Source organism: Dokdonella sp. (assembly GCF_044227025.1).
Classification (GTDB): Bacteria; Pseudomonadota; Gammaproteobacteria; order Xanthomonadales; family Rhodanobacteraceae; genus Dokdonella_A.
Window position 1 is genome coordinate 57,672 of record NZ_JBGAFX010000004.1, and the last position, 56,337, is coordinate 114,008.

Sequence of the window (56,337 nt, forward strand, 5' to 3'; positions counted from 1 at the left end):
GCGGCGACGGCCGACGACCTCGCCCAGGAAACCTTCGTGCTCGCATGGCGCAAGCTCGACCAGTTCCGCGGCGAGGCGCGTTTTTCGACCTGGCTCTACCGCATCGCCTACGCCTGCTTCCTGCAGGCGCGCCGCAAGCGGTCGTGGTCGCTCGACGAGGACGGCGACGAGGCGGCGGACCAGCTGCCCGCACCGTTGCCCGCGGTCGACCTGCAGATGGATGTCGAACAGGCGATGCGTCGCCTGTCCGCGGCCGAACAGACGGTACTCCTGCATTGCGTGCAACTCGGCCTCAGCCACGACGAGACCGCGTATGTGCTGGCGATGCCGCTTGGTACCGTGAAGACACATGCGTTGCGCGGCAAGGCGAAACTGAAGACATGGCTGGCGCCGTGGCACACCGGCGCCGACGAGGAGGCAATCCGATGAACACGCAACACGACGATCCGATCGAAGCACTGCTGCGCAAGGGATTCGATGGCCCCGTGCCCGACGACGGCTTCAGCGCGCGCGTGATGGCGCGACTGCCGCCACGCCCGCGTCGCATCGGCTGGCCGCTGTGGCTCGGCATCGCGGCGGGAGCACTCACGTGCTGGTCGAGCCTCGTATCGTCACCCGTGCTGTCGACGGGTTGGCGCGCATGGATCGCGGGCCAATTGACGTCATCGGCGATCATCATGCTGCTCGCGATGGTCGGCATGTCGCTGCTCGCGTTGTGCTGGAGCCTCGCCGAAGCGGAAGACCGGTAGGAGCCCACCCTGTGGGCGACCCGCGTGCCCGCGGCGTCTCTCCAATCCCAGTCGCGCACAGGGTGCGCTCCTGCAGCGACATGTGACAGCGATGCAAGGTGCGGTGGTGTAGCAGCCGCTTCAGCCGCGATGCTCTCTCGCCCTGTTCCAGACATCGCGACTGAAGTCGCTCCTGCGACCGCTTTGCGGATTCGGTGGTCTCTGTGGGAGCGGCGGAAGCCGCGATGCTCTCCCTGACGGTCGAAAAAGCATCGCGACTGAAGTCGCTCCTACAGAATCCGGCCCGCCCCGCCCCACGGTGTCCGCAGGCATCGGCCGCGGCGGCCAGACCTCATCCGCGCCCGAACCGCTTCGCCGACAAGGCCGCGAGTTTCAGCCGCTCCGTTTCACGATCCCTCGGCGGACTCAGCGTCACGAGCGAACCGATCAGCGTGCTTGCCGCCGCAGTGACCTGCTCCACGGCGCGGTTGAACGCGGCCTCGTTCATCCTGGACGGCGTGTTGAAGCCGCTCAGCTTGCGCACGAACTGCAACGCCGAGGCATGGATCTCGTCGTTCGTCGCCGGCGGCGCGAAGTTGTAGAGAGTCTTGATGTTCCTGCACATGGGGACCTCCTGCATGCCGGGTGACGGACGGTCGGATACTTCCTTCAGGATGACGAACGGGCAACGCGGGTTTCGACAAGCCGACTTGGATCGTGGCGGCCTTCCAGGGTCAGCCACGCTCTTGCGAGCGGTAGAAAAAGACTACACCTGCGCGAGCGAGAGCGACGCAGATGAACTGCCCGACGATGCTGACAAGGAGGATGATCGCAAACGCCCCGCCATGGTGCGCCACAACCTTCCCCAAAAACGTTTCCGGGTGGAATGTGCCCCAACCAATGATCGAAAACATCGCGACAGCTTGTGCAACACCGAAGAAAACACCGAGGCGGGTGACCTGGATGCGATGGGTGTCGCGCGAGCGCGGCCGCAAACGGCGATATACGAAGAGAACGAACACCAGAATCACTGCACCGATTGCCAGCAACAAGCCCCCGAGGACTAGAAGACCCTTGACGTCCGGCGTCATTTGGAAGGACATCGGTTAATGAATGATCATTTGGATGTCGCGACATTGCGCCGGGACGCATCCAGCGACTGGGTGGACTGGGTGTACCTCGGACCCGTGAGCCACTGTGAAAAACCGGGCGACCTGAACTCCATGCAGCCGTTCGGCCAGTTGATGCCGAGCCGCCAGTGGAAAGACGTGTAGCCGGTTGGATAGGTGACCTGCTCGCGCTGGATGCCATCGAGGGAGAAGGCGCACATGCCGGCGGTCGGCGTCGCGTAGTCGAGAACGAACTTGAGACCGAACACCTCATGGAACTGCAGGGTTGCCTGCGCCACGACGAATTCGAATCCGCTCTCGGCCTTGCGCCATTCAAGGATGTAATCGATATCCAGGAAGAGCTCGGCGGAGCCACTGCCTCCCTCGTTCTCGACCAGCCGAAAACCATGCACATGGACGTCGTGCCATGACATGCGGTCGAAATCTCCGGAAGACCATTTCTCGACTTCGTGCATGCGACGCGCGCCTTTGATCTGGAGCCTGAGTATCGCGAGACATATTTGATGAACGGTCCTAAGGGGTCAAGCCGCAGGCGAAGGCACTCCGTTCCAATACCCCACCTGTGACCCCCGTCGCGATGACGCGACGGCCTGCCCGTTAGCATCAATCCGGCTCGGCCAACCGGAGACCGTCGATGAAAAGGCTGCTCGCAGGCACGCTCGCTGCGCTGTGTTCCGTGTCGGCCGGCGCCGTCACGCTGACGACATCGATCGGCCCGTCGGACCTGCGGCAGCGCATCGACGGTTTCGGTACCTGCCTTTCGGGCGACGATGCAACGCAGCCGTGGTTCCAGTCGCTGTACTTCGACGACGCGCGCTTCACGATCGAGCGCATGGACCTGGTGCCGACGTTCCGCGCACCGTATTCGGACTTCACCTACAACTCGCCGTGGTTCCACAACAGCCCGTCATTGCCGGGCCCGGACGGCAACAACGTGCGCACCTACACCGGGCCGAACGACTACTCGCGCCTGTTCGCCGGACGCAATGCGCCGATCGCGGTGATGGGTCCGAACATCGACACCAACATCGGCCTGTTCGATTTCGAATCGGGCATGCCGCACGTCGCTGGCACGCTCGCGCAACTCGGCCAGTCGCACGCTGCAGCACTCGGCGACTTCAAGCTCATCGGGTCGATCTGGTCGCCGGCGCCGTGGCTCAAGGTGTCGTCCGGCAACACGATCGGTGCGGCCGGCTATCCGCTGCCGGTCGGCGGCAGCGCATGGCCGTTCATCTGGGCCGGCAATTTCTCGGGCGGCATGCTCGACACCTCCGACACGCCGCTCGCGGTGTTCAACGACGGCACCGGCCCGACCAGCGCGCTCACCCAGTTCGCGCGTTCGACCGCGGCGTACCTGCGCGGATTCCAGAACCGCTACGGCGTGCACCTCTACGCGATCAGCATCCAGAACGAACTCAACTTCGAGACGTTCTACAACAGCGCGTTCTACCCGCTGTCCTCGCAGTACATCGCCGCACTCAAGCGCGTGCGCGCGGAACTCGACGCGTATCCCGACCTCGCGTCGATCCGCATCATCGGCCCGGAAGACCTGCTCGGCGGCGACGCCCACGGCATGTGGGAATACGGCGGCCCGGTCCACAAGAACCTGCAATACCTTTCGCACATGGCGCAGGATCCGGCGGCCGAAAGCGCGGTCGCGCTCTATGCGATCCACGGCTACGCCGCCGACGGCGCGAGCGCGGCCGACGCGACGCCGCAGCAATGGCTGTGGTGGAAGAACGGCTGGACCACCAGTCCCTCGCCCGGAATTCCCGCCAATGTCGCCGGCTACGCCAGCCACGGAAAGCTGTCGTGGATGACCGAGACCTCGGGCGAACAGACCGCATGGCGCGCGCCCGCGTCCGGCTTTCCCGGCCAAGGCGCGTTCGGCCTCGCGCTGCGCGTGCACCAGGCGCTCGTCGCGGGCGAACAGAGCGCGTGGGTGTACTGGCAGATGAGCGACGGCAGCGCCGTCGCCGATCAGACCCTCACCGACAACACCCTGCAGGCAAACTCGCCGAAGTACGTCGCGCTGAAGCACTACTCGCGCACCATCCGCCCCGGCAGCCGCCGCGCACCCGTCACCGTCACCGGCAGCACCGACGTCGTCGCAAGCGCATACGTGAATCCCGCGAACGGCAGCCTCACCTGGGTGATCCTCAACGGCAACGCATCGACGCAGTCGATCACGATCAACCTGCCCGGAACCGTTGCCAGCACCTACGACCTCGTGCGCAGCAGCGACGGATCGCTGTGGCAGGCATCGACGCTGCAACCGATCGCCGCGCAACTCACGTTCACGCTCGCGGGCTATGGCGTGGCGACGGTCAGCGGCGGCGCGAGCGATCTCATCTTTGCCAACGGGTTCGACTAGCCGTCGCGTGGCGTGGTCGCGCAGGGCGGGACGAAGCACGCGGGACAACGGCTGATGCGAAACGCGTGCCTGCAAGCCACCGAACGTCGCCCCGCACGATGTGCGGTGGGACTCGCCGCTGCGCGGCTGCGTCCCATCCTACGCGCTGCAATGGCTTTTTGTGGGAGCGGCGGAAGCCGCGATGCTTTTTCCCAACGAGAGCATCGCGGCTTCCGCCGCTCCCACAGGGCGGTCGCCTGCCGCACCGGCCTCCGTTGATGCAATGAGGCGCCGACCAAACGTGATGACGCCGCCATTGAAAGCAACGCGCGCATCGGGCGGTCGATACCGCGGCCAGAGGGTTTCTTCGAGTGCATCCACATAGTGAACCTCTGCCCTGCCTTCCTCCCATGCTGGAGTCGTGCGTCATGCTGCAAGCCCGGACAAACACCCTCGTGCTCGCCATGTTGCTCGCCGCGTTCGCAGGTGGATGGGTCCCGCGGCCGGCGCTCGCGGCGCAGGATTCCCCACGCATGCGCAGCATCCCCGGCGGCACGTTCCTGATCGGGTCGCCCGACGACGAACCCGGTCGCCACACGAACGAAGGGCCGCAACGTCGGTTGTCGATGCCCGCCTTCGCCGTCAGCGAGACGGAGGTCACGGTCGGCCAGTTCGCCGCCTTCGTGAAGGCGACGAAGCGCGCGATGCCCGCCGGCTGCGACACGCACGGCGATGGCTCCGACGGTACTTGGGATCGTGCACCTTCGGCCTCCTGGCAGTCACCCGGGTTCGCACAAGGGCCGCATCACCCGGTCGTCTGCATCACCTGGCAGGATGCGCGCGACTACGCCGACTGGCTCGCGTCGCGCACGGGCCAACCCTATCGCCTGCTGTACGAAGCCGAGTGGGAATACGCGGCGCGCGCCGGCACCACTACCGCGTACTACTGGGGCAACGCGGAACAGGATTCGTGCGCCTACGCCAACGGCGGCGATCGCAGCCTGCTGCAGGCGTTGCCGGCCTGGGCTCAGGCCCTCGCCCAGGCGCAAAAGGACGGGGAGCCCGGCTCGCACATCATCGAATGCGCCGACGGCGCCGGCTTCACGCGCCCCGTGGGACAACTGCGACCCAACGCATTCGGCCTGTACGACATGACCGGCAATGCCTGGGAGTGGGTCGAGGACTGCCATATCGCCGGCGCCTACGATCACCTTTCACCCGACGGCCGCCCCGCGAGGAATGACGCATGCAAAACGCATCGCGCGCGCGGCGGCTCGTGGGATGACTACGGCATCGACCTGCGTTCCGCGCGACGAACCTCCGCGTTGCCACTGGACAGCCGCCGGAACGACACCGGGTTTCGCGTTGCACATGCGCTGAGGTAATCAGCCCCGGTGTGGCCATGCGGAGGGCGATCTGCCCTTCGATGCCGCGAAGACAACGGGATCAGGCGCCTTTTCGAAACGAAAGCAGGGCGCGGCATCAGTATTTTTGTGGGAGCGGCGGAAGCCGCGATGCTTTTCCCCAACGAGAGCATCGCGGCTTCCGCCGCTCCCACAGTCGCTCAGGGTGGGACGCAGCACGCGGGACGCCCTTCGATGCGGAGCGCATGCATGCAAGTCCCACCCTACGCGCCGCCCCGGATACCGGGTAACGTACCTCGCATCGACCTGTGCGATCGCCAAGGGGGACTACGATGCCCGAACTGCTCGTGCGACGAGGTGAAGTCCTCGCGCTGCGTCTTTTCGACGTCGCGTATTCAATCGACCTTGCCTCGGCGGAAGCCCTGTACGCGTCGAATGCGAAGGCGCGCAGCGATCGCAGTCGCCTGACCCAGGTCGCCGAGAAGGCGATTTCGTTCGGGGATCCGCCGGTCCTGTTCCGGATGGGATCGCTGGACCTCGACATCGGCGGTTTCACCACGACGGTACACGTCTCGGTGCGCCTGTACGACTTCGGTGTCGTCGCGATCACGCTGCGCATTCCCGTGTTGGACCAGCCATGGTCCGGGCTGGAGCGCCTGGTCGAAGCGGTGCAGACCGCCGTCGGTCCGATTGCTTCCACCCCCGTCTGGCGCGAAGTGCTCGATCGCACGCTGGCCATCGTCGGCCCCGCGCTGGTGCGACCGACGCCGGCGACGTTGCAGGAGGATTACCTGATTGCCGTCGCTCACGCGTTGAGCGAATCCCTGTCCGCCACGGCGCTGCAACAGCGGGTGGACCTCGCCGCGCTGTTGTCGGGCGAACGACGCAAGCTCGCCGAAGGCGAGAAGCGCGAGCTGCTCAAGCAGAGCTATTCCTACTTCGACGACGACCTCGTCGTGCTCACCTGGGATCGCGCCTTCATCTACGACCCGGAAGGCAATCCCGACGTCGCCGACGTCATCGAAGTCGCGAACGCGCAGCTGCTGGAATTCCGCTACTACGACGAATCGCTCGACGACGAACTGCCGCGCATGTACGACCAGGTCGAAGCCGCTCGCCGCGGGCCGTTCGCCGCACCGCGCTTCGCGCGACTCGCGCGAAGCCTGTACACCCTCGTGGCGGAAGTCACCGAGCTGACCGAGAAGGTCGACAATGCCCTGCAGGTGACGGAAGACGTCTACCTCGCGCGCATCTACTCCTCCGCGCTCGAACTGTTTCGCGTCCCCAAGCTCGTCGCGGCCGTGGACCGCAAGCTGTCGATCGTGCGCGACACCTACACCGCACTGTACGAGGAAGCATCCAGCAGCCGCGCCGAGCTGCTCGAACTCGCGATCGTGGTGCTCATCGTCATCGAGATCATCCTCGGCATCGCACGCCTGTAGCGGGCCAGAGTGCCTTTTTGAAACGAGGAGCAGGCAGCAACCGTGCTCTTGTGGGAGCGGCGGAAGCCGCGATGCTTTTACCCGAAGAGAGCATCGCGGCTTCCGCCGCTCCCACAGGGCGGTCGCCGATACCGGATCATGCCCCGCCGTAGGTCTCCCCGACGCGCACGAGCTCGTCGATGTCGCTCTTGAACACGTCGGGCAGGCGTTCGATCGGGGTGAAGAACCAGCGGACGTGCGGGTTCGCGCTTTCGAGGCGTCGCCAGTCCTCGTTCGTCTCGACCACGAAGCTGGCAGTGTCAGCGCAACCGTGGTTCAAGTAGCGGATCGAATGACTCGCACCGAAGACCCGCTGCAGTGCCACCAGCATCGAATGCTGCGCGGAGACCTCATCGCCCCAGGGAACGTCGACCCGGTCGCTGCCGCGGACGAGCTGGTAGTACGACGTGCGATCGTCCATTTCGAGCGTCGTGCCGTCGGCGGGCAGGCCCGTCGCCGTGAAGAATGCGCTCAGCATCCGCGGTTCTTCCTCTCGCCAGTCCACCGACATCAACCGCGGATAGTCCAAAAACTCGCCCAGCGGAAAGGCATCGACGTCGCGGCTGACGATCGTGTCGTAGGGATGCATTGCGGTTCCTGCGAGATGGGTGTCGGCTGCATTTTCCAACAACCACCATGACCATTCAAAACCGGGATATCGGGGTCAGAGTGCCGTTTCGAAACGACAGCAGGAGGCGCACCAGTGCTTCTTGTGGGAGCGGCGGAAGCCGCGATGCTTTTACCCAAAGAGCGTCGCGGCTCCCACCGCTCCCGCAGCGCGATCGGCCCCCATGTCATCCTCCCCCGGGTTTTGGTGTTTACCTGGAGACCAAGGCGCCTTTCGACAAGCGATCGGCGCTCACATCCAGGGGAAACGACCATGCGTGTGCGACATGTAGTGATGGCCTGCCTGCTGCTGCCGACCGTGGCCAGCGCGCAATGGAAGGAGGCGAGCGATGCCACCTGGCATCCGCCGCAGAATCCGGCCATGAACCCGACCGGACTGGCCGGCGTCGGCGACCTTGCATTCGACCCGGCCTTCAACGCGGGCCTCGGCTTCAACCGCATCGACTTCAACGACGCCAACAGCAAGCTCGATCGCGGTCGCAGCATCATTCCGGTGCGCTGCGGCGTGGGCTGCATCCGCTTCCTGGTGTTCGGAATCCACCAGCACGGCAGCACCTGGGATGCGGTGATCAGCAAGATCGACAGCAGCGGCGCACTCGATCCGACCTTCGGCAATGCCGGCAAGATGCTGGTCACCACGCCGCTGTCGTACGTGACCGACATGACCGTCGACGCGTCGGCCCTGCACTTCTACTTCTCCGGCTGGATGCACACGGGCGCCGCGCCCGACAACGATTTCGGGGTGACCTGCGTCGATGCCAGCGGCGTGGCCTGCGCCGGCTTCGGCACGCAGGGCACCGTCACGAAATGGTTCGACCTCGATACCAACAAGGACGACAAGGCGCTGCGGATCCGCTACCGACCGGCGTCCGGTCCCAACCCCGCCAGTCTTCTCGTCGCCGGCATCGCGACGGGCGGCACGCCGGCGGCACCCTCGTCGCGTGTCGGCGTGTTTGCGATCAACCCCGTGAGCGGCGTGACGATGGGCTCGTTCGGCAACGGCGGCAAGGTCGTGCTGCAGGTGGGCGAGGTCGCCAGCCTTGCCAACGTCAACCTCTACGACATGGCGCTGTCGCCAGCGGGCGTGCCGGGCGGCGAACGTCTTTACCTGGCCGGCTCGTTCCAGCGCGCGCCATTGGCCAACAACGACATCGACGGCTACATCATGGCGATCGATCCGGAAGACGGCAGTCTCGCGACCAGCTTCCATGGCGGCATGATCCCGGTGCACAACGACATCGGCCCGCCCGGAAATCCATTCGACGAGGTGGGCGGCATTGCGGTGCTTCCCGACGGCAAGGTCGCGATGGTCGGGCGGTCGATCGACGCCGATTCCAAGGATCAATTGCTGCTCGCGCGCGCGACCGCGCTCAATGGCCTCGATACCGCGTTTTGCGGCGCGGGCGTCTGCGCCCACCTGTCGCCGGACCCGAGCGCAAGCGTCGACGCCTACTCGATCGGGGTACGCCCGATGACGCACGACCTGGTGGTCGCCATCACCGAAACCCGCAGCACCGGCCCCGGCCAGCTGGAGCGCCTGCAGGTGCTCGAGCAATACAGCGCATCGGGTATCACGCTGCACGGACGCACGGAGAGGGACTACGCCACCTGGAATGGACAAACGCCGGACGCGACGAGCGGCGACGTGGTGGTCGGAACCAGTGCCGCAGGCGGCTATGCGATGACGGTCGGCTCCGCGCTGTGGGATACGCCGAGCAACGACTACGACATCGTTGTGGTACGCACGATTGCGACCGACGAACTGTTCGCGAGCGGGTTTGATAGCGTAGGCATCGAATGAGCAGGAGCACCGGACCATTGCAAAACCCCGCCACGCAGGCGCTCACGTTCTGGTTGATCGCAGCGGCGCTGATCCTTCTCGGGCTGTTCAGCGTGCTCGGTGCGCCGCGCACCCCTGACGGAGCCGGCGAGGCGGTCGGCCGCGTGCTTGCGCAAACCGGTGTTGCGGCCCTGCTCGCCTGGTGGCTCGCGCGCCGCAGGAATGCACCATGGTCGTGGCTGCAGTTTGGCGCGGTGCATGGGATCGCCGTGGTGGCCGTGGGTCTGCTCACCGTGACGGGACGCGCACGCGCCGACGACGCGTTTCCGTTCACGGCGGCATTCGCGCAGGACTGGACCGTCGAACGCCTCGCGGGCGTTTCCTCCGCGCCGCAGGACCAGGCGGCCGGCGTGCGGCAGCGTGCGCGCTGGAACGGCGCGGACGGTGCAGCGGTGATCGAAATCACCTGCTCCTGGCGGCAACCGGACGACCATCCCGACGTCGGCGCGCAGTTGCGCGGCGTCGCCAAGGGCATGTCCGACGGCCTGTCGAAGCAGGGCATCACGCTCGATCAGGACGCGATCCGCACCGTGCGCAAAGGCCATCGCGACTGGTTGCAGATCGACCTGCGCGCACACGACGCCAGCGGCCCGCGACTCGTGCAGACCGTCGCGATGACGTCGACGCCACGCTGCCTCGCAACCGCAACGCTGAGCGGAACGCCGCAGGCGCATGCGCAGCAGGCGGCGTACTTTTCAAGCGTGCTCGATCACCTGCACTTCCAGGAACCCGCGCCCCCACCGTCCACACGCGACTGACGTGACGCCGGCAATCACTGCGCATTACCCCCTCTCACGCTTGCAGGAGAGGGTTGGAGTGAGGGGAAGCGCGCGATCACGCCCAAAGCATTCTCGAGGCGTGTGAGGTCCAATGTGGGAGCGGCGGAAGCCGCGATGCTTCTCATGGTATGCACTGCGGACTGAAGAGCATCGCGGCTTCCGCCGCTCCCACAAAAGCCGAAAGCATCGCGGCTTCCGCCGCTCCCACAAAAGCGCAGAGCATCGCGGCTTCCGCCGCTCCCACAGTCGCGCAGGGCGGGACGCAGCAAGCGGTCAATCCTCGGTCGTGCCGCTTCGGCTACGATCGCCGTGTCCTGATCGGAGCCCACGATGATTGCCCACGCCGCCCTGTTCGCAACACTGCGCCGTTCGCTGGCAGCCGTGCTGATCGCGCTTCCGCTCACCGCCTGCGTCACCGGCGGCAACCCGCGCGCGCCGATTCCGGTGGTGCGCGTGGCGGCCGCGGAGCCGACGCAGCGCGTCGTCGTGTTCCTGCCCGGGCGTGGCGACCGCCTCGAGACGCTGGTCGATCATCGGGTCGCGCAACGCATCCAGGCGGCGTGGCCGGGCACCGATGTCGTTCTCACCGGCCTCACCATGCCGTACTACAAGGACGGCCACGTCGTTGAAAAGCTCCACGACGAGATCATCGCGCCCGAACTCGCACGCCACCCGGGCGGCGTGTGGATCGCAGGCATCTCGCTCGGCGGCATGGGCGCGATCTTCTACGAACACGACCATCCCGGCGCGATCCGCGGCTTCGTGCTGTTTTCGCCCTATCTCGGCGATGTCGGCGACTGGCGCGAGGTCGACGCGGCGGGCGGGCTCGGCGCCTGGGATCCGGGCGCGCCGGCGCCGATCACGCAAAGCACGTATCGACACGAGCTCCTGCGAACGTTGCACGCGTGGGCCGGCGACGCCGCGCGCGCGCAGTCGGTATGGCTCGCCTACGGCACCGGCAAGGACTTCCGCGCCACCATCGAACGGCTGACCCCGTCGCTGCCCGCCTCGCACGTGCTCGCGCTGCCCGGCAGCCACGCGTGGTCGTTCTGGGACGGCGCGATCGAAGCGCTGTTTGCACGCGTCGCCGCGGACGCGGGCACCGATCCCTGAAGGCGAAGGTCGCCCTGCGTGGCCGACCCCCTGCTGGTCCGGACACGCAGGTTTCCGGATACTGTGCAGCGACCCTTCACCCCACGGGACGACCATGGACAGACGCCGCTTCTTCTCCACCGGTGCCGCTGCCGCGTTGGCAGGGCTCGGGTCCCGTCGCGCACTCGCCGACGAGGGCGCCGACAAGGCCAAGACCCATTTCGACGCGGCCACGGTCAAGGCGATGCGCGATCGCATCAAGCCGATCGGCGCCGACGAGTACCAGGCCCGCCAGGAAAACGCGCGGCGCCTCATGAAGGAGAACGGGCTCGATGCCGTGTTCGTCGAAGGCGGCACGACGCTCTCGTACTTCACCGGGCTGCACTGGTGGCTGAGCGAGCGCCTGTTCGCGATGGTGCTGACGCAGCGGGGCGAACCGTTCTTCATCGGACCGAAGTTCGAGGAAGGCCGTGCGCGCGAGAAGCTCGGCAACGAGGTCAAGTTCTACACCTGGGAAGAGCACGAAAAGCCGATCGATCGCATTCGCCAGGGCCTGCAGGACCGCGGCCTGCTCACCGCGAAGCTGGGCATCGAGGAAACGGTGCGCTACTACGCGGTCGAGCAGTTGCAGCAGAAGCTTTCAACGCTGACCTTGACCAGCGCGATGCCGGTGACGGCCGGCTGCCGCAGCGTCAAGTCCAAGCATGAAGTCGAGTTGATGCAGGTCGCCAACGACATCACCGCGCAGGTGTACCGGCAGGTGCAACGCGAGTTGCGCGCCGGCATGAGCGAGACCGAACTCGCGGGCATCGTCAGCGCACGCTTCGCCGAATTCGGCGTCGAAGGCGACGCGCTCGTGCTGTTCGGCGAAGCGTCTGCCTATCCACACGGGCTGACCCGCGACGTGCAGCTCAAGGACGGCGACGTCGTGCTCATCGACGGCGGCTGCAAGGTCGAAGGCTACGGCTCCGACATCACCCGCACCATGGCCTTCGGCAAACCCAGCGACAAGATGCAGCGCGTGTTCGAGATCGTGCGCGGCGCCCAGGACGCAGGCCTCAAGGCCGCACGACCCGGCGTCGCCGCGGAAAAGGTCGACGCCGCCGCGCGCAGCTACATCGCCGACCACGGCTACGGCCCCGGCTACAAATACTTCACGCACCGCCTCGGCCACGGCATCGGCATGGACGGCCACGAGTGGTACTACCTCGTCGGCGGCAACACCCGCCCGCTGATGGCCGGCAACATGTTCAGCAACGAACCCGGCATCTACATCGTCGGCGAGTTCGGCATCCGCACCGAGGACGAAATGCTGATCACCGAGGACGGTGCACGGTTGCTGCTGCCGCCGGCGAAGAGCTTGCTGGAGATTTTTTGAGCTGGCGATAGCGCGGTCAAAGGGTCCGACATGACGTACGTCTTATTTCGCTGTGCGTACCCCGGCTAGATACGCCTGGTGAGGTTGAAGTCGATCAAAGGCGCTAGACGTGCAAGCCCCAACGCTTTTTCTCGTACGCCTTCTTACGCCAGATGTAATTCAATACGATCAACTTGGCTCCACAATTCCTTGGGCAGCTCAGTGCTTTCACCGCGTATTGGCCGTACCAACCAATCGCGCTTCTGTCGGCCGAGCAATCTCTCCCAGCATTTCGGATACATTTGCCGCATAACAAACAACAGAAACGACACAGCCGACATCTTATTTGCGGCTAAGCGAATCTCGTTGTCCAGACCTATGTGTATATGTGCCGCCGGGCGCGCCCCTGCACGATAGCTCGCAGCATCATAGTCAAAGCGAATTGGCGTGACGTACTCGCGCAAAGATGCGGTATCAAAGACGTGCGCGTAGTCTTCCCGATGCAGCGCTCTCGCCCGAGGAGTGTCGCGCTCACCGAGCGCCTCCAGATATTCGGCAAAGGTCACAATCTGAAGTGGCGAATGCAGAAAGGCATATGACGGTTTCGCGCCTTCTGAAAAAATGAAAATCGAGTGGTCAGCCATTCGAACGTGATACCAACCGCTCGAAAGCGCCTTCTTCCACTGCTCAACATAAGGAAGAATACGCAAGTCACCAGCTATCCCTGGCGTGACGACGAAGTGCTCGCTACCGAATTCGGCAACCGGAAAATGCGCCTCCCGGCAAAGCTCTTGTAGGCGGACCTTATACATTTTTTTTAAGGTGCTTGCGGCTTCGAGCCTTAGACTGTACGTCTCTGAGTTTCTTGCGAAGAATTCGTTCAAAGTCCTCCGGATCGAGCGAACTTCCAAGCTCCTCGATCTCGCGATCGATAGCACTGGGATCCGGTTCGAACAAATCTCGTTTCATAAAAACGAGATCCTCGGCTCTTGGTTGAATGAATTCCAACTTAGGAAACTTTTCTTTGGCTCTCTCAAGCTCGCCGTAGAAAGCTTCAGCTGGAGGCCCAATTCCTGAAATCGTAAGCCAACCCTTTGCACGCGTCATAGCAGTAAACGCCCTGTTGCGAGACTTTGGCGTAGTCCACTCGAAGAGCGCGTCAACCCCTACAAGGTAGACTGCATAAGCCTCGTTTCCTTTTGCCTTATAGACAGTCGCAAGCGTCACGCATCCATCCTCTTGAAATTCCGGGACGCCATACGCTCTTGCATGAATATTGTTAACGCTAATTCCGATCGCAGCCAATCCTTCGGCGATGGCGCTCAAATACAGTCCGGTGTTTCGGTCATCCGCAGAAATCACCAAGATATCTTCAGGCGGGACGCCTTGGACCTTAACGTCGTTCCCGATCGCCTCAACTACGAACCCAATCTCTTCGCTAGGGGTTTTGAACACCCTGCATGAGATGATCTCATTCAGATCACATGCGTCACTGATCGAAGAAGGTGAATTTTCTCGCGGGCGCACAATGGCGACCGTTTTTCCAGGCTCGATAGCGCCCATAACTGAGTAGCCAAAATCCTCCCAGTGCTCCTTGGATTCAAGCATTTGAACTACTTTCCTTCCATAGATTCCGAAACCAATCGCGTGAGCGCATACAAGAACCTCGCGTGGATTCCTATAGCACTTGTGCAGGATGATGTCTTGATCAAACTCGACATGCGGTTCGTTCAATCCATCTGTGCCGAAAAGCGACGCAGCGGTAGGAGTTTCGACATCGAATATGGTTTGAAAGACATCGTAGGCAATCACGAGCCGTTCGTCTTTCGCAAGGCGCAGCGCTAGCTTCATAAATTCGGCAGGAAAATCCTGCGCCTCATCGACAAACACGTAGTCGAATGAGTCACGCACTGATGGGTCCGCCAACAGCAGGCGACATGCCGCCGCAAAAGGCTGCGAAGCTGACAAGCGCTTAGCTTGTCCGAAGTCCAACGTAGAGTGACCGAATCGTCTCGCCGTTTGGTAGTACAGACCATCAACCGTCGCGCCGCCCCACGCGTGCAGCACCTGAATTTTCTTCCAGTCTGGGTCACGATCTTCATGCATCCGGTAGAACCGCGTGATCAACTGTTTGATGTGCTGATACAGACTCTTCGTATAGAACGTCACAGCAATCTTAGCGTCAGGCTCTCGCACAGCCGTGAGAGCGGCTTTAAGTGCGAGCACAACCGTCTTTCCGGAACCCGCAAGTCCCTGAATGCGTTGTGGCCCTCCGATATCACTCATATATGCCACACGCTGATCGCGATCGAATCGGCGAATCTCCTCCTCTAGCGCAGCGATGACCGCGACCTTTGACTTCTTTGGGAAGTTGGCAGTGGGCCGATCCTTCGGTTTTACGAGAGCTTTGGATCCATCTAGTGTCGACACAAGTTCGGCGAAGACGTCTGAATCAATTCTCGCTGACAGCCGTTGCGTCCTGAGTTGGTTTTCGAAACTGACTACGCCAACTAATACCGTTTCTGTTGCCTTGCCTTCTGGCATCCAAACGCAGGCATCCAGGGGAAACTTAAGTTTGGCCCTGCCTGCACGAAGGAGCGGATAGCGCACCAGCCGCGAAAAGACTTGATTGAAAGCACCTTCTAACTTGTTTCGTGACGAGGCGGTTTCCGAATCGACCGCCCCGACCAACAGCACGCCATGCCAGGGGGAAATCATGAATCGCCCCGGCTTTCCCGGAGGCTCCAACCTTTGAGAGGATGGAGTCATGAAGAAGCCCAACAAGTATGCCCCGGAAGTACGAGAGCGAGCAGTTCGGATGGTGCGCGAGCACCAGGCTGAGCACACCTCGCAGTGGGCGGCGATCGAATCGATTGCTGCCAAGATCGGCTGCACGGCGCAGACGCTGTGCAACTGGGTTCGGCAGGCCGAGCGCGACCAAGGGTCGCGTGCCGGTCTGACGACGGCGGAGCGAGAGCGCGTGAAGACGCTGGAACGCGAGGTGAAGGAGCTACGCCAGGCCAACGAGATCCTGCGCAAGGCCAGTGCGTATTTTGCGCAGGCGGAGCTCGACCGCCGATCCAAGTGATGACGCGTTTCATCGATGAACACCGGTCGATGTACGGGGTCGAGCCGATCTGCAGGGTATTGCCGATCGCCCCGTCGACGTATTACCTGCACGCGGGGCGCCGCGCCAATCCGACGAAGCGACCGGCGCGTCTACAACGCGACGCCGCGTTGCTGCCGCAGGTCAGGCGCGCGTGGGAAGAGAACCAGCAGGTGTACGGGGCGAGGAAGGTCTGGAAGCAGTTGCAACGTGAGCGCTGGGTCGTGGCCCGTTGTACGGTTGAGCGGCTCATGCGAGAGCTGGGCATCGTCGGCGTGGTCCGTGGAAAGGCCGTTCGTACGACCAAGCCCGATCCCGGGCGCCCGTGCCCGCTGGATCGCGTGAATCGGCAGTTCAAGGCCGAGCGGCCCGATCAGCTATGGGTGAGCGACTACACCTTCGTCTCGACGTGGCAAGGGTTCGCCTACGTGGCCTTCGTGATCGACGTCTATGCACGGCGCATCGTGGGCTGGAAGGTGTCCGCTGGCCAGCAAACGCAGTTCGTGCTGGACGCACTGGAACAGGCGCTGCATGCGCGAAGTCCGGCGAACCGACTGGTTCATCACAGCGATCGCGGTTCGCAATATGTATCGATCCGCTACACCGAACGACTGGCCGAGGCAGGCATCGAACCATCGGTCGGCAGCGTGGGCGACAGCTACGACAATGCACTCGCCGAAACAATCAATGGCCTGTACAAGGCCGAAGTGGTGCACCGTCAGTCGTGGCGCAGCCGCGAGCAGATCGAACTGGCGACCTTACAGTGGGTCGACTGGTACAACCATCGCCGCCTGCTCGGCTCCATCGGATACATTCCTCCAGCAGAAGCCGAAGAAAACTATTATCGTCAGCACGAGTCCGCCATCGAGGTGTGACTCAAACCAAACAGCCTCCGGGATTTCCGGGGCGATTCAATCACAACCAAGTCAGCTACGAGAAGTTTCTCGTCTTCGCGAAACAATGGGAAGTTAATGAAGACAACAGCTTCTTCCAACAGCAGCTCGCCCTGCTTTGCTCTAACGTGCTCGACCAACGCTCTCACATTGGGGTCGGATCGCACAGCAGCTTCGTTCGGATAGATTTGCATTCTGCTATGACCCGGCTGTTTGGTTGATCGACGCGAGCATCTCGCTGGATTGAATCAGCTTAGGCACAACTCCATTGCGCATATAGATTCTGCCGTCCTTTGTTGACGAAAATTCTTGCCAGCCGAAAGAACCAGCCCCCTTACTCCTCATCGGAGGTGATCCAATGCTATTCGCCCATCCTCCGAGGGCCTCGATATGCCGCATCTGAGATCAGGACGATATTGCTCGACCAGCTTAAGGATGTGCGCCAGAAAACGGGGTCAGAGTGCCTTCTCTATTGGCTTTCTTCCTCAAAAGGCACTCTGACCCCGTTATCCGTTATCGCAAGCAACCGCGGCCATGGAGATAAACACGAGGACTTCTCAACCGCGAATGTCCGTACAGAGAGCCTTCAGAGCGTCGACGTCCGCAGGTGCCTTGTCAAGTTTGAAATCGTAGTCGGTCGAAGCACCGGCGTTGTTTGCTGCGATCGCCATATCGATGTACGTCGATACAAGCTTGCCGGCCTTCTCGAGCGCTGCAGCGACATCCGGAAACGGAGAATCGGCATTTCCGTCCTTGTAATAGCCGCTGCATTCTGCACGCACATCTCGCAAGGAACCAGCGAAGGCAAGGCGTGCACTGTTGAATGCCTTCATCTTTTCCAGCCGGGCATTCTCGACCGTAATTTGCGCAGCCGGCACGACCTCTGCCTTGACCGCATCCGTAATGGGTGTTTTTTGCGATGATATCGCATCAGCCAGGCTGGTGAGGAACGCGTTTGCAGCCTTTGTCTCGACGACGATTCCAGCCAACGTCACCGGAGTCTTCACCTTGGGCATGGTAAACGCAGCCCATGGCGAAAGTGGCGCGTCATTCGAGTATCGGACCGCAGAACGACTATCGAGACCACCAAGTATCGCCATACTGACGGTGGCATCCGATGCTTCGACGATAGCGACGTCCGGCGTTGACTGCGGCTTCGGTTTCACAAAGCCAGCGAATACCACGTAATCACGCGAGCCAAACCCGCCTATAAAGGGCTTGTCGACGAGGGCGCATGTCGGTCGGAACGCCATCGCGCTGGCGTCACTGGAAACATGGACCTCAAGCTCGACGAAGAAGTCCAGGTGGGAGACGTTAAATGGATAGTTTCGCTTGTCTTGTGCGGGACCGCATTGATCCAGCTGACCAGTACCCTTTCCTGAATCCGCGTTGTCGAAGCGCGCGGCAACGATCTCCACGCATCCCGGCAGCACCACAGAGTCATCGCCCGGATTCTCGGTGATGCCAGTGAGGTCGGAGTCGCTGCCTACCAGTTGAAGTCCGCGATACGTCTCGACTCGAACTGTCTTCGCCTCGCCAGCCGACCGAATGGCACCAACCAGCAGGTCAAACCCCTTATCTATCAAGCCCGGCAGCAGCGCGGCAACCAACGCGGCGGACTTGAACGTGGACTGCGAGTCTTTACCCGGTACTTTTGCGTACACAGCCTCGTTGGTGTGTTCTGAAAATAGACATTTCCTCGACGCATACACTCGCATCTGCTGAACGCCCGGGCGACTGGCTTCGGCGTGCAACGAGGACGATCCGGCGACAAAGCCAAGGAGACATGAGAAGACGTAGACCGCTGCCGAAACTCGATTGGACATCACACTTTCCCCCCTGTATTGATAGCCATGACGCGAGCTTGCGATGGAAGACTGGCGAAACCTAGTTCAGAAGTTGATGGTTGACCCACTCTCGTTGCGCGCCCGACAGCAATACATAGATTGACCCGCCGCCACATACCTCGGCGCCTTTATAGCTTCGCGAAGCTATGCCAACGATCACGCCAGACGCCTCGACGTTCGCGCCTTCCGGCAGCAGTAGCGCAGGGCTACCGCTATCACCAGGGCAAGCGCCTACATCGCCGGAGACGTAGCCGACGGGCCCGACAACGAACTCTCTACCTTTGAAACAGCCATAGAATTCAGAGGCGCTGCAGCGAGCGTCCATGATATGAGCGGTGCCGAAATTTCGACGCCCTGAAGCCCCGTTTGTCGGTGCATACCCGGTAATGATCAAACCAGAACCCTCAACTACTCGACCGATGTCGACGTCGCTCGCCATTTTCGCAACGCTGGCATTGTGGGTCCGCGGGGGATACTTGAGCTTGATGGTGGCCAGATCTCCATCCTCAGCAATGTGATCGCACCGAGCTCGGATCGTCGTCTCATTTTCCTCTGTCGGAATGGATTCGGCAGCTGACGCCGGGATGACTTGATATCCGAATCTGACTTCCTTGATCTGTTTGTTGCATGCGCAATGAGCTGCGGTGAGGATGAGATCCTTCTTGATCGCCACACCGCTGCATATCAGGCCTAGTTCGGAAGATCCCTGGGTTGTACCAAAGAGCGCAACAACTTCATTGCGGTTCTTTGCTGGCACACCGCGACGGACGTAGTCCTGGTATTGAGGCAGGCAGGCAACAAATGCCAGACATGCGCTCACGAACGCTCCCCACGCTGCTAGCTTGCGTTTCATGGTCGCGAGTAGCCCAGTCCTGCAGAGCGTTAGTCTTACAAGCTCTCGCGTGTTTTCACGTAGGAAATTTCTGACAATCCATGTAGGAAAATTGATACGGCGAGAGTTCCAATTCCAGCCAGTCGGGCAGGTCTCGCGTGTATCCGTGTAACGACAGCAGCCCAAATCGCTCGAAATTGACGTTGCGAGCCGCTGTCCGCCCTTGTCTATCGGTGTTCCGGAGTCGCGGGATCTGAGACCGCCTCCTGTTCCAATACTCCTCGTGCCGTGTGGCACACGGTCGCCGGCCATCGGGGTCGGCGGCTTCTTCGAAAACCAAGAGGAGTAGTGCCTAATGACCCAGAACATCGTTTCGCTGAACCTCACCGATGACCAGCTGACGGCCGTGGATGCGGCGCTGACGGAGCTGGAGGCGCAACTGGGCGGGTTGATCGCCCTGTCGGTGCCGCAGAAGCGGTCGTTGCGCAAGATGGGAGAGAAGTCCGAGGCGTTCTGCCGGCAGGCGATGCTGCTGCTGTCGCAGAATCCGGAGCTGGTGCCGGCCAACGTGGTGGCGGCGGGTCCGGTGCAGGATCTGGCCATGCTCGACAAGCTGCGTCCGCGCCTGGCGCGCCTCACCCGCCTGGCCGAACGTGCGACCGATACGGATATCGCGCTCGGCAGCGACGTGATGGTCGCGTCGTTGCAGGTGTATGGCCAGCTCAAGCTCACGGGTGCCAGCGAGGGCCTGCAAGCATTGCGGCGTGACCTCGGCATGCGCTTCGCACGGACGTCGAAGCCGGAGGAAGCGAAGGCGGCCTAGCCCTCGCGACCTTTCCTCATGCAAGCCTGAGCCGCAGTGATGCGGCTTTTTTGTTTTTGGAATTTGCCGACCGCCTCAGTGTTGGCTTCGCGCACGGTTGATTTGAAGCGTCGCAACGTTTCGGTGCGGCGTTGCACCTTTTCGGTGCGTGCGCGCACATCCGATTTGCTCCGTCGCAAATTTTCTTTGGAAGGCCGGAGCTTTCGGGGTCCGGTGGCGCATGTTTTCGGTGCGGCGTTCCAAATCGCGGGTGCGGCGTTGCACTGTTCATTTGCTCGCGAGCATGTTTGATTTGATCGTTCGCAAATTCGATTTGGTCGGGTGCAAATCCGATTTGCGCGGTCGCATGTTTTCTTTGCGAGGTCGCATCCGGGATTTGATCGGTTGCACTGGATGGGTGCAACGCTGGAGCTTGCGGATGCGCGGGTGCGACGGGGTGTTGGGCGGGTGATGGGTTTGTGGTGGGGGGAGCATCGCGGCTTCCGCCGCTCCCACATGGGTCCTCCAACGGGGGGCGCGATGGTTCCCGCCATAGGTGCGAGCACCACCATCCCCACCCAACCCTCCCCTTGAAGGGGAGGGCTTGCGGCGGGACTCGCATGGGATGCGAGCGGCACCATTCCTACCGAGCCCTCTCCTTGGAGGGGAGGGCTTGCAGCTTGAAGGGAGGGTTTACAGCAGGACGGGGCGGTCGGGCAGTTCGTCGGCGTTGCGTTCGCCGTTGGCGGGGAAGTGACGGGCGAGCAGTTCGCCGACGGCGGCGACGCCTTCGATCGCGCCGTGTTCGTAGTCGCCGCGGCGGAAGTAGTCCTTCATCAACGCGCAGATCGGCAGCCATTCGGCTTCGGGGATTTCCTTCGCGACGCCGCGGTCGGCGACGATCTCGATCGCGTGGTCGGCGAGCAGCAGGTACAGCAGCACGCCGGTGTTGTGTTCGGTGTTCCACACGCGCAGGTTGGCGAACACCTCGTGCGCGCGCTCGCGTGCGGTGCGCCCGCGCGCCACGTCACGCGGCGACAGGCTGCCTTCGGCGGCGAACACGATCTCGCCGTGGTGGCGGTGTTCGCTCGCGGCGATCGCGTGCTGGATCGCGTCGAGCGTGGCCGGCGGGAAATGCCGCTTCGAGGACGCGAACAGGTGTCGGACGATGCGCATGGTCACCAGCTCCCCGAGGCGCCGCCGCCGGCGGACATGCCGCCGCCGCCACTGAATCCGCCGCCGCCACCGCCGCTGCTCCAGCCGCCACCGCCGCCGCCGCCGAAGCCGCCCCAGCCGCCGCCGCTGGCGAAGCCGCCGCCACCGCCGCCGCCGAGCAGGCCGAACACGAGGCCGAACAGGCCGAGGCCGACGCCGAGCGGAAGCAGGCCGCTGATGAGCCAGCCGATGCCGCCGGCGCCGAGGCCGACGAGCGGCGCGCGCACGCCGGCCGGCGCGCCGCCGAACAGGCCGCGCAGGAACAGCGCGGCGAACCAGGCGGCGATGATCGCCGGTGCAAACGTGTCGCCGCCTTCGCCGTCGCCGCCCTTGTCGTCCGCGAGCGGTGGCGGCAGCGGTTCGTCGTTGACGAGCTTGGTCAGCGCGCCGAGTGCATCGTGCAGGCCGCCGTAGTAGTCGTTGGCGCGAAAGCGCGGCGCCATGTATTCGCGGATCACGCGTGCCGCCGCGGCGTCGGGGATCGCGCCTTCGAGTCCGCGCGCGACTTCGATGCGCACGCGGTGGTCGTCCTTGGCGACGATCACCAGCGCGCCGTCGTCGATGCCCTTGCGGCCGAGTTTCCATGCGTCGAACACGCGGATTGCGTACTGCGCGATGTCTTCCGGCGCGGTGCTCGGCACCATCAGCACGCCGATCTGCGCGCCCTTGGCTTTTTCGAGCGCGGCGAGTTCGTCCTCGAGCCCCTGGCGCTGGCTCGCCTCGAGCGTGCCGGTGAGGTCGGTCACGCGCGCGGTGAGTGCGGGGACGGCCTTGACGTCGCCTTCGGCGGCGAAGGCCGCGCCGTACATGACGAGCAGTGCAGCGATCAACAGCATCAGCCGCGACAACACCGCGCCATTCCCCCTCTCCCGCGTGCTGGAGAGCGCATGCACGCCGTTCCCCCTCTCCCGCTTGCGGGAGAGGGTTGGGGTGAGGGGAAGCGTGCGACGACGTTTCATGCAGCGTGTCGAGCCTTTATCCGAAAGAGCACCGCGGCGTTCTGAAGGGAGGCATGTTCCGGCTCGCTTCCCCTCACCCGCCGCGCGAGCGCGGCGACCTCTCCCGCAAGCGGGAGAGGTGACGGCAAACCGCTCAGTGCGCCGGTGCGGGTTGTGCGGGCTGCGTCTGTGCGGGCTGCGCCGGTGCCGGTTGCGCGGGCTGCGGTGCGGGCACTGCAGGCGGCGCGGGCTTGCTGAAGTCGACCGTCGGTGCGGTCGAGATCTGCTTCTCGTTCTCGACGCTGAAGTTCGCCTTGGTCTTGTAGCCGAACATCATCGCGGTGAGGTTGGTCGGGAACGAGCGGATGTAGGTGTTGTAGTCCTGGATCACCTGGATGTAGCGATTGCGCGCGACGGTGACGCGGTTCTCGGTGCCTTCCAGCTGCGCCTGCAGGTTCTGGAACAGGCCATCGGCCTTCAGCGTCGGGTAGTTCTCCGACACCGCCATCAGGCGCGACAGCGCGCTCGACAGTTCGCCCTGCGCCTGCTGGAACGCCTTCATCTTGTTCTCGTCGGACAGGTCGTCGACGGTGAGGTTGATCTGGCCGACCTTGGCGCGCGCCTCGGTGACCTTGGTGAACACTTCTTCTTCGTGCGCGGCGTAGCCCTTGACCGTGTTGACGAGGTTCGGCACGAGGTCGGCGCGGCGCTGGTACTGGTTCAGCACTTCGGACCAGGCGGCCTTGACGCCTTCATCCTTGGACTGGATCGAGTTGTAGCCGCAACCGCTGAGGATCGCGACGAGCAGGAGCAGGGTGAGCAGACGGATCGCGCGCATATTCCCTCCGAAGACGGCGACTGGGCCGGTGCGAGCCGGCGTGTGCGGGCTACTCTCGCGTGGATTGGTGCGGCGTGCAAGTCGCGCCCTTCAGCTGCGCGTCACCAACTGTCCGATGCACCGCCGCCGCCCGAACTGCCGCCACCGCCGCTGAAGTCTCCGCTCGAGCCACCCGACGATCCGCCCGAACTGCTGTCGGAGGTGCCACCACCGCCGCCGCCCGAGAACCCGCCGCCGCGGCGCGGCGGCTTGCCGAGCCCGATGAGCGAAGCCAGCGAGCCGCCGGCCGCGAACGCACCGAAGGCCGCCATCGGATTGCGCATGAGGATCGCGATCGGTATCGCGTTGATGACGCCGAATGCGTACGTGCGTGCGCGTTCGGGCAAGCGGCCGAGCGAGAAGAGATAGAGCTTGCGGTTGCCGAGGAAGAGGATGAAAAGCACGGCGACGAACGCGCCGAACATGATGCCGATGACGAACTGCAGCGGACTCCACCAGGGTTCGTCGTCGGCATTGATGGCGATGCCTTGGTGCGAGGACAACGCCACCGGTGCGGTCGGCAAGGGCTCGCCGTCGATAAGCCGGGTCAGCCAATCGACGCCGATGTCGACGCCGCCGGCGAAATCCCCGGCGGCGAACTTCGGCGACATGTAGTCGTGCATGACGCGCTTGGCCGCGGCGTCGGGAATCGCGCCTTCGAGCCCGTAGCCGACTTCGATGCGCGTGCGGCGATCGTCCTTCGCGACGACGACAAGCACGCCGTCGTCGATGCCCTTGCGGCCGAGCTTCCATGCATCGAACACGCGCGTCGCGTAGGCCTCGATCGGTTCGGGTGCCGTCGTCGCGACGAGCAGCACGGCGATCTGCGCGCCCTTGCGCTGTTCGAGCGTGGCGAGACGCTGCTCGACCTGCTCGCGGCGTTGCGCCGGCAGCGCGCCGACGAGATCGGTGACGCGCGCATGCAGCTCGGGGATGGCCTGCACATCGCCATCCGCGGCGCGCGCCACGCCGCCCGCGAGGAGAAGCGCGAGCAGCAGGAATACGCCGGGCAGTCGTCGCGTCGCGTGCGCGCCTTTCCCCCTCTCCCGCTTGCGCGTGTCGTACCCCCTCTCCCGCTTGCGGGAGAGGGTTGGGGTGAGGGGAACATTGCGTTCCCGGTTCGATCTCCCCTCATCCGCCTCCGGCACCTTCTCCCGCAAGCGGGAGAAGGGAATACACATCAACTTCCCCCGCGCCCGCTTGCTGGGGAGCGCAAGCACGCCGTTCCCCACCTCCCGCTTGCGCGTGTCGTTCCCCCTCTCCCGCTTGCGCGTGTCGTACCCCCTCTCCCGCTTGCGGGAGAGGGTTGGGGTGAGGGGAAGCGTGCGACCACCTCTCATTGCCTAGCCTCGCAAGGAGCGCGCGTCGCGCCGGATCAGGCCGATGGAGTCTCGTCGAGCGCACGGCGCCGGCGCCGGCGGCGCCTGGCGTACAGGTTGAGCGATTCGACCGCCGCGGAGAACGCCATCGCGAAGTAGAGGTAACCGCGCGACACGTGCACGCCGATGCCGTCGCACAACAGCACGGCGCCGACGAGGATGATGAACGCGAGCGCGAGCATCTTGATGGTCGGGTTGCGGTCGATGAAATTGCCGATCGGATCGGCGATGAAGATCATCACGAGCACCGCCAGCACGATCGCGCCGACCATCGCCGGCAGCAGGTTGACCATGCCGACCGCGGTGATCACCGAATCGAGCGAGAACACGATGTCGATCAGAGCGATCTGCGCAATGACGAGCGCAAAGCTCGCCGAGGTGCGCGCCGCGTCGTTGCTGGGCGGGTCCTCGGTCAGCGATTCCCAGATCTCCATCACGCCCTTGACGACGAGGAAGATGCCGCCGCCGATCAGCACCAGGTCGCGGATCGAGATCACCTGCCCGAACAGCCGGAAGAGGCCCGAGGTGCGGTCGTCCATGCGCGCGAGGTGGGCGAGCGAGAGCAGCAGCAGGATGCGCGTGATGCAGGCGAACGCGAGGCCGATGCGGCGCGCGCTGGAGCGGCGCTCGGGCGGCAGTTCGCTGACCGCGATCGAAATGAAGACGAGATTGTCGACGCCGAGGACGATCTCGAGCGTGGCGAGGGTGAGCAGCGCGATCCACAGCTGCGGGTCGGTGATCAGTTCCAAAAGCGCGGCCAGAGTATCAAGCCCCAGCAGAGCATGACATTGCACATCAGCAGCAGTACGGCCGCTGAACCCATGTCCTTCGCGCGCCCGGCCAGCTCGTGGAATTCCGGGCTCGCCTTGTCGACGATCGCCTCGATCGCGGAGTTGAGCAGCTCGGCCGACAGCACCATGACGAGGCTGCCGGCGAGGATCGCCTTTTCGACGCCGCCGTGTCCGATCCACAGGCCGGTCGGGAAGAAGAGCACGAACAGATAGCCTTCCAGGCGGAACGAGGCTTCGTGGCGCCACGCCGCGCGCAATCCCATCATCGACCACTTGAAGGCACGTGCGATCTGGCGCGGACCGCGCGGTTCGGTACTGGGCATGGAGGTCGACTGGGGGCTCGGAACGTCGGGCTATGATGCCATAACGCCGGCGTGGGCCCGGCCCGTTCCGTTCCGACCCGGAGGCTTCATGGATCGCCGATTGCTCGCCTGGACTGCTGCAGTCGCCGCATTGCTGGTGCTGCTCGGACTGCTCGGCCTCGACCGGCCGATCGCCGAATGGGTCCGCGCGAGCGGTGTCGAGAACGCCCGCGTCTTCGCCTGGGGACTCGCCGCGCTCGACACGATCAGCGGCATCTCGTTGTGGTTCTGGCTCGCCGGTTGCGTCGCGCTCGCGCTCGGCGCGATCGGCCTCGCGATCGCGCGCGATGCACGCTGGCCGCGCGCGCTGCTCGCCGCGGGCGTCGTGCAGATCGCGACCTTGCACACGATGAGCTTCGGCAAGGACGGGTTCGGTCGGCTGCGTCCGCACCAGGTGCTGGAGTCGGGCGACTGGTCGCATGTGTGGCATGCCGGCGGCGTGTCGTTTCCGTCCGGCCACTCGGCGTTCTACTTCGGCCTGCTGCTGCCGCTCGCCGCCGCCTGCCCGATCCGCTGGCTGCGCATCGTGCTCGTCGCGATCCCGGTGTACGTGGTGCTCGCGCGCATCGACCTCGCCAAGCATTTCCTGTCCGACGTGTCGATGTCCGCGCTGATCGCCGCGCTGTATTCGCTGCTCGTCGCCACGCTCGCGCGGCGCTGGTTGCCCACCGCGACGCACCGCGTGTAGGGCGGTACGCGCGCACGCGCGTGCCGCCGCTGCGAGGCGTGCGGCGGGACTCGCGCGGCGCGCTCGACCCGCCCTACCGGCTTGCTCTTGCGGCCCTCCCCCTCAAGGGGAGGATTGGGTGGGGATGGTGTGCAAGGTGATGCAGGAACAAACGCATCGCGGCTTCCGCCGCCCCCACAAATGCCCTCCCCTCCGCCCCATGTGCGTTCGCACACGCGCGTGCGGACCGCTTGCGCTAACCTCGCCCGGTTTTCTTCCGCACCCGGACCATCGATGAACGCCTTGCCCGCTCGCCCAAGCCAGACCCGCTCGTTCTCCACCATCTTCCTGATCGAGCTGTGGGAGCGCTTCGGCTACTACGGCATGGCGTCGATCTTCATCCTGTTCATGGTCGAGAAGATCGGCTTCGCGGACACCAAGGCGAACCTGATCTGGGGCGCGTTCACCGGTCTCGTCTACGCAGCGCCGGCGATCGGCGGCTGGATCGGCGACCACGTGCTCGGCACGCGTCGCACCCTGCCGATCGGCGCGGCGATCCTCGCGATCGGCTACCTGATGCTCAGCGTGCCGACCGACGACCTGCGCCTGTTCTACGCGTCGATGGGCGTGATCGTGGTCGGCAACGGCCTGTTCAAGGCGAATGCCGCGAACATGGTCCGGCGCATCTACGAGGGCGACGACGCGAAGATCGACAGCGCATTCACGCTCTACTACATGGCGGTCAACATCGGCTCGACCGTGTCGATGCTGCTGACCCCTTGGATCAAGGACCATTGGGGCTGGCACGCGGGCTTCATGGTCTGCTGCGGCGGCCTCGTGCTCGGCATGATCAACTACCTGATGATGCTGCGCACGCTGCGCGGCATCGGTTCGCTGCCGGACGAGCAGCCGGTGCGCTGGGATCGCCTCGCGATGGTGCTCGGCGTCGGCTTCGCGTCGGTATTCGCGGTCGCGTTCGTCGTGCAGCACCAGGAGATTTCCGATCTCTCGATGTGGGTCGCGGGCGCCATCGTGCTCGGCATCTTCGTGTACATGATCGTGAAGGGTTCGAGCACCGAGCGCGCGGGCCTGCTTGCCGCGCTCGTGCTGATGGTCGAGACCCTGCTGTTCTTCATCTTCTACGGCCAGATGTCGACCTCGCTGACGCTGTTCGCGCTGCGCAACGTCAACCTCGACTGGACATTCCTCGGCTTCGCGATGCCGGCCTGGTCGCCCGGCCAGTACCAGGCGCTCAACCCGATCTGGATCATGCTGCTGTCGCCGATCCTCGCCTGGCTGTACACGCATTTCGGCAAGACCGGGCGCGACCTGCCGATCGCGGCGAAGTTCGCGCTCGGCTTCGTCGTCGTCGCGCTCGGCTTCTTCATCTTCGGCATGAGCGGCGGCACCGCGGTCGCCGGCAAGGTGTCGTCGTGGTACATGATCTGGGGCTACGGCTTCTACTCGCTCGGCGAGCTGCTCGTCAGCGGCCTCGGCCTCGCGGTGATGGCGCGCTACGTGCCTGCGCGCATGGGTGGTTTCATGATGGGCGCGTACTTCGTCGCGACCGGCATCTCGCAGTACGCGGCGAGCATCGTCGCAAACTACGCCGCCATCCCCGAGAACATCGACGACCCGCTGCAGAGCCTCGCGATCTACACCAGCCTGTTCAACAAGCTCGGCCTGCTCGCAGTCGGCGGCACGGTGGTCGCGTTCCTGCTGCTGCCGCTCATGAAGAAACTCTCGGCAACCCATGGTGCCTCGGCGGTCGTCGACCAGTCGGCCGCGGGTGGATTGCGCACGGTGGGCGCGGAAGAGTGAGGCGGCGCGGCCTCGACGGGATGTTTCCCGGCCGTTCGCGTCGAGCGCAGCACCAAGCCGTTCGCATTGAGCGCAGCGAGCGCTGGCGAGCGAAGTCGAAATGCCTGCGGAACCTCAAAGCCCCTTCGACTTCGCGCCTGCGGCGCTGCGCTCAGGGCGAACGGAAATCGTGACTCCGCGCCTGCGGCGCTGCGCTCAGGACGAACGGGTTTCCATGAGCGAACGGGCCTCCCAAGCCGCTCGCGTCGAGCGCAGCACCAAGCCGTTCGCATTGAGCGCAGCGAGCGCCAGCGAGCGAAGTCGAAATGCCTGCGGAACCTCAAAGCCCCTTCGACTCCGCGCCTGCGGCGCTGCGCTCAGCGTGTAGGGCGGTACGCGCGCACGCGCGTGCCGCCGCTGCGATGCGTGCGGCGGGACTCGCGCGTTGCGCTCGACTCGCCCTACCAGCCATGGGAGCGGCAGTTGGGTTCCGCGTAAAACCCTGCAAAGGGCCTGTTCGCCGTGCCCGCAGCGCGGGTCGGGCGCGCGCGAGGGCGGTATCCTCTGGCCATGGCCCGCAACCGCATCCTGATCGCCGACGACGACGAGGAACTCGCGCAGCTGCTGCGCGACTTCCTCACCCGCGAAGGCTTCGACGTCGAAATCGCGCACAGCGCCGATGCCGCGCTCGCCGCGGCGCGCGCGCAGCCGTTCGACGCGCTCGTGCTCGACGTGATGATGCCGGGGCGCTCCGGCCTCGACGCGCTGCGCGAACTGCGCCGCGAGTCGCCATTGCCGGTGCTGATGCTGACCGCGCTTGGCGAGGACATCGATCGCATCCTCGGCCTCGAGCTCGGTGCCGACGACTACATTCCCAAGCCGTGCAATCCGCGCGAACTCGCCGCGCGCCTGCGCGCGGTGCTGCGTCGCGTGCGCGGCGAGGGCAACGACGCACTGACCGACCTGCGCAACGGCCCGATCTGGCTGCGCGCGGCCTCGCGCAGCGTCAGCGTCGACGGCCACGCGCTGACCCTGACCGCGACCGAGTTCGACCTGCTCGTGCTGCTGCTGCGTGAAACCGGGCGCGTGGTCAGCAAGGAACGCATCTCGCAAACCGTGCTCGGTCGCCCGCTCGGACCGTTCGACCGCTCGATCGACGTGCACGTGTCGAACCTGCGGCGCAAGCTCGGCGACGCGCCCGATGGCGACTCGCCGATCACCACCATCCATCGCAGCGGCTACCTGCTGCGCCAGCTCGGCGACCCGACGCCATGATGCAGCGCCTGTTCTGGCGCATCTTCGCCACGTTCTGGGCGGCGACGGTGTTCCTGCTGCTCGCGTTCGGGTGGATCGCGACGAGCAACTTCGAGACCGAGCAGATCCCCGGGCTCGGCATCACGCGCCTGCAGGCGGCGATGGACGACCTGCTCGCGCGCACCGGCCGCGAGCTGCGCCACGATGGCGAGACCGCGACGCGGCAATGGCTGCGCGCGGCGAGCGGCTTCGGACCGATCAGCGTCTACCTGTTCGACCCTGCCGGGCATGAACTGCTCGGTCGCTCGACGTCCGCCACCGTCAGCGACGCGGCGACCACTGCATTCGGCCTCCTGCCGACGGGCGACGGGCCGTACGGCATCGTGGTCGACGGCGAGCGCCTGCGTGCGCGCTCGATCCGCACGCGCGAAGGCGACATCCATGTCGCGGTCGCCGCGCTCGAGGGCAGCTTCCTGTCGCGCCTGATGTCGCGCCGCCCGAGCTGGTTCTGGCAGAACATCGCGGTCGCGATGGCGGTCAGCGCGCTGGTCAGCCTGCTGCTCGCGTGGTACGTCGCCGCGCCGCTGCAACGCATCCGCGCGAGCACGCGGCGCTTCGCCGGCGGCGACCTCGACGCGCGCGTCGGCCCGCTGCGCTTCGGTCGCACCACCGAGACCAGCGCATTGGCGAGCGAGTTCGATGCAATGGCCGAGCGCATCAAGGCGCTGGTCGAAAGCCACCGCCGCCTCGTGCGCGACGTCTCGCACGAGTTGCGCTCGCCGCTCGCGCGCCAGCGCGTCGCACTCGAACTCGCGCGCGGCGGTGACGCCGCACAGGTGAATGCCTCGCTCGACCGCATCGAATGCGAATCCGACCGCCTCGAGACGATGCTCGCGCAGGCGCTGGAACTGTCGCGCCTCGAAACCGCGAACGTCGAGATGCACGACCACGTCGCGCTCGACGCGCTGCTCGAGGACGTCATCACGAACGCCGACTACGAAGGCGCGCCGCGCGGACGCAAGGTTGCCCTGCTCGAACGCGCGCAGCTGACCCTGACCGGATCGCACCAGACGCTCTACAGCGCGTTCGAGAACGTGATCCGCAACGCACTCGCCTACACCGCCGACGGCAGCGCGGTCGGCGTGCGCCTGCAGCGCGTCGGCGCGAATGCCGTGCTGCGCGTGCGCGACCACGGCCCGGGCGTGCCAGCGGCCGAACTCGACCGCATCTTCGAACCGTTCTACCGCACCGACACCGCGCGCCACCGCAGCAGCGGCGGCACCGGCCTCGGCCTCGCGATCGCGCGCCGCGCGATCGAACGCCACGGCGGCACGATCGCCGCATGCAACGCCGACGGTGGCGGGCTGGAAATCGTCATCGAGCTGCCGCTGGGACAGCACGGGTCCTGAGACAAAACGGCTCATTGTGGGAGCGGCGGAAGCCGCGATGCTTCCAGGCGAGAAGAGCATCGCGGCTTCCGCCGCTCCCACAGGGGCGTCCTGCGCAGCCCGACGGCTCCGACGACAGACTGCAGTCCGTCACCGAATCCAGTCCCGCAGGACGCGCTCGATCGCGGGCATGTGTCCGGTCAGCAGCAGCCAGGCGGCGAGAGCGACGTTCACGACGACGCTGAGCCAGAACACCACCTGGAACTCGACCTTCCTCGACTTGTGGCGGAACACGTCCTGTGCGATCAGCGCGCCCGGCCAGCCGCCGCACAGGCCGACGAGGTGCAGGGTGTTCTCCGGCGTGCGCGAGCGTTCGCTGCGCGCGGCGGATTTGTCGATCCCGTACATCACGAACGCGATCGCACTTGCGACGAAGTACAACGCCGCGATCGCAACCGGCAGGCGACTGGTGACCGTGGCGATCGCGAGCAACACGAGCATGGTCGCCCCCACGACGCTGCGCCACGCAAACGGGTGCCTCGAATGCTTGCGCCCGGAGGGCGCACCGGCGAAACGCACCGCAAGCGCCTGCGGTCGTTGCCGTTCGTCCGTGCCGACTTCGTAGGACACGAGCGCGCCCTCGAATGGCCGGCTGCCGCGGCGATCGAACGCCTTGATGTGCACGAACGCGCGTTCGCCTCCGCCATTCGGCACGACGAAGCCGAAGCCACGCGCGTCGTTCCATTCCGTTATGCGTCCGGCGAAGCGCATGGGGAGTCCCCGGAAATCCAATCTGGTCCAGCTTACCGCGGGGTCCCGGAAACCGCCTGTATCCGCGCAGACGGCGATCATCCTGGCCGGCGGCACGCGCTTTGCGCGTACCGCCCTACAATGCGCGGATGCCCGCCTCCGCCGCCACCCGTCTCGGTTTCTTCCAGCGCGCGCGCGGGCTCGCGGAAACGCTGGCGTGGTTGCGGCTGGTGGCGATCGCGGGGCAGGCGCTGACGGTGGCGGTGGTCGCGCTCGGGCTCGATCTGCCGATTCCGGTCGTGCCGCTCGCGCTCGGCATCGGCGCGCTCGGGTTGTTCGCGCTGTTCGCGTTCTGGCGCCTGGAGCAGCCGCGGCCGTTCACGCTGGCCGAGGCGTTCGCGCACGTTGCGGTCGACATCCTCGTGCTCGCCTACCTGATGTACTGGACCGGCGGTGGCGACAATCCGTTCGTGTCGCTGCTGGTGATCCCGATGGCGCTGGCGGCGGCGGCGCTGTCGCTGCGCTACGTCGCCGCGGTGGCGCTGCTCGCCTCGACCTGTTTCGTCGCGCTGATGGTCTGGCACGAACCGTTGCCGACGCTGCACGCGGCGCGCTTCGCCGCGATGGACCTGAATGTCGCGGCGGTCAGCGTCAACTTCGTCGTGACCGCGGCGGTGCTCGCGTTCTTCATCGCCCGCCTCGCGCGCGCGTTGCGTTCACGCGAGGCGGAGGTGCAGCGCGAGCGCGAGCGCACGTTGCGCGACGAGGGCATCCTCGCGATCGCGACCCAGGCCGCCGGTACCGCGCATGAGCTCAACACGCCGCTGTCGACGATCCGCACCCTGCTCGGTGAACTGCAACGCGAGCGCGCGGGCGACGCGCCGCTGGCGACGGACCTCGCCCTGCTGGTCGGCCAGGCCGAGCGTTGCCGCGACATCCTGCGCCAGCTGGTCGAGGTCGGTGGCCGGCGTCTCGCCGGAACCCCGGAGCGCTTGCCGCTGGCAACCTTCGTCGACGCCTGCGAAAACCAGTTCCGCCTGCTGCGCCCGGAAGTTTCGCTCACGATCGCGTTTGACGGCACCGCGGGCGAACACCTGATCGAAGCCGTGCCGGATCTCGGCCACGCGCTGATCAACCTGCTCAGCAATGCCGGCGACGCTTCCCTCGCCGCGGGTTCGGCCGAGATCGAACTGCACGTCGCAGTCGCGGACCGGCATGCGGAATTCATGGTGCGCGACCACGGCGCCGGGATCGCGCCGGGCATGGGCGCCGCGTTCGCGACCAGCAAGGCGCACGGGCTTGGCCTCGGCCTCGCGCTCGCGCATTCGACCGCGGAGCGACTCGGCGGTGAACTGACCGCGCACGCGGCGGACGGCGGCGGCTTGCTGCAGCGATTGCGCGTACCACTGCCGCCGAACGACAATCGGCGCCGATGAACGTGCCCGGACCGCTGCTGCTGGTCGACGACGACGCCGTGTTCGCGGCGGTGCTCGCGCGCGCGCTCGGTGCTCGCGGTTTCAGCGTGACGGGCGCGAGCGATGGCGCCAGCGCGCTCGCCATCGCACGCGCGCAGGAGCCGCCTTACGCGGTACTCGACCTCAAGCTCGGCGCCGAGAACGGCTTGGCGCTGATCCCCCAGTTGCTCGCGGCTCGGCCCGGCCTGCGCATCCTGCTGCTGACCGGTTATGCCTCGATCGCGACCGCGGTCGAGGCGATCAAGCGCGGTGCGCACGACTACCTCGCCAAGCCGGTCGACGCCGACCAGGTGGTGCAGGCGCTGCTTGGTGACGGCAACCGCGAGGTCGGGTCTACCCCGCCCGAACGCGCGCCGCCGCTCAAGCGGCTCGAGTGGGAACACATCCAGCGCGTGATGGCGGAATCCGACGGCAACGTCTCGGAAGCCGCGCGGCGCCTCGGACTGCATCGGCGTACCCTCCAGCGCAAGCTTGCGAAACGGCCGGTGCGCGAGGCGCACGACTGAACGGCCCCCGGGGCCGATCGTCCTTTCCGGTGGGGACAGGGAGGGCATCGGCAGGAGATGTTCGCCGGCACGGGTGATTTTCCAGGGCGAACGTCACGTTCGTTCCTGTGTCTGGATCGTGCCGATCCTCCGTTTCGGTTCCATGGCAGTACGACAGGCGCGGCCGGCGCGCGGCGTACCCTGTTACCCAATCCGTCCGCCGGCACATCCAGGGGTCCGTCATGCTTCGTTCCGTCCGCACACTCGTTCCTTGCCTTGCGCTCGCCTTCGGCCTGCCGAGCCTTAGTCACGCCTACTCCGCCTGCGTCGGCACCGCCGCGGAACTCCACACGGCGCTATCGCAGGCATCCGCGAGCACCGATGTGACCGCCACGATCAAAGTCCGCGAGGGAACGTATGAGGCGGACGGCGGGAATGCCTTCTACCTCACCCAGGCGCATTCCGGTCAGACCGTAAGCATCAGCGGCGGCTGGAGCGCTGCCTGCGCGACCCAGCGCCCCGGGGCCGAATCGGGGACCGTACTGGTCGGCTCGACGAGCGTGGCGGCCCTCCAGCTCGCCACCGGTTTCGGCACGAGCGGCAATACGATCAACGCAACCGACCTGACACTGCGCAACGACCAAGGCATTCTCAACGACGCGGTCGGCGCCTGCCTGCACGTCGTGCTCAATTCCGGGTCGACCGTCAAGGTCTATCGCGCGCGCCTGGACGGATGCGTCGGGTCATCGGCCGCGATCTTCGACAACTCCAGCGGCGACCTGACCTTCGCCAACAGCGTGGTCCAGGGCGGCTTCAACGCCGGCGCGCCGGTACGTTCGTTGAACAACAACGCGGTGACGCGACTGGCGCACCTGACGATCACCGGCAACTTCGCCACCTCTACCGGCCAGGAGGCCAGCGGCCTGTTCGTCTTCGCGCCGGCGAGCCCCGGCAGCCAGGTCACGCTCGACAACAGCGTGGTGTGGGGCGACATCGCGCCGGCCGGCACTCCCGACATCGCCACCGACGGACCCGGCATCATCTTCACGCGCGCCCACTACGAGACGCGCAGCAACGTCAACGCGCTCGTGACGGACAACATGCCCAGCCATGGCAACCCCGGCTTCGTGACGCCGACCAATCCGCGCCTTCGCGACAATTCGCCGCTGGTAGACAGCGGCGTCGTCCTCTCCATTGGCGGCGGCACCGACGCGGATGGCCATGTGCGTACACAGGGCGGTGTCGTCGATGTCGGCGCCTATGAGACCGATCCCGATCGGATCCTTGCCGACGGATTCGATCGCTGAGCGAAAGGGACGGCGGCACTTTTCACGGCGGCACCGCCTTTGACGTCGCCGCGGCGCCGCGAAGATCACCGCCGTCCCCTGTATTCCGCCCCAGGAAGGCCGCGTAGCGCGCGGCAGCGTCGTCGAACGCCTTGATCGCGGTCGCCGATGGAGGATCGAACCAATCCGGCACGACCTCGACCGCAGACTTCGCAAGCGTGCGTTTCCATCCACCCGCGATGCGGCCGTCGTCGAGCAATGCGGGCTTGAAGATGCCGTTGCCCGCGCGCACCGCATGGTCCGCGTCGAGGAATGCGCCGCGATCCTGATAAGAGATCATGTACTCGTCGTACGCGGGCAGCAGGTGCACGCGCGCGCGCTTCGTCGCCATCCCGTCGTCCACGGCGGGCGCATGCCAGTACGACCGGCCGCCGACATCGACGCGCTCGAATTCGTCGCGTACGGCTTCGTGGGCGGCTGCCGCCTCGGCGGCGGCGAGGCCCGACCACCACGCGAAGTCCTGCACGGTCGCCGGGCCGCGGCTCGCGAAGTAGCGGCGCGCGAGTTCGGTAAGCGCCGCTTCGCGCGACGGGCGACGCGTCGGCGGCAGCCAATCGTCGAGCAGGACGAACGCAGGCTGCTTGCCCTCACGCGCGCCGAAGCAGAGCACGCCTGCGTGCGCGAGCCACCAGACCAGGTGCAGTCCGCGCGAGCCGCCCGTGGCGATGCGCGCATCGTCGAACGCGGCGTAGAGTGCTTCGCGCGTGAGCGCGCGACAATCCGCAAGCACGCGCTCGCAGACCTTTCGCGCGCGCTCGGCGATTCGCTCGTCGAGCTCGAACTCGTCCTTCAGCCGGCGCCGGCTCTTCTGAAGCGTGCGCGGCGCGGTCACGTCGAGCAGCCAGCGCAGGTCGTCGGCCGCGACGATGTGCAAGGTGCCACGCAGCGGCCAGCTGCGGACGATGCGTCGCTGCGCGAGTGCGCGTTCGATCGTCGCCTCGTCCGCGCCGGTGACGCGCTGGCCGATCGCCCACAGCGCGCCGAGATAATCCTGCGCCTGCACGGCGAGTTGTGCTCCGACGGCTTGCTCGGGCGTGGCGAAGCCTTCGCCGACGAGATGCTGGCGGCGCAGGCGCGCGCCGAGCAGGTCGAAACCCCTTCGCTTCACGGCGCCGGATCGCGCCGGGTCGGCGCGCGCACCATCGTGTCGAGCAGGCGTTCAAGCATCGTCGCGTGATCGTCGCAGCGACCGCTGTGCACGGGCGAGGTCTGGATCACCGTGCTGCGCGGCGCGGTCAGCCAGCGGAAGCGTTCGCGCGCAGGCAGGCGACCGATCGGTCCGGCCGAGTCACCGCCGGCGCAGATCGCCGCGAACGCTTCGAGGTGCGCGCGCACGGTGTCCATGTCGACCTGCGCATCGAGCGCGCGCAGGCGCGCATCATCGAGTTCGATGCGTGCCTCGAGGAAGCCGCCGGCCTTGCACGACAGCACCACGCCGGCGTTGACGAACTCGCCGCGCTCGACGCGCGGCACGACGCGGATCAGCGCATAGTCATACGCGTGCACGGATCGCCTCCTCGACGAACGCGCGCGGCGCTTCGATGCGCCGGCACAGATACTGCGCGTACGCGTCACGGTGTTCGCCCATGCCGGCGAACGGAACATCGCCGCCGAGCCAGGCGTCCGGGATCGACGCGACGATGCGCTCGATCGTTTCGCCCGGGAGCAACGTGGCGAGTCGCTCGTCCGCTTCGCGCAACTCCGTTGCATACGGCAGCAGCACGTGGTCCCTGATGCGCGCGAACGGATCGGTGGCACGCGCGAGATAACCGTCCCACGCATGATGGAAGTACAGCGCGGCGCCATGATCGATCAGCCAGAGCTTGCGGTGCCAGACCAGCAGGTTCGTGTTGCGTGGCGTGCGATCGACATTGCTCACGAATGCGTCGAACCAGACGATCGCCGATGCAAGCGCCGCGTCCGGCTGGTCGACCACCGGATCGAACGTGATCGAACCGGGCAGGTAGTCGAGCGCGAGGTTGAGGCCGCCGCTCGCGCGGATGAGATGCTGGATCTCAGGATCGGGCTCGGTGCGCGCGAGGTCGGGATCGAGTTCGACGAACACGATCTCCGGCACCGGCAGGCCGATCGCACGCGCGAGTTCACCCGCGACGAGTTCGGCGATGAGCGCCTTCGGGCCCTGCCCCGCACCGCGGAACTTCAGCACGTACAGGCCGAAGTCGTCGCCCTCGATGATCGCGGGCAGCGAGCCGCCTTCGCGCAGCGGGGTGACGTAGCGGGTGGCGGTGATGGTCCTCATTCGTCGCCGCTAGAATCAGACAAATGCTTCTCTATCTCCGCCAACTGCGCAAGCGTGACGTGGGGGTCCTTCTTCGCAGCGGCAAGGAATAGATCGGACCTCTTGAGGGAGAGATGCGACCAAAAACCCTTGGGTATCCCGGAGTTGCTTTGCCGTAAATCCGCTCGCAGAGCAAGAAAGAAGTCTTCCGTCAGAAAGATCGTCTTTGCGTCAGGCGCGTTGTTGGTGATGTGTCGCTTCCATTTCAGGAACGCAACGATAACTTGAGGGCCACTCCAAAGTAGCATTCTTCTTATGAACTCTCGAAAGTAGCTCACAAGATCTTGAGGCTGAGTTGTTGGCGAGTGGTCTGAATTAGAGAAGTTTAAGTCGAAATACTTTCGCAAGAATTCGTCGTATATCTCCGTCTTTTTGTCGCGATACAACGCATCAAGCTCCTTCTTTCTTTCGAAGTATCGACCTATCGCAATCGTCAATGTCGCACCGAGCACGGTCGTAGCTGCCGTGATCAGCGTTGCCGCCAGCTCCTTCGGTATCGCATTCAGATACAACAGGAAGCTCTTGCCTATCCAGTACGGCAACCACAGCAGCGTCGCTAGGACTGCTAGGGCGAGAACGACCTGCAGCAATCGCATCAACCGGTTCAATCTATTTTCTCCAGAATCGCCACGTGCACCTTGCCGTCGCGATCCACCCAGCCGCGGTACATGCCGTCGGTGTTGAACGGCGTGGCGAAATTTCCGTTCGCGTCGAGTGCGATGACGCCGCCGTCGCCGCCGAGTTTCGGCACGACGTCCATGACGACTGCATCCGCAGCCTTGGCGACCGGTTGCTTGCCGTGTTCGACGCGCGCGCAGATGTCGTGCGCGGCGACGCTGCGGATGTAGTACTCGCCCCAGCCGGTCGCGGACACCGCGCAATGCGCGTTCGCATAGGTGCCGGCACCAATGATCGGCGAGTCGCCGACGCGACCCCAGCGCTTGTTGGTCATGCCGCCGGTCGAAGTCGCGGCGGCGAGGTGGCCCGCCTTGTCGAGCGCGACCGCGCCGACGGTGCCGTAATGGATCGCGCGGCCGAGCGAGGACTGCTGGGCCTTGGCTTCCGCCTTCAGCGCTTCCTGCAATTCGTTCCAGCGCGCGTCGGTGCGGAAGTACGCCGGGTCGACGAGTTCGATGCCGGCCGTCTTCGCGAATTCCTCCGCGCCATCGCCGGCGAGGAAAACGTGCGGCGACTTTTCCATGACCGCGCGCGCGAGCAGAACCGGGTTCTTCACGCGATGCACGCCGGCGACCGCGCCCGCGCGCAAGGTCGCGCCGTCCATGATCGCGGAATCGAGTTCGTTCCTGCCGTCGTGGGTGAATACCGCGCCCTTGCCGGCGTTGAAGCGAGGCGAGTCCTCCAGCAAGAGGATGGCCTTCGTCACGGCGTCGAGGCTCGCGCCGCCCTCCTTGAGCACGGCGTAGCCGGCCGCGAGCGCGGCTTCGAGGTCGGCGCGCACGAGCTTTTCCTTCTCGGGCGTGAGGTCCTTGCGGATGACCCCGGCGCCGCCGTGGATCACGAGTACGGGCACGGCGGCTTCAAGCGGCATTGCGCACGCGCACATGGCAAGCGCGGCGACGAGGGACAAGCGCATCGCTGTTCTCCCAGGAAGGGCATGCGACGAGTATAGACGGACGCCTGTACGAGCGGCGGAAGCCGCGATGCTCTTGCTGGAATCGCAGCAAGAGCAACACCATCCCCACCCGACCCTCCCCTTGAAGGGGAGGGCTTGAGACATCGCAGCGCACAAAAAAAATAGGAGGGACCGAAGTCCCTCCCCGTGCGCTGCAAAACGTGCGAATCCTACTTTGCCGCGGGCGCCTCTTCCTTCAGGCCGCGCTGTTCGAGCAGCGGCTCGACGCTCGGATCGCGGCCGCGGAAGTCGCGGTACATCTTTGCCATGTCTTCGGTGCTGCCGCGCGAGAGGATCATGTCGCGGAAGCGCTGGCCGTTCTCGCGCGTCATGCCGCCGTGTTCGCGGAACCAGTAGAACGCGTCGTGGTCGAGCACTTCGCTCCACAGGTAGGCGTAGTAGCCTGCGGCGTAACCGCCGCCCCAGATGTGCGCGAAGTACGAGGTGCGGTAGCGCGGCGGCACTTCGGCCATGTCGATCTTGAGGTCGTGCAGGGTCTTCTTCTCGAACGCATCGACATCCTGCTTGCCCGCGTCGACGCCAAGCGAATGCCAGCTCATGTCGAGCAGTGCGGCGGCGAGGTATTCGGTCGTCGCGAAGCCCTGGTCGAACGTCTTCGCCTTCTTGATCTTCTCGACCAGCGCGGCCGGCATCGGCTCACCGGTCTTGTAGTGCTTGGCGAAGTTCGCGAACACCTTCGGCTCGCTCGCCCAGTGCTCGTTGAACTGCGACGGGAACTCGACGAAGTCGCGTGGCACGCCGGTACCCGACAGGGTCGGATACTTCACGTTCGAGAGCATGCCGTGCAGCGCATGGCCGAACTCGTGGAACATGGTGGTCGCGTCGTCCCAGCTGATCAGCGCCGGCTGGCCGGCGGCCGGCTTGGTGAAGTTGCAGACGTTGAACACGACCGGCTTGGTGCCCATCAGGCCCGACTGGCCGACGAGGTTGTCCATCCACGCGCCACCGCGCTTGCTGTCACGCTTCCAGTAGTCGGCATAGAACAGCGCCATCGAGCTGCCGTCCTTGTCGAATACTTCGAACACGCGGATGTCCGGGTTGTACACCGGGATGTCCTTGCGTTCCTTGAACGTGAGGCCGTACATCTGGTTGGCGGCGAAGAACACGCCGTCCTCGAGCACGCGGTTGATCTCGAGGTAGGGCTTGATCTGCGACTCGTCGAGGTCGTACTGCGCCTTGCGCACCTTCTCGGCGTAGTGCTGCCAGTCCCACGGCGCGAGCTTGAACTTCTCGCCGTTCTTGTCGATCAGCGCCTGCATCGCGGCCGCTTCGCCGCGCGCCTTCGCGGTCGCCGCCGGCACCATGTCGGTCATGAGCTTCTCGGCGGCTTCCGGCGTCTTCGCCATCTGGTCGTCGAGGGTGTAGGTCGCGTAGTTCGGGAAGCCGAGCAGCTTGGCGCGCTCGGCGCGCAGCACCGCGAGGCGCTGGATGATCGCGCGCGTGTCGTTCGCGTCACCGTGTTCGGCACGCTCGGTCGAAGCCTTGAACAGCTTCTCGCGCGTGGCGCGGTTTTCGAGCGACACCTGCGCCGGCTGCTGCGTCGTGTTCTGCAGCGTGATCGCGTACTTGCCGTCCATCTTGCGCGACTTGGCGGCGTCGGCGGCGGCAGCGATGTCGGCGTCGGAGAACCCGGCGAGTTCGGCCTTGTCCGAAACGATGACTGCGCCGGCGTTGTTCGCTGCGAGCAGCTTGTTGGAGAAGTCGGTCGTGAGCGTCGACTCTTCCTTGTTCAGCGCGCGCAGCCTGGTCTTGTCCGCTTCATTGAGCTGGGCGCCGGCACGCACGAAGTTGCGGTAGTAGCGCTCGACCAGTTCGTTCTGCTCGGCGTCGAGGCCGAGCGTCGCGCGCGTGTCGTACAGCGCCTTGACGCGCTGGAACAGCTTGTCGTTGAGGAAGATCGCGTCCTGGTGCTCGGCATATTTCGGCGCGATGGCTTCCTGCACCTTCTGCAGGGTCGGATTCGTGTTCGCGCCGGTGATCGCGCCGAACACCGCACCGACGCGGTTCAGCATCTGGCCGCTGCGTTCCATCGGCTCGATCGTGTTGGCGAACGTCGCGGCGTCCTTCTGCGCGGCGATCTTGTCCATCTCCGCGATCTGCTCGCGCATGCCCGCCTCGATCGCGGGCTGGTAGTCGGCGTCCTTGATCTTGTCGAACGGCGGCGCGTGGAACGGCAGCGTGCTGGGAGCCGCGAACGGATTACTCGCCGGCAACGTCGCCGCGCCCTTGGCCAGCGCGTCGGTCGGCTGCAGCAGGGCGCCGGCGGCGCCGAAAAGGACCATGTTCATCGTCATCGTGAGCAGTTTCGTTCGCATCATGTGGGGGATCCCCTCCAGGCAAAAAAGGACACGCGCCGCGAGCGGCGCAGCAAGGCGTGGTCTGGCAGGCTAGCGGGCGCCCGGCCGGGGCGCCATGTGCCATTCGGCCCATGCGCCGCCGCGCGGCGGCGCTTTGGGTGGGGATGGCATTGTTTCGCTGCGCGGTTTTGTTCGTTCGGGGGTACTGTTTTCGCGATGACCGACCCGCGTCCCTGCATGTCCGTTCCGCATCCCTGCGGGCCGGTTGCCTAGCGCGCTCCTGCGCGCAGTAGCAAAACAGAGCAACCGAGCGCCACAAGGTGTCTGCCGCGGCTTCCGCCGCTCCCACCAGGCGCTCCTGCAGTGCCCTAGCCTTTCGGCAAGGCTTTCAATGCCGGTTCGAGCACTTTCCAGACGTTTTCGAGCACGCGCGGTTCCGCGGCCGCCTTCGGATGCAGGCCGTCGTCCTGCATCAGGGCCGGGTCCAGCGCGACGCCTTCGAGCAGGAACGGGACCAGTGGCACGTTGAATTCGTGCGCGAGGCCCCGATACAGCTCACGCAGGCCGTCGCGATATTGCGGGCCGTAGTTGATCGGCAGCTCGATGCCGACCAGCACGGCGCGGGCGCCGGCCGCGCGGGTCGCGGCGAGGATCTTCGCAAGGTTGTCGCGCAGTTGCGCCAGCGGCAATCCGCGCAGGCCGTCGTTGGCACCGAGTTCGATCACGACCAGCGCAGGCTTGTGTTCGGCCAGCAGGGCAGGCAGGCGCGCGAGACCGCCGGCGCTGGTCTCGCCGCTGATGCTTGCATTGACGATTTTCCGTATTGGCGCTTTCGAGGACTGCACGCGCTCGGCCAGCAAGGCGACCCACCCCTCCTGCGGCGCGAGACCGTAGGCGGCGGACAGCGAATCGCCGAGCACGAGCAGCGGTCGCGGTTCCGCCGCGGCAAGCGGCAACGACACGAACAACAGCACGACGAGAAGGATACGCAGCATGGTTGGCGACACCGGATTCGCATTGAATGCCAGCGAGGTTAGCAAAACCGTCGATGGTCCAGACGGACGCCTGACCATCCTCGACCGCGTCAGCCTCGATGTGGCGCGGGGCGACAGCCTCGCGATTGTCGGCGCGTCCGGCTCGGGCAAGACCACCCTGCTCGGCCTGCTCGCCGGCCTCGACCGGCCGAGTTCCGGCACGATCGCGCTCGCCGGCGAGCGCCTCGACCGGCTCGACGAGGAGGCACGCGCGCGCCTGCGCCGCAGTCGCGTCGGATTCGTGTTCCAGAGCTTCCACCTGCTGCCGGCGCTGAACGCGGAAGAAAACGTGATGCTGCCGCTCGACCTCGAAGGTCGCGACGACGCGCGCGAGCGCGCCGCCGAGGCACTCGCGCGCGTCGGCCTCGCGGCGCGCAGGCACCACTATCCGGCGCAGCTTTCGGGTGGCGAGCAGCAGCGTGTCGCCCTCGCGCGCGCCTTCGTGCATGGCCCGGAGATCCTGTTCGCCGACGAACCGACCGGCAACCTCGACCAGCGCACCGGCGCCGGCGTCGGCGACCTGCTGTTCGCACTGAATCGCGAGCACGCGACGACGCTCGTGCTGGTCACCCACGACGCGACGCTGGCGGCGCGCTGCGCGCGCAGCCTGCAATTGCGCGAAGGAAAGATCGCGATGGACGTCGCATGAGGCCACTCGCATTCGCCGCGCGCAGCCTGCGCCGGGAATTCCGCCATGCCGAACTGGCGACGCTGGCGATGGCTCTGGTGCTCGCGGTCGCCGCGCTCGCCGCCGTTGCAACCCTCGCGGCGCGGGTCGAACGCGCGCTGGTCGCGTCGGCGGCCGAACTGATCGGCGGCGACCTCGCGATCGGTGCGAGCAAGCCGTTGCCGGACGCATTCGGCGACGAGGCGCGGCGACGCGGCCTCGCGACGAACCGGCTGGCCGAATTCCCGAGCGTGCTGTTCGCCAACGACAAGAGCCAACTGTGCGACGTGCGTGCGAGCGATCCGGCGTTCCCGCTGCGCGGCGCCTTGAGCGTGCGCGATGCGCAGGGCGGAGAAACTCCCGCGCACACGCCGCCGGCGGGCAGCGTCTACGCCGATCACGCCGCGCTGGTTTCGCTCGGAGTGGCGGTCGGCGCGCGCGTGCAACTCGGCGGGCGCGACCTGCTCGTCGCCGGCGAGATCGCGAAGGCGCCGGACAGCGGCAACCTGTTCCGCCTCGCGCCGCGCGTGCTGATGAATCTTTCCGATGCGGAAGCGGGCGGCCTGCTCGGCAAGGGCAGTCGCGCCGGCCATCGCCTGCTCGTCGCCGGCGATGCGGACGAAGTCGCCGCATTCGCCGCATGGGCGAAACCGCAGTTGCCCGATGGCGCGCGCATCACCACGGTCGAACAGGCGCAGCAGAATCTTCGCAACGCGTTCGAGCGCGGCGAGAGTTTCCTGCGCCTGGCCGCCTTGCTCGCCGCGTTGCTGTCCGGCGTCGCGATCGCGCTCGGCGCGCAGCGCTTCGCGCGGCGCAAGACCGAGGAGGTCGCGCTGCTGCGCTGCCTCGGCGCACGCCGCGGCGAGATCCTCGTCGCGTTGCTGCTCGAACTCGCGCTGCTGGCGATTCCCGCCTGCCTGCTCGGCCTCGCGCTCGGCCTCGGCCTGCAGCAACTCGTGCTCGAGCTCGCCAGCGGCCTGCTGCCGGGTGCCGCACCGAGGGTCCCGTGGGGTCCGCCGCTCGCCGCGCTCGCGGTCGGTGTCGCGGTCCTGTTCGGCTTCGCCTTGCCGCCGCTGCTGCGCCTGCGCGACGTCGAGCCGATGCGCGTATTCCGCCACGATGTCGGCGCGCGCATCCGCCGCTTCGACGCACTCTATCTGCTGCCGCTCGTCGTCGGCGCCGCGCTGGTGCTGTACGGCGCCGGCAACGTGCGTCTAGCGACGACGCTCGGCATCGGTTTCGCCGCGGTGGCACTGGCGACCGTGCTGCTCGGACTCGCCCTGCTCTGGCTGGTGCGGCGCCTCGCCGCGCGCCTGCGCGGTGCGCTGCGCTTCGGGCTCGCCAACCTCGCGCGGCGACGTACGCTGACCCTGCTGCAGACCGGCGCGCTCGCGCTCAGCCTCACCGCGCTCGCGGTGCTCGGCGTGATCGGCCCTTCACTGCTTGAACGCTGGCGCGCCGATCTCGCGCCCGACACGCCGAACTGGTTCGCGATCAACCTGCAACCGGAACAGCAGGACGCGTTCCGCACGCGCCTGCACGCGCTCGGCGCCGGCAACGTCAACCTGTTGCCGCTCGCCTCCGGCAAGCTGGTCGCGATCAACGGCCACGCACCGAAGCCGGCGCAGGCGGACGATCGCCGCGCGGCCGACTGGACCGAAGGCGAAGTGCGCCTGAGCTGGAGCGAAACGCTGCCGGATGCGAACACGTTGCTGCAAGGCCGCTGGTTCGACGCCGCATCGAAGCGGCCGTCGCTCTCGGTCGAGCAGATGTGGGTCGACCTGTTCGGGCTGAAGCTCGGCGACACGTTGACCGTGCGCATCGGCGAGCGCGAGATCGAAGCGGAAGTCGTGAGCATCCGCCGGGTCGAGTGGGATTCGTTCCGCGCGAACTTCTTCCTGATGCTCGATCCGCAAACCGGCGCCGACCTGCCGCACAGCAATGTGGCGAGTTTCCATCTCGGCGGCGACAGCACCGCGGCGCTCGCGGCACTGTCGCGCGATTTCCCCAACCTGTCGCTGGTCGATCTCAACGCGATCCTCGACCGCATCCGCGACATCGTCGGCCGCGTCACCGCGGCGGTAACCTGGGTCCTTGGCTTCAGTCTCGTCGCCGGCGTGCTCGTGTTGCTCGCCGCGCTGGCGGCAACCGCGGATGAGCGGCGCACGGAGGCCGCGTTGATGCGCACGCTCGGCGCGCACCGCCGTCAACTCGCGGTCGCGGTGCTGGCCGAGTTCACCACGCTCGGCGTGCTCGCCGGCACGATCGCGGTCGCGGCTGCGGCGCTGCTCGGCAGCACGCTCGCGAGCGGCGTGTTCAAGCTGTCCGGCTACACGCCACCGCTGCTGCCGCTCGCCGCGCTGGTCGCCGGCGCCGCGCTGCTGGTCGCGCTCGCCGGCTGGATCGGCACGCTGCGCATCGCGCGCACCTCGCCGATGGTCGTGTTGCGGCGAACCTGAGCTGCGTTCAGATCACGTCCCACGGATAGCCACCGCGCTCCAGCACCATGCCGGCCAGCCGTTCGATCGCGGCGTCTTCGTTGCGCTCCAGCCCGCGCACGTTGCGCGCCATGCGCCGGCGTGCCTGGCGGGTGAACGTCTCGGCAATCAGCAGCGCGTCGGCCGCGGTCGGGTCGGCCTGCTTGAGCAGGCTGTCGGCGCGCGAGAGCACGCACAGGCCGACGAACAGGTCGATGGCGATGTCGCCGATGCGCTTCTGGGCGTGCTGCTGGTCGGCGATCGCCTTGCCGTGCTTGCGCAACAACGCGTCGGATGCGCGCGATAGTTCGACCACGAACTTCTCGTAGGTGCCAGCGGCCTTGCGCAGCGCAGGCGAGAGGAGTTGCGCGATGCGGTCGGTGCCGACGCCGGTCACCTCGCGCATGCGCCGGCTGGTGTAGTCGCCGAGCACGCCGAATCCCTTGATCGGGTCGTTGAAGATGTCGCCCACCGCCGCCTTCAGTTCGCTCAAGCCCGCGCCGACGCCCTTGAGCCCCGACAGCGCGATGTACAGGCGCAGGATTTCGTTGGTGCCTTCGAAGATGGACAGGATGCGCGTGTCGCGCGTGACCTGCTCGTACGGAAACTCGCGCATGAAGCCGGTGCCGGCGGCGATCTGCAATGCCTCGTACGACGCGCGCTGCACCGCTTCGCTGGCGAACACCTTGCTGATCGCCGCCTCCACCGAATAATCGGTGCAGCCGCTGTCGATCAGGTGCGCGACCATCCATACCGTGCTCTCGGCGGCGAAGCAGTCCACCGCCATCTGCGCGAGCTTCTCGCGCACGAGGCCGAACTCGGCGATCGGTCGCTCGAACTGCTTGCGGTCCTTCGCCTGCGCCTGTGCCAGCCGGATCAGCGTGCGCATGCCGCCGACCGCGCCACCACCGAGGCCGGTGCGGCCGCTGTTCAAGATGCTCATCGCGACCTTGAAGCCCTTGCCGACCGGGCCGAGCACGTTCTCCGCCGGCACGCGCACGTCGGCGAAGGCGACGGTGGTCGTGGACGAAGCGCGGATGCCCATCTTGTCCTCGTGCGGACCATGGCTGACACCCGGCCACGCGGCCTCCACCAGGAACGCGGTGATCTTGCCTTCCGGCGTGTCGGTACGCGCGAACACCGTGTAGAAACCGGCGATGCCGCCGTTGGTGATCCAGATCTTCTCGCCGTTGAGCGTCCAGCTGCCGTCGTCGTTGCGCGTGGCCCTGGTGCGGATCGAAGCGGCATCGGAACCGGCGCCGGATTCGGTCAGGCAGAACGCGGCGATCAGTTCGCCGCTGGCGAGGCGCGGCAAATAGCGCTGCTTCTGCTCATCGCTGCCGAACAGCAACAGGCCCTTCATGCCGATCGAACTGTGCGCGCCGATGGTCAGCGACACCGAACTGTCGTGGCTGCTGGTCTGGCCGAGCACGCGCGCATAGGCGCCGTTCGACAATGCCAGCCCGCCGTATTCTTCCGGAATGATCAGGCCGAACAGGCCCATGTCGCGCAGCGCCTGGATGAAGTCGGCGGGCTGCTCCGCTTCGCGGTCGTAGCGCTTGAGATCGGTGGCCTTGTCGGTCAGGAACTGGTCGATCGCATCGGTCATCGCACCGAGCATCTCGCGATCACGCTCGCGCATAAGCGGGTACGGGAACAGGTTCTGTTCGAGGATGTTGCCGAAGAACAGCTGCTTCGCCGCGCTCTCGTCGAGTCGTGGCGCCGCGATGGCAGGATGCTCGGGAACGGGCGAGGACATGGCGGACTCCGCATCGGGGCAGCGGCTACTATTCGCCTTGCTTCCGGCGCAGGCAAGCAGGAGTTGCGACGACGTTCGCAGGACGACGTTCCAGCGAGCAGGGAACGGGTACAGCGGGCAGCACCGAGCGACTACGAGGCCGCAGCGATCGTGCTAAGTTCGGGCACCCATCGGAGAGTGCCATGACAACCTACAAGGTCGGTTATCTGGTCGGCAGCCTGGCCAAGGCTTCCATCAACCGCAAACTGGCGAAGGCTCTGGCGAAACTGGCGCCTCCGGAGCTTCAGTTGCACGAAATCTCCATCGGCGACCTGCCGCTCTACAGCTACGACTACGACGCCGACTTCCCCGAGGCTGCGAACCGCTTCAAGCAGGCGATCGCAGACGTCGACGCGGTGTTGTTCGTCACGCCCGAGTACAACCGTTCGATCCCCGGCGCACTCAAGAACGCGATCGACTGGGCCAGCCGCCCGTACGGGCACAACTCCTTCAGCCGCAAGCCTACCGGCGTGATCGGCACCTCGCCGGGCGCGATCGGCACCGCGGTCGCGCAGCAACACCTGCGCAGCGTGCTGTGCTTCTGCAACTCGCCGCTGATGAACACGCTGGAAGCCTACATCCAGTTCACGCCGGGCCTGATCGACGACGAGGGCAACGTGGGCAACGAAGGCACCGCAGGATTCCTGCGCAAGTACATGCAGGAATTCCACGGCTTCGTCGTGCGCGTGACGACCGTGCTGCCACGCGCGGGTTGAGTGCCGGGCGCAGCTTCGCCGCTGCGCCCAACACGCTGTCCCCGGCTTGCCAGCGGCGTGTACACGCTGTCCGGTCGTTGCGCCGCGGTTGAACGGCGTTCCGGACTGGCGCATGAATGGCCCGCCCGTGCATTGTGGAATTGATCTGAGCCCAGGTGTAGGGTCGAGCGCGTGCGCAGAGAACAGTCCGCGTGCATCGCCGTTGCCGCGGAGCCCCTGGCCGCATGACACATCCAGCCCCATTTCCCGCCGATGAAGCCGCACGCCTGCGGCGCCTGCTGGCGCTGAACGTACTCGACAGCGAAGCCGAGCCGCTGTTCGATGCGTTGACGCGCGCGGCCGCACATGCGGTCGGCGCGCCCATCGCGCTGGTGAGCCTGATCGATGCCGAGCGGCAGTGGTTCAAGGCCAACGTGGGCCTGGAAGGCACGAGCGAGACGCCGCGCGACGTGGCTTTTTGCGGCTACACCATCATCGACGACGACGTGTTCATCGTGCCCGATGCGCGCAAGGACCCGCGCTTCGCCGGCAACCCGCTCGTCACCGGCGAAACCGACGTGCGCTTCTACGCCGGCGCACCGATCACCTTGAAGGACGGGCTGCGCATGGGTGCGCTGTGCGTGATCGACCACAAGCCGCGCGAACTGACGCGCGAGCAATCGGCGATCCTGCGCGAGCTCGCCCGCGCGGCCGCCGAAGCGCTCGACCAGCGCGCCCTCGCGCTCGAGCGCAACGCGGCGTTGCAAGGCGAACGCGAGGCAGAGCGACGCCGCAGCGAAGACCACCAGCGCCTGGCGAGCATCCTCGAGGCAACCCATGCCGGTGTCTGGGAGTGGAATCTCGAGAGCGGCGAACTGCGCGTCAATGCGCAATGGAGCCGGATACTCGGCCACGAACCGCGCGAACAAATCATCGTTGCCAGTCCGCTGCACGCGGTCGCGCCCGAACTTGCGGGCGGCCGGGGCGAAGGTGAAATGCGCCAGACGCATCCCGACGACTGGCAACACGTGCGGGACATGCTCGCGGCCTACCTCGGCGGTGCGAGAACCCTGTTCGAAACCGAGACACGCATGCGCCACAAGGACGGGCACTGGGTATGGGTGAAGACCAGGGGGCGCGTATCCCTGCGCGGCGACGATGGTGAACCGCTGTCGATGCACGGCACGCTCGTCGACATCAGCGAACGCAAGGAGATTGAACGCAAGCTGCAGGAAAGCGAGGCGTTCCTCGATCGCACCGGTCGTGTCGCCGGCGTCGGCGGCTGGCAGGTCGACCTCGACAGCAACGAGATCATCTGGTCGGACCAGACCTGCCTGATCCATGACATCCGGCCCGGCCACCAGCCGACGCTCGAGGAAGCGGTCCGGTATTTCCGCGAAGACCAGCGCGACGTGCTGCAGGACGCCATCCGGCAAGGCGCGACCGATGGCAAGGGCTGGGACCTCGAGTTGCCGCTCGTTACGGCGAAGGGGCGATCGATCTGGGTACGCATCGTCGGCACTGCGGAACTGGAGGATGGCCGGCCGCGGCACCTGATCGGCGCGATCCAGGACATCACGTTCCGCAAGCGCGCGGTGGAGGCTCTGGAATTGAGCGAGAGGCGCCTGCGCAAGCTGTTCGAGCAGAGCCTCGGGTTGATCTGCACGCACGACCTCGATGGCGTGCTGCTCACCGCCAACCCGGCGGCGGCGGCGGCGCTCGGCTACTCGACCTCGGAAATCCTCGCCCGGCGCCTGTCCGACTTCATGCCGCCCGAGCTGCGACCCGAATTCGACAAGTACCTTGCGACGGTGACGAGTAACGGGACCGCGTCCGGCGTGCTGCGCCTGGTGGCCAAGGACGGCAGCCTGCGCACGTGGCAGTTCCACAACACGCTCGACGACGAAGGCGACGAGTCCTACGTACTCGGCCACGCGCTCGACATCACCCAGCGCGAACACTACGAACGCCAGCTGCGCGACTGGAGTGTTCGCGACACCCTGACCGGTTGCTACAACCGGCGCTATCTGGCGGAGGTTGCAGCCGGATTGCGCGACGGCGACCCGTGGGGATGCATCGCGGTCGACCTCGATCGTTTCAAGCAGGTGAACGACACCTACGGCCACCAGCGCGGCGACGAGGTGCTCGTCGCGATGGGCAAGTTCCTCGCCGGCCACGTTCGCCCGCGCGACATCGTGGTGCGCGCCGGCGGCGACGAGTTCCTCGTGCTGCTGCCGATGACCGACGACCAAGAAACCGCGAAGATCGTCGAGCGCCTCGATGCGCACCGGGGCGAGGCACCGATCGGCTTCACCCTCGGCCACGCAGTCCGCCACGGCAACGAATCGCTCGACAGCGCGCTGGCTGCCGCCGACAAGCGCCTGTACGCAATCCGCGCCACGCGTGCCACGCCGCCACGTTGAGCGGCCTCCTCGTGGCGGCGAAAGCTCGCGCTACCATGCACGCTTTCCGTGCCGCGAGTCGAGCCCATGTGGAACGCCCTTCTGCCCGTCCTGCTGCTGATCGGATCGAACGTGTTCATGACGTTCGCCTGGTACGGCCACCTGAAGTTCACCGACCGGCCGCTGTGGCTCGTCATCGTCGCCAGTTGGGGCATCGCGTTCTTCGAGTATTGCCTGCAGGTACCGGCGAACCGCTACGGCTACGCGGTGTTCAATCCGGCGCAGCTGAAGGCGATGCAGGAAATCATCACGCTCGGCGTGTTCGTCGTGTTCTCGGTGTTCTATCTCGGCGCGGCGATCAAGTGGAACCACATCGCCGGTTTCGGATTGATCGTGGTCGCGGCATTCCTGATCTTCAAGGAATGAAACGCGCGCGCCTTGCTGAAGGGATGCTTTCACGAAGCTGACGACGCGAAGCTCTGCCATGCTGGATGGGCAATTCCGATCCGGAACGCTGGTTCATCCTGCGAGGAGAGTTCGCATGAAAGCGCTGCTGATGTCGTTGGCGATGGGCTTTGGATTCTTCACCGCGGTCGCGCACGCGCAGGCACCCGCCTCGGCGCCCGCGGGAAGCACGGGGCTGTGCAAGGACGGCACGTACTACTCGGGCGACTCGAAGAAGGGCGCGTGTCGCGGCCACAAGGGCATCAAGGAGTGGTACGCCGGTGCAGCCGCACCCGCCGCCGACCGCGATGCACCGACGAAGACGAAGTCCTCCTCGCGCAAGTCGAAGACCGATGATGCGGCAGCGAGCGCGCCGGTAGCGGCGTCGACGGGCAAGCCGGATGACGCGACCGGGTTGTGCAAGGACGGTTCGTACACGACCGCGGATTCGAAGAAGGGCGCCTGTCGCGGACACAAGGGTGTGAAGGAATGGTACGCGGCAGCGGCTCCCGAGGCAGCACCGATGCCTGCACCGAAACCCTCCCCGCCTGCGCCTGCCACGAAGGCATCCGCGCCCACGCCGGCACCGATGCCTGCACCGAGCGCGGCGCCGGCATCGACGCGCGCCGCTCCGCCAGCGGCTCCGCAAACACGCACGGCCGCTGCAGGCGGTGGTGCCGGCAAGGTATGGCTCAATACCGAGACCAGGGTCTACCACTGCCCGAATGATCGCTACTACGGCAAGACCAAGCAGGGCGAGTACATGAGCGAGGCCGATGCGATCGCGAAGGGCGCGCATGGTTCGCACGGCAAGGGGTGCACGCAATAGTCGCGAACGACGATCGCAGCGTCGACGGGCTGCAGCTTCGCAGTCCGTCGACGCCTCGACCGAGCGGCATGGCTATTCGAAGCTGTCGTAGAAGATCAGATCGATCGCCGCGCCGGCCTCGACGGCGCCGCTGTCGCAGGAAGAATTCGCGATGCCGCCTGGCCGGGTCGCGCCGCGCTGGTCGTACGGCAACATGCATTGCGCGTTCGGGATGCGGTTGATCGCCGCGCTGCCTGCGGCCGGCAGCAACGTCTGCGTCGCACCACCGTTGTTCGCGAGCGCGCCGAGCATCGGATTGCCGCTGCCGTCACCCGGCTGCAAAAACGAACACGAGGTCGCACCGAACCAGACGTTGTAGCCCGCGGAAACGAGTGCCGTGCTGCTGCCGTCGCAATTGCCGTTCGTGTTGTTGGCGATGATCGAGCGGCTGACCGTCAGAACGGCGGGATCGTTGCTGTAGATGCCGCCACCGAACGTCTGGCCGGTGTTGCCGGTGATGGTCGAGTACATGACCGTGGCAATGCCGCCGGTCTGCTCGATCGCCGCACCGCCGGAGCCGGCACCGGTCGTGCTGTTGCCGGTGAAGGTCGAGTCGGCCACGTCGAGGTCGGACGTGCTGGAAATCGCTCCGCCACCAGTCGCGGCCTGGTTGCCGGTGAACGTGCTGTAGCGGATCGTCGCGCTACCGCCGTCATTGCGTATCGCACCACCGTGGCCGTCCGCTCCCGTTCCGGTGTTCACGTTGGCGGAGAACGTGCTGCGTTCGACGATGAGGCTGTTCTGGTTCAGGATCGGCGCACCGATCGACACGTTGTTCTGCATCTTGACCTGGTCGAGGCGCAGGAAGCCGAAATTCTCCAGCGCATGCGCGCTGCTGAACTCGCCGTGCTGCAGGGTCAGGCGTTTCAGCACAAGAGTCGCCGAACCGAATATCTGGAAAAATGCCGACGAATTGCCGCCGTCGAACGTGATCGTTCCGCCGCCATCGATGACGACCGCATTCGAGACCTGCTTGTATCCGGCAAACGTGATCGTCGCGGTGCCGCAGTTGAACGTGATCGTGCCGCCGCCGCTGCCGTCGACCGTCGACAGTACGCTCGAGAATCCCGCGTAATTGCAATTGCCCGGCCCGACCACGCCATTCACGGCATCCGCCTGCTGCGCGAACGCGGCGATGAGCAACAACGAAATCGTGCGGACCATCCAGTCCAGGTGCCTGTGCATGTCGCCTCCTCCAATGGTATGCGCAGGGCCAGGCGCGGATGCGCGGCCCTCTCCTCCCTAGGGAACGGCAAATGGCCGCGCAACGAGACATGGCCACGACGCTCTTTCCGGTTTCGGGTTGCGCACTCCCACTCCGGCGCGTCCCGGCGATCATCCTGCGCCGCGAATGAGGCATCCGCAAGTTCGTGCACGCGCGGCACTCAGGCGTCCGCATCGCGCGGCACCTTCCGCCCGGCACCTGCGTGCCGCCAAAACGAAGGCCACGCGGGATCGCCGCGTGGCCTGTCTGGAGTTCCTGCATTGCGATCCACACGGATGTGGAGAGTGTCCACTGGCGCCGGGAGCGCCAGTGGACCAGGTGTTCAGTCCATCCATGGACTGCCGGAATTTGCTCCTGCAATTCGATCCACAAGGACGTGGTGAGTGTCTGCTGGCGCCGGGAGCGCCAGGAGACCGACCCACAGGAATGTGGGAAGTATCCGCGGATGTCTGGAACATCCGCGGACCGGCATTCCGTCCATCCATGGCACACCTGCAATTGCTCCTGCATTGCGATCCACACGGATGTGGTAAGTGTCCGATGGCGCCGGGAGCGCCAGCGGACCAGGTGTTCAGTCCATCCATGGACTGCCGGAATTTGCTCCTGCAATTCCGGCATTCCGTCCATCCATGGACATCATCAGAACTTGACGGTCACGCGACCCCAGTAGTAGCGGCCGATCGGGTCATAGGTGTTGATGTCGATGTTGGCATTGACGGTCGACTGGTAGTACAGCGGCGGCTGCTTGTCGCCGAGGTTGTCGACGCCGATGTCGATGCGCGTGTTGATCGGTTCGATGTTGTAGCCGAACGAAACGTTGTGATACACGACCGCACCGATCGGCAGGAACCCCTGCGGCAGGCCGCGGAACGCACCCGCCTTGTTGGCAAGGTGGCCGATGTAGCGCTGCTGCCAGTTGGCCGAGAAGTCGCCCATCTGCCACGACACGCTGCCCAGTGCACGCCAGCGCGGGAAGCTGCCGAATTGCTGGTTGTACGTGCCCGCGACGAACGACGTCGGGCTGGCCGGTACGGCACTGTTGTACGTGCTGAGGTACGTCGCGTTGAGGCCGAGCGTGAAGTTGCCGAACGAGGTCTCCGGCAGCTTGTACACACCCGCGAAGTCGACGCCCTTCGCGTCGAGACGGCCGAGGTTGACGTATGACACGCCGCTGATGTTCGTGATCGTGCCCTGTGCATTGAGGTTGATGTAGCCGCAGTACGGGTTGCTCGCGTCGTACGCGTGCGTGGGCGCGTAGCACAGGTCGACGATGGTCTGGCCGGTCGGACGCTGGATGTTGTTGACCAGGTAGATGCGCCACAGGTCCGCGCTCAGGGACAGCCCTGGCAGCCATTGCGGGTCGTACACGACGCCGAAGTCGAACGACTTGCCGTTCTCCGGCTTGATCGGGAAGCCCGAAACCGCCGCACCGGTGAAGATCGTCTGCACCTGCGTGTTGCCGGTCGAACGCGGCTCGCCGAATGCCGGATTGAACGTGTACGAATCGAAGGAACTCACCGTTCCGGTGAATAGCTCGACGGTGTTTGGCGCACGGAATACCTTGCTCAGCGTGCCACGCAGCAGCAGGTCCTCGATCGGACGGTACTCGACTGCGAGCTTCCAGTTGTTGGTGCTGCCGAACGTGTTGTACTTCGACCAGCGATCGCCGAGCGTCACGTTGAGGCTGTGCACGAACGGCAGGTCCTTCAGGATCGGCACGAACGCTTCGACGTACGCTTCCTTCACGTTGTAGCCGCCCGTGTAGGGCGACGTGCACAGTGACGCGGAGCCGGCCGGGCAGGTATTGGTGACCGGATCGGTCAGCGTGACCGTGTCGGCGAACTGGCGCAGGTAGAACTTGCGGTAGTTCGCACCGGCCGCGAGTCCGACCGAGCCGGCCGGCAGGTCGAACAGCGTGCCGTTGACGTCGAGGCCACCCTGGCGCTCGGTCTGCAGGCTGCCGTTGTCGACGCCGAGCGAATAGAACTGGTGCAGCAGCGTCGCGGTGTTCGGGTCCTGCTGGTTGAAGATGTTCAGGCAGGTGTTGGTGTCGAACGGCACGCCCGCCTGCGGCAGGTTGCAGTTGTCGCCGAGCGCGCGCGCGGCACCCGCCGCATTGAAGTAGTTGACGTTGCGGAACGCGATCGACTGGTGGCCGTAGTTGCCCCACAGGTCGTACTGCCAGCTTGTATCGAAGATGTTGCCCTTGAGGCCGATGCGCGCCTGGTCGGTCTTCGTGTTGAAGTTGATGATGCGCGGACCGAGCGCGGTCAGGCGCACGCCGAAGTCGTAGCCGTCGGCCGAGCCGGCGCCGATGTCGACGCCAAACGGGTTGTACGGGTTGCCGGCCGTCACGGTGACGCCCGACGGACCCAGCTGGATCGGCAGCGGAGCGAGCTGTGCAGCCGAGCGCGTCGAGTTGTGGAAGACCTGCATGTAGGCTTCCATCGAATCGCCGAGCTTGTAGTTGCCGTTCACGAAGAAGTTGACGCGTTCCTGCGGCGTGGTGATCAGGTTGATCGGCGCGAAGTTGAACGTGTCACCCGTGCTCGTCGACGAGGCCGGCTGGTAGCAACGGTAGCCCTGCGGGATGCCATCGCCGCCCGGTGCACTCGGATCGACGGTACCGTAGCCGTAGTAGCTGCAATTGGCGAACTGCGGCACGCCGACGAAATAGCCGCCCGGACCCGTGAACGAACCTGCGCGACGCACCGCAGTGCCGGTGCGGTTCAACGAAAGGGAGAACTGCGAGAAGTCGCGGTGGCCGGCGAGGATCTGGTCGGTCTTGTTGTAGTCGATGCCGGCAATCAGGCTGCCCTTGTCGGACGTCTGGCCGAACGTGACGGCGAATCCGCGACGCGCCCCGTCGTCGCGATCGGAGATGCCGTAGTTCAGCTGCAGCTCCGCGCCCTGGTAGTCCTTGCGCGTGATGAAGTTGACCACGCCCGCGATCGCGTCCGAACCGTACACCGCGGAAGCGCCGTCGGTCAGGACTTCGATGCGCTCGATCGCCGCACTCGGGATCGCATTGACGTCGCCATTGGTGATGCGCTTGCCGTCCAGCAACACGAGGGTGCGGTTGCTGCCGAGGCCACGCAGCGAGATGAAGGCACCGCCGGTGCCGCCGCCGTTGTTGACGTTCGGGTTGTTGGCGTTGCCGGCGATCGTCGGCAGTTGCTGGATGAGGTCGCCAACGGTCAGCTTGCCGGACTTCTGGATCTCGGCGCGGTCGACCGTGATGACCGGGTTGGACGTTTCGATATCGACGCGACGGATGTTCGAACCCGTGACGGTGATCGTGTCGAGCTTCTGGCTGGTGGTGTCCGCGTCTTGTGCCGAAGCGGATCCGACGCCGACGCCGATCCCGATCAGCGTCGAAACTCCCGCCAGACCGTAGGTGCGCAACCCCTTTTGTATCGCGCTTCGGAGCAGTGCATTTGCCATGTTTTCTTCTCCAATGAAGGATTGCCGCAGAAGACGGCAATCTGTCGCACACATTAAGAAAGCGTGAAGCGTTCG

At 65.6% G+C, this 56,337-nt stretch carries 49 protein-coding genes and 1 other annotated feature (1 of these 50 cut by a window edge); of the genes, 24 read left to right on the forward strand and 25 right to left on the reverse strand.

The features are described from left to right. On the forward strand, window positions 1–429 hold the 3' portion of the coding sequence (locus tag ACILRJ_RS10615; protein ID WP_395683158.1) for an RNA polymerase sigma factor. Its footprint begins 147 nt before the window's first position; 429 of the gene's 576 nt are visible here — the last part of the coding sequence; its start codon lies beyond the left edge, outside the window; the stop codon is at window positions 427–429. Beyond that, complete coding sequence (locus ACILRJ_RS10620; protein ID WP_395683159.1) at window positions 426–749, forward strand: hypothetical protein; 324 nt, start codon at window positions 426–428, stop codon at window positions 747–749. The genes ACILRJ_RS10615 and ACILRJ_RS10620 overlap by 4 nt, the downstream gene beginning before the upstream one ends. Before the next feature lie 331 nt (window positions 750–1,080). Here ACILRJ_RS10620 and ACILRJ_RS10625 read toward each other — a convergent pair whose 3' ends face one another. The 3 genes from ACILRJ_RS10625 to ACILRJ_RS10635 form a co-directional block, all read right to left on the reverse strand. Continuing rightward, window positions 1,081–1,353 (reverse strand): DUF2277 domain-containing protein, encoded by a 273-nt coding sequence (locus ACILRJ_RS10625; protein WP_395683160.1) that lies wholly within the window; start codon window positions 1,351–1,353, stop codon window positions 1,081–1,083. Between the two features lie 109 nt (window positions 1,354–1,462). Continuing rightward, on the reverse strand, window positions 1,463–1,819 hold the full coding sequence (locus ACILRJ_RS10630; RefSeq protein ID WP_395683161.1) for a hypothetical protein: 357 nt from the start codon (window positions 1,817–1,819) through the stop codon (window positions 1,463–1,465). A gap of 26 nt (window positions 1,820–1,845) precedes the next feature. Beyond that, window positions 1,846–2,313 (reverse strand): hypothetical protein, encoded by a 468-nt coding sequence (locus ACILRJ_RS10635; RefSeq protein WP_395683162.1) that lies wholly within the window; start codon window positions 2,311–2,313, stop codon window positions 1,846–1,848. Window positions 2,314–2,492: 179 nt separating this feature from the next. Between ACILRJ_RS10635 and ACILRJ_RS10640 the strand changes: the two genes are divergently transcribed. The 3 genes from ACILRJ_RS10640 (at window position 2,493) to ACILRJ_RS10650 (ending at window position 7,017) form a co-directional block, all read left to right on the forward strand. After that, window positions 2,493–4,232: a glycoside hydrolase family 30 beta sandwich domain-containing protein gene (locus ACILRJ_RS10640; protein WP_395683163.1), complete on the forward strand. Its 1,740-nt coding sequence runs from the start codon at window positions 2,493–2,495 to the stop codon at window positions 4,230–4,232. A 512-nt stretch (window positions 4,233–4,744) separates the two neighbouring features. Next, on the forward strand, window positions 4,745–5,596 hold the full coding sequence (locus tag ACILRJ_RS10645; RefSeq protein ID WP_395683164.1) for a formylglycine-generating enzyme family protein: 852 nt from the start codon (window positions 4,745–4,747) through the stop codon (window positions 5,594–5,596). 311 nt (window positions 5,597–5,907) lie between these two features. Beyond that, window positions 5,908–7,017, forward strand: coding sequence for a hypothetical protein (locus ACILRJ_RS10650; RefSeq protein WP_395683165.1), 1,110 nt, complete (start codon window positions 5,908–5,910; stop codon window positions 7,015–7,017). Window positions 7,018–7,153: 136 nt separating this feature from the next. Here the strand turns inward: ACILRJ_RS10650 and ACILRJ_RS10655 are convergent, their stop codons facing one another. Beyond that, complete coding sequence (locus ACILRJ_RS10655) at window positions 7,154–7,645, reverse strand: hypothetical protein (RefSeq protein WP_395683166.1); 492 nt, start codon at window positions 7,643–7,645, stop codon at window positions 7,154–7,156. 291 nt (window positions 7,646–7,936) lie between these two features. On the opposite strand from ACILRJ_RS10655, the gene ACILRJ_RS10660 reads away from it, so the two are divergent. From ACILRJ_RS10660 to ACILRJ_RS10675, 4 genes are all read left to right on the forward strand, one after another. Beyond that, on the forward strand, window positions 7,937–9,484 hold the full coding sequence (locus ACILRJ_RS10660; RefSeq protein ID WP_395683167.1) for a hypothetical protein: 1,548 nt from the start codon (window positions 7,937–7,939) through the stop codon (window positions 9,482–9,484). Window positions 9,485–9,501: 17 nt separating this feature from the next. After that, on the forward strand, window positions 9,502–10,281 hold the full coding sequence (locus ACILRJ_RS10665; RefSeq protein ID WP_395683168.1) for a hypothetical protein: 780 nt from the start codon (window positions 9,502–9,504) through the stop codon (window positions 10,279–10,281). Window positions 10,282–10,632: 351 nt separating this feature from the next. Further along, entirely contained in the window at window positions 10,633–11,415 is a 783-nt protein-coding gene (locus ACILRJ_RS10670; protein ID WP_395683169.1) for an alpha/beta hydrolase, read from the forward strand. Window positions 11,416–11,509: 94 nt separating this feature from the next. Further along, window positions 11,510–12,772, forward strand: coding sequence for a M24 family metallopeptidase (locus ACILRJ_RS10675; RefSeq protein ID WP_395683170.1), 1,263 nt, complete (start codon window positions 11,510–11,512; stop codon window positions 12,770–12,772). Window positions 12,773–12,915: 143 nt separating this feature from the next. On the opposite strand, the gene ACILRJ_RS10680 is transcribed toward ACILRJ_RS10675, so the two are convergent. Both ACILRJ_RS10680 and ACILRJ_RS10685 read right to left on the reverse strand, forming a co-directional pair. Next, a complete protein-coding gene (locus tag ACILRJ_RS10680; protein ID WP_395683171.1) occupies window positions 12,916–13,563 on the reverse strand; it encodes a DUF2290 domain-containing protein in 648 nt (215 codons plus the stop codon). Further along, window positions 13,556–15,469: a DEAD/DEAH box helicase gene (locus ACILRJ_RS10685; protein ID WP_395683172.1), complete on the reverse strand. Its 1,914-nt coding sequence runs from the start codon at window positions 15,467–15,469 to the stop codon at window positions 13,556–13,558. The genes ACILRJ_RS10680 and ACILRJ_RS10685 overlap by 8 nt, the downstream gene beginning before the upstream one ends. A gap of 49 nt (window positions 15,470–15,518) precedes the next feature. Here ACILRJ_RS10685 and ACILRJ_RS10690 point away from each other — a divergent pair. Next, window positions 15,519–16,732 (forward strand): IS3 family transposase gene (locus ACILRJ_RS10690; RefSeq protein ID WP_395681472.1). Its coding sequence is split into 2 segments (ribosomal slippage): window positions 15,519–15,804 and window positions 15,804–16,732, totalling 1,215 coding nucleotides; the frame shifts between segments, so codons are not numbered across the junction. Continuing rightward, window positions 15,797–15,913, forward strand: a sequence feature (AL1L pseudoknot). It overlaps the preceding gene by 117 nt. Window positions 16,733–17,307: 575 nt before the next feature. Here the strand turns inward: ACILRJ_RS10690 and ACILRJ_RS10695 are convergent. Together ACILRJ_RS10695 and ACILRJ_RS10700 are read right to left on the reverse strand one after the other, a co-directional pair. Next, window positions 17,308–18,576, reverse strand: coding sequence for a hypothetical protein (locus tag ACILRJ_RS10695; protein ID WP_395683173.1), 1,269 nt, complete (start codon window positions 18,574–18,576; stop codon window positions 17,308–17,310). A gap of 61 nt (window positions 18,577–18,637) precedes the next feature. After that, window positions 18,638–19,417 (reverse strand): trypsin-like serine protease, encoded by a 780-nt coding sequence (locus ACILRJ_RS10700; RefSeq protein WP_395683174.1) that lies wholly within the window; start codon window positions 19,415–19,417, stop codon window positions 18,638–18,640. Between the two features lie 367 nt (window positions 19,418–19,784). Here ACILRJ_RS10700 and ACILRJ_RS10705 point away from each other — a divergent pair, with 367 nt between their 5' ends. Continuing rightward, window positions 19,785–20,252, forward strand: coding sequence for a hypothetical protein (locus ACILRJ_RS10705; protein WP_395683175.1), 468 nt, complete (start codon window positions 19,785–19,787; stop codon window positions 20,250–20,252). Between the two features lie 672 nt (window positions 20,253–20,924). On the opposite strand, the gene ACILRJ_RS10710 is transcribed toward ACILRJ_RS10705, so the two are convergent. From ACILRJ_RS10710 to ACILRJ_RS10735, 6 genes are all read right to left on the reverse strand, one after another. Further along, window positions 20,925–21,407: a TPM domain-containing protein gene (locus ACILRJ_RS10710; protein ID WP_395683176.1), complete on the reverse strand. Its 483-nt coding sequence runs from the start codon at window positions 21,405–21,407 to the stop codon at window positions 20,925–20,927. Between the two features lie 2 nt (window positions 21,408–21,409). Then, complete coding sequence (locus tag ACILRJ_RS10715) at window positions 21,410–22,282, reverse strand: TPM domain-containing protein (protein ID WP_395683517.1); 873 nt, start codon at window positions 22,280–22,282, stop codon at window positions 21,410–21,412. A gap of 256 nt (window positions 22,283–22,538) precedes the next feature. Beyond that, complete coding sequence (locus ACILRJ_RS10720) at window positions 22,539–23,222, reverse strand: LemA family protein (protein ID WP_395683177.1); 684 nt, start codon at window positions 23,220–23,222, stop codon at window positions 22,539–22,541. Window positions 23,223–23,323: 101 nt separating this feature from the next. Then, window positions 23,324–24,601 carry a TPM domain-containing protein gene (locus ACILRJ_RS10725; RefSeq protein ID WP_395683178.1) on the reverse strand — a complete coding sequence of 426 codons (1,278 nt, stop codon included), beginning with the start codon at window positions 24,599–24,601 and terminating at the stop codon, window positions 23,324–23,326. A 35-nt stretch (window positions 24,602–24,636) separates the two neighbouring features. After that, on the reverse strand, window positions 24,637–25,389 hold the full coding sequence (locus tag ACILRJ_RS10730; protein WP_395683179.1) for a TerC family protein: 753 nt from the start codon (window positions 25,387–25,389) through the stop codon (window positions 24,637–24,639). Continuing rightward, the gene (locus tag ACILRJ_RS10735) at window positions 25,380–25,754 is read right to left on the reverse strand and encodes a diacylglycerol kinase (protein WP_395683180.1); all 375 of its coding nucleotides are present in this window, start codon (window positions 25,752–25,754) and stop codon (window positions 25,380–25,382) included. Before ACILRJ_RS10735 ends, ACILRJ_RS10730 begins: the two co-directional genes overlap by 10 nt. Before the next feature lie 88 nt (window positions 25,755–25,842). Between ACILRJ_RS10735 and ACILRJ_RS10740 the strand changes: the two genes are divergently transcribed. From ACILRJ_RS10740 to ACILRJ_RS10755, 4 genes are all read left to right on the forward strand, one after another. Next, entirely contained in the window at window positions 25,843–26,481 is a 639-nt protein-coding gene (locus tag ACILRJ_RS10740; RefSeq protein ID WP_395683181.1) for a phosphatase PAP2 family protein, read from the forward strand. 273 nt (window positions 26,482–26,754) lie between these two features. Then, complete coding sequence (locus ACILRJ_RS10745) at window positions 26,755–28,281, forward strand: peptide MFS transporter (protein ID WP_395683182.1); 1,527 nt, start codon at window positions 26,755–26,757, stop codon at window positions 28,279–28,281. 549 nt (window positions 28,282–28,830) lie between these two features. Next, window positions 28,831–29,535, forward strand: coding sequence for a response regulator (locus ACILRJ_RS10750; RefSeq protein WP_395683183.1), 705 nt, complete (start codon window positions 28,831–28,833; stop codon window positions 29,533–29,535). Beyond that, window positions 29,532–30,923, forward strand: coding sequence for an ATP-binding protein (locus ACILRJ_RS10755; RefSeq protein WP_395683184.1), 1,392 nt, complete (start codon window positions 29,532–29,534; stop codon window positions 30,921–30,923). The genes ACILRJ_RS10750 and ACILRJ_RS10755 overlap by 4 nt, the downstream gene beginning before the upstream one ends. A 129-nt stretch (window positions 30,924–31,052) precedes the next feature. Here ACILRJ_RS10755 and ACILRJ_RS10760 read toward each other — a convergent pair whose 3' ends face one another. Then, on the reverse strand, window positions 31,053–31,673 hold the full coding sequence (locus ACILRJ_RS10760; protein WP_395683185.1) for a DUF1294 domain-containing protein: 621 nt from the start codon (window positions 31,671–31,673) through the stop codon (window positions 31,053–31,055). Window positions 31,674–31,801: 128 nt separating this feature from the next. Here ACILRJ_RS10760 and ACILRJ_RS10765 point away from each other — a divergent pair, with 128 nt between their 5' ends. From ACILRJ_RS10765 to ACILRJ_RS10775, 3 genes are all read left to right on the forward strand, one after another. Further along, entirely contained in the window at window positions 31,802–33,088 is a 1,287-nt protein-coding gene (locus ACILRJ_RS10765) for an ATP-binding protein (protein ID WP_395683186.1), read from the forward strand. Next, complete coding sequence (locus tag ACILRJ_RS10770) at window positions 33,085–33,633, forward strand: response regulator transcription factor (protein WP_395683187.1); 549 nt, start codon at window positions 33,085–33,087, stop codon at window positions 33,631–33,633. Before ACILRJ_RS10765 ends, ACILRJ_RS10770 begins: the two co-directional genes overlap by 4 nt. A 221-nt stretch (window positions 33,634–33,854) precedes the next feature. Beyond that, a complete protein-coding gene (locus ACILRJ_RS10775) occupies window positions 33,855–34,919 on the forward strand; it encodes a choice-of-anchor Q domain-containing protein (protein WP_395683188.1) in 1,065 nt (354 codons plus the stop codon). Window positions 34,920–34,941: 22 nt separating this feature from the next. Here ACILRJ_RS10775 and ACILRJ_RS10780 read toward each other — a convergent pair whose 3' ends face one another. The 7 genes from ACILRJ_RS10780 to ACILRJ_RS10810 all read right to left on the reverse strand — a co-directional run bounded on the left by ACILRJ_RS10780 (window position 34,942) and on the right by ACILRJ_RS10810 (window position 42,203). After that, complete coding sequence (locus ACILRJ_RS10780; RefSeq protein WP_395683189.1) at window positions 34,942–36,066, reverse strand: winged helix DNA-binding domain-containing protein; 1,125 nt, start codon at window positions 36,064–36,066, stop codon at window positions 34,942–34,944. Continuing rightward, window positions 36,063–36,464: a DUF3037 domain-containing protein gene (locus ACILRJ_RS10785; RefSeq protein ID WP_395683190.1), complete on the reverse strand. Its 402-nt coding sequence runs from the start codon at window positions 36,462–36,464 to the stop codon at window positions 36,063–36,065. Before ACILRJ_RS10785 ends, ACILRJ_RS10780 begins: the two co-directional genes overlap by 4 nt. Further along, window positions 36,451–37,218, reverse strand: a complete 768-nt coding sequence (locus tag ACILRJ_RS10790) for a HipA family kinase (RefSeq protein ID WP_395683191.1) — start codon at window positions 37,216–37,218, stop codon at window positions 36,451–36,453. Before ACILRJ_RS10790 ends, ACILRJ_RS10785 begins: the two co-directional genes overlap by 14 nt. Next, on the reverse strand, window positions 37,215–37,853 hold the full coding sequence (locus ACILRJ_RS10795; protein WP_395683192.1) for a hypothetical protein: 639 nt from the start codon (window positions 37,851–37,853) through the stop codon (window positions 37,215–37,217). Before ACILRJ_RS10795 ends, ACILRJ_RS10790 begins: the two co-directional genes overlap by 4 nt. 8 nt (window positions 37,854–37,861) lie before the next feature. Beyond that, window positions 37,862–38,851, reverse strand: a complete 990-nt coding sequence (locus tag ACILRJ_RS10800) for an isoaspartyl peptidase/L-asparaginase family protein (RefSeq protein ID WP_395683193.1) — start codon at window positions 38,849–38,851, stop codon at window positions 37,862–37,864. A 209-nt stretch (window positions 38,852–39,060) separates the two neighbouring features. Further along, window positions 39,061–41,229 (reverse strand): peptidyl-dipeptidase Dcp, encoded by a 2,169-nt coding sequence (dcp, locus tag ACILRJ_RS10805; protein ID WP_395683194.1) that lies wholly within the window; start codon window positions 41,227–41,229, stop codon window positions 39,061–39,063. A 347-nt stretch (window positions 41,230–41,576) separates the two neighbouring features. Next, complete coding sequence (locus tag ACILRJ_RS10810) at window positions 41,577–42,203, reverse strand: arylesterase (protein ID WP_395683195.1); 627 nt, start codon at window positions 42,201–42,203, stop codon at window positions 41,577–41,579. Here ACILRJ_RS10810 and ACILRJ_RS10815 point away from each other — a divergent pair. Together ACILRJ_RS10815 and ACILRJ_RS10820 are read left to right on the forward strand one after the other, a co-directional pair. After that, entirely contained in the window at window positions 42,202–42,891 is a 690-nt protein-coding gene (locus ACILRJ_RS10815; protein ID WP_395683196.1) for an ABC transporter ATP-binding protein, read from the forward strand. The genes ACILRJ_RS10810 and ACILRJ_RS10815 overlap by 2 nt on opposite strands. Continuing rightward, window positions 42,888–45,368: an ABC transporter permease gene (locus ACILRJ_RS10820; protein ID WP_395683197.1), complete on the forward strand. Its 2,481-nt coding sequence runs from the start codon at window positions 42,888–42,890 to the stop codon at window positions 45,366–45,368. Before ACILRJ_RS10815 ends, ACILRJ_RS10820 begins: the two co-directional genes overlap by 4 nt. Before the next feature lie 7 nt (window positions 45,369–45,375). Here ACILRJ_RS10820 and ACILRJ_RS10825 read toward each other — a convergent pair whose 3' ends face one another. Next, the gene (locus tag ACILRJ_RS10825; RefSeq protein ID WP_395683198.1) at window positions 45,376–47,145 is read right to left on the reverse strand and encodes an acyl-CoA dehydrogenase family protein; all 1,770 of its coding nucleotides are present in this window, start codon (window positions 47,143–47,145) and stop codon (window positions 45,376–45,378) included. Between the two features lie 182 nt (window positions 47,146–47,327). Between ACILRJ_RS10825 and ACILRJ_RS10830 the strand changes: the two genes are divergently transcribed. From ACILRJ_RS10830 to ACILRJ_RS10845, 4 genes are all read left to right on the forward strand, one after another. Further along, the gene (locus tag ACILRJ_RS10830) at window positions 47,328–47,900 is read left to right on the forward strand and encodes an NADPH-dependent FMN reductase (protein WP_395683199.1); all 573 of its coding nucleotides are present in this window, start codon (window positions 47,328–47,330) and stop codon (window positions 47,898–47,900) included. A 224-nt stretch (window positions 47,901–48,124) separates the two neighbouring features. Beyond that, window positions 48,125–50,302, forward strand: a complete 2,178-nt coding sequence (locus tag ACILRJ_RS10835; RefSeq protein ID WP_395683200.1) for a PAS domain S-box protein — start codon at window positions 48,125–48,127, stop codon at window positions 50,300–50,302. A 66-nt stretch (window positions 50,303–50,368) separates the two neighbouring features. Beyond that, on the forward strand, window positions 50,369–50,707 hold the full coding sequence (locus ACILRJ_RS10840) for a DMT family protein (RefSeq protein WP_395683201.1): 339 nt from the start codon (window positions 50,369–50,371) through the stop codon (window positions 50,705–50,707). 115 nt (window positions 50,708–50,822) lie between these two features. Beyond that, complete coding sequence (locus ACILRJ_RS10845) at window positions 50,823–51,554, forward strand: DUF3761 domain-containing protein (RefSeq protein WP_395683202.1); 732 nt, start codon at window positions 50,823–50,825, stop codon at window positions 51,552–51,554. A 72-nt stretch (window positions 51,555–51,626) separates the two neighbouring features. On the opposite strand, the gene ACILRJ_RS10850 is transcribed toward ACILRJ_RS10845, so the two are convergent. Together ACILRJ_RS10850 and ACILRJ_RS10855 are read right to left on the reverse strand one after the other, a co-directional pair. Beyond that, window positions 51,627–52,778: a choice-of-anchor Q domain-containing protein gene (locus ACILRJ_RS10850; protein ID WP_395683203.1), complete on the reverse strand. Its 1,152-nt coding sequence runs from the start codon at window positions 52,776–52,778 to the stop codon at window positions 51,627–51,629. Window positions 52,779–53,457: 679 nt separating this feature from the next. Then, window positions 53,458–56,262 (reverse strand): TonB-dependent receptor plug domain-containing protein, encoded by a 2,805-nt coding sequence (locus tag ACILRJ_RS10855; RefSeq protein ID WP_395683204.1) that lies wholly within the window; start codon window positions 56,260–56,262, stop codon window positions 53,458–53,460. Between the last annotated feature and the right edge of the window lie 75 nt (window positions 56,263–56,337).

What these genes read in the sequence shown, in the direction of transcription:
- ACILRJ_RS10620 (WP_395683159.1), top strand. Translation starts at nt 426, where the DNA reads ATGAACACGCAACACGACGATCCGATCGAAGCACTGCTGCGCAAGGGA.
- ACILRJ_RS10625 (WP_395683160.1), bottom strand. Translation starts at nt 1,353, where the DNA reads ATGTGCAGGAACATCAAGACTCTCTACAACTTCGCGCCGCCGGCGACG.
- ACILRJ_RS10630 (WP_395683161.1), bottom strand. Translation starts at nt 1,819, where the DNA reads ATGACGCCGGACGTCAAGGGTCTTCTAGTCCTCGGGGGCTTGTTGCTG.
- ACILRJ_RS10635 (WP_395683162.1), bottom strand. Translation starts at nt 2,313, where the DNA reads ATGCACGAAGTCGAGAAATGGTCTTCCGGAGATTTCGACCGCATGTCA.
- ACILRJ_RS10640 (WP_395683163.1), top strand. Translation starts at nt 2,493, where the DNA reads ATGAAAAGGCTGCTCGCAGGCACGCTCGCTGCGCTGTGTTCCGTGTCG.
- ACILRJ_RS10645 (WP_395683164.1), top strand. Translation starts at nt 4,745, where the DNA reads ATGCGCAGCATCCCCGGCGGCACGTTCCTGATCGGGTCGCCCGACGAC.
- ACILRJ_RS10650 (WP_395683165.1), top strand. Translation starts at nt 5,908, where the DNA reads ATGCCCGAACTGCTCGTGCGACGAGGTGAAGTCCTCGCGCTGCGTCTT.
- ACILRJ_RS10655 (WP_395683166.1), bottom strand. Translation starts at nt 7,645, where the DNA reads ATGCATCCCTACGACACGATCGTCAGCCGCGACGTCGATGCCTTTCCG.
- ACILRJ_RS10660 (WP_395683167.1), top strand. Translation starts at nt 7,937, where the DNA reads ATGCGTGTGCGACATGTAGTGATGGCCTGCCTGCTGCTGCCGACCGTG.
- ACILRJ_RS10670 (WP_395683169.1), top strand. Translation starts at nt 10,633, where the DNA reads ATGATTGCCCACGCCGCCCTGTTCGCAACACTGCGCCGTTCGCTGGCA.
- ACILRJ_RS10675 (WP_395683170.1), top strand. Translation starts at nt 11,510, where the DNA reads ATGGACAGACGCCGCTTCTTCTCCACCGGTGCCGCTGCCGCGTTGGCA.
- ACILRJ_RS10680 (WP_395683171.1), bottom strand. Translation starts at nt 13,563, where the DNA reads ATGTATAAGGTCCGCCTACAAGAGCTTTGCCGGGAGGCGCATTTTCCG.
- ACILRJ_RS10685 (WP_395683172.1), bottom strand. Translation starts at nt 15,469, where the DNA reads ATGATTTCCCCCTGGCATGGCGTGCTGTTGGTCGGGGCGGTCGATTCG.
- ACILRJ_RS10695 (WP_395683173.1), bottom strand. Translation starts at nt 18,576, where the DNA reads ATGTCCAATCGAGTTTCGGCAGCGGTCTACGTCTTCTCATGTCTCCTT.
- ACILRJ_RS10705 (WP_395683175.1), top strand. Translation starts at nt 19,785, where the DNA reads ATGACCCAGAACATCGTTTCGCTGAACCTCACCGATGACCAGCTGACG.
- ACILRJ_RS10710 (WP_395683176.1), bottom strand. Translation starts at nt 21,407, where the DNA reads ATGCGCATCGTCCGACACCTGTTCGCGTCCTCGAAGCGGCATTTCCCG.
- ACILRJ_RS10715 (WP_395683517.1), bottom strand. Translation starts at nt 22,282, where the DNA reads ATGCTGTTGATCGCTGCACTGCTCGTCATGTACGGCGCGGCCTTCGCC.
- ACILRJ_RS10720 (WP_395683177.1), bottom strand. Translation starts at nt 23,222, where the DNA reads ATGCGCGCGATCCGTCTGCTCACCCTGCTCCTGCTCGTCGCGATCCTC.
- ACILRJ_RS10725 (WP_395683178.1), bottom strand. Translation starts at nt 24,601, where the DNA reads ATGAGAGGTGGTCGCACGCTTCCCCTCACCCCAACCCTCTCCCGCAAG.
- ACILRJ_RS10735 (WP_395683180.1), bottom strand. Translation starts at nt 25,754, where the DNA reads ATGCCCAGTACCGAACCGCGCGGTCCGCGCCAGATCGCACGTGCCTTC.
- ACILRJ_RS10740 (WP_395683181.1), top strand. Translation starts at nt 25,843, where the DNA reads ATGGATCGCCGATTGCTCGCCTGGACTGCTGCAGTCGCCGCATTGCTG.
- ACILRJ_RS10745 (WP_395683182.1), top strand. Translation starts at nt 26,755, where the DNA reads ATGAACGCCTTGCCCGCTCGCCCAAGCCAGACCCGCTCGTTCTCCACC.
- ACILRJ_RS10750 (WP_395683183.1), top strand. Translation starts at nt 28,831, where the DNA reads ATGGCCCGCAACCGCATCCTGATCGCCGACGACGACGAGGAACTCGCG.
- ACILRJ_RS10755 (WP_395683184.1), top strand. Translation starts at nt 29,532, where the DNA reads ATGATGCAGCGCCTGTTCTGGCGCATCTTCGCCACGTTCTGGGCGGCG.
- ACILRJ_RS10760 (WP_395683185.1), bottom strand. Translation starts at nt 31,673, where the DNA reads ATGCGCTTCGCCGGACGCATAACGGAATGGAACGACGCGCGTGGCTTC.
- ACILRJ_RS10765 (WP_395683186.1), top strand. Translation starts at nt 31,802, where the DNA reads ATGCCCGCCTCCGCCGCCACCCGTCTCGGTTTCTTCCAGCGCGCGCGC.
- ACILRJ_RS10770 (WP_395683187.1), top strand. Translation starts at nt 33,085, where the DNA reads ATGAACGTGCCCGGACCGCTGCTGCTGGTCGACGACGACGCCGTGTTC.
- ACILRJ_RS10775 (WP_395683188.1), top strand. Translation starts at nt 33,855, where the DNA reads ATGCTTCGTTCCGTCCGCACACTCGTTCCTTGCCTTGCGCTCGCCTTC.
- ACILRJ_RS10790 (WP_395683191.1), bottom strand. Translation starts at nt 37,218, where the DNA reads ATGAGGACCATCACCGCCACCCGCTACGTCACCCCGCTGCGCGAAGGC.
- ACILRJ_RS10795 (WP_395683192.1), bottom strand. Translation starts at nt 37,853, where the DNA reads ATGCGATTGCTGCAGGTCGTTCTCGCCCTAGCAGTCCTAGCGACGCTG.
- ACILRJ_RS10800 (WP_395683193.1), bottom strand. Translation starts at nt 38,851, where the DNA reads ATGCGCTTGTCCCTCGTCGCCGCGCTTGCCATGTGCGCGTGCGCAATG.
- dcp (WP_395683194.1), bottom strand. Translation starts at nt 41,229, where the DNA reads ATGATGCGAACGAAACTGCTCACGATGACGATGAACATGGTCCTTTTC.
- ACILRJ_RS10815 (WP_395683196.1), top strand. Translation starts at nt 42,202, where the DNA reads ATGGTTGGCGACACCGGATTCGCATTGAATGCCAGCGAGGTTAGCAAA.
- ACILRJ_RS10810 (WP_395683195.1), bottom strand. Translation starts at nt 42,203, where the DNA reads ATGCTGCGTATCCTTCTCGTCGTGCTGTTGTTCGTGTCGTTGCCGCTT.
- ACILRJ_RS10820 (WP_395683197.1), top strand. Translation starts at nt 42,888, where the DNA reads ATGAGGCCACTCGCATTCGCCGCGCGCAGCCTGCGCCGGGAATTCCGC.
- ACILRJ_RS10825 (WP_395683198.1), bottom strand. Translation starts at nt 47,145, where the DNA reads ATGTCCTCGCCCGTTCCCGAGCATCCTGCCATCGCGGCGCCACGACTC.
- ACILRJ_RS10830 (WP_395683199.1), top strand. Translation starts at nt 47,328, where the DNA reads ATGACAACCTACAAGGTCGGTTATCTGGTCGGCAGCCTGGCCAAGGCT.
- ACILRJ_RS10835 (WP_395683200.1), top strand. Translation starts at nt 48,125, where the DNA reads ATGACACATCCAGCCCCATTTCCCGCCGATGAAGCCGCACGCCTGCGG.
- ACILRJ_RS10840 (WP_395683201.1), top strand. Translation starts at nt 50,369, where the DNA reads ATGTGGAACGCCCTTCTGCCCGTCCTGCTGCTGATCGGATCGAACGTG.
- ACILRJ_RS10845 (WP_395683202.1), top strand. Translation starts at nt 50,823, where the DNA reads ATGAAAGCGCTGCTGATGTCGTTGGCGATGGGCTTTGGATTCTTCACC.
- ACILRJ_RS10850 (WP_395683203.1), bottom strand. Translation starts at nt 52,778, where the DNA reads ATGCACAGGCACCTGGACTGGATGGTCCGCACGATTTCGTTGTTGCTC.
- ACILRJ_RS10855 (WP_395683204.1), bottom strand. Translation starts at nt 56,262, where the DNA reads ATGGCAAATGCACTGCTCCGAAGCGCGATACAAAAGGGGTTGCGCACC.